The following is a 57,671-nucleotide window of genomic DNA, read 5'->3' as shown; positions in this document are numbered from 1 at the left end:
TCGTCCAACATGCGGAAAACATGCACATACAACTTCACCCAATTTTCTTCGTAAAGCTGGGTAAACAATTGTCGGACATGTGTGACACTCATCTGCTGGTTTAGTTATTGTTGATGAATCAAAATTAGGTTTTATTTTTAGGAAAGTCAATTTATGATGGATTTATGCACAAACCAGTAGAATAATGCAACAGACCATCGCTCTTAAGATTAACTCTATTCTATTTTCCCCCAAAAAAAACGCCAAAAGTTTATATCCTTTTGGCGGTTAGCTGATTTTACGCTTAGCCTAATTTATCCACGAGAAGTAAAAGATCGTCCAGTTCAAATGGTTTGGCCAAAAAGGCGTCAGCTCCACTCTCAGAAGCAACCTGCTTCCCACGCGAACTTGCAGACATCATGATCACTGGAATATTTCGATGTTTTTCCGAACTTCGGAGTTCACGAAGGATATCGTCACCTGACAGCCATGGCATTTCAATATCCAACAATATAATATCAGGCTCAATTTCTTCGACGGATGCAATAAGTTCTCTGCTTTTTGAAACTAAATAAACTTCTCTGAATTCATTCTTTAAAGCCAGCTCTAAAACGTTAAGGATGACGGTTTCATCATCACAAACAACAATTTTCTTTTTCATTTTTTGATTGTTTAAAAACACCGCAATGATTGAAAAATATGGTCTTGTGGGAGGAATTTAAAATATAGACCTAAGCTGGGCAGATAGTTGGTTACCAAACCGTTTATATAATCTTTCTTTGAGATTCCACAAGATAGACAATTTATTGGATAAAAACCACTATATCGCCTTCTAAAAAATCTACCCTCCGTCGTTTAAGATACTAAATGCATACGATCTGCTTCAGGTACATCTTTGAAGACGACTGAAAATGTAGTACCGACATCTAATTCGCTTTCTACATGAATAGCTGCGTTGAGCTTACTCGCAATTTGTTTAACAATGGACAGGCCAACCCCCGAACCCTCAAAGCCTTCTGAATTGGCCATTCGGGCAAAGATTTCAAAAATTTTGTCGCCCTCCTTCAAATCAATTCCGATTCCATTATCCTTGATATCATACCGGACCGTATTTCCTTGCCGCATGCTCTTAACGGAAACTTGCGGGTTTTGCCTCTTGCTGCTGTATTTTATGGCATTGCCAACAAGATTCAGAAATAATTGATAGATCAGTGTTCTCTCTCCCAAAACAGGTAGTGTTTCGCCCATTATAAATTCTAAATGAGGAACCTTGTATTGCTGTTTGCAATTTTCAACGATATTGACAATCTTGGACTGTGGATTAATTGGTTCAAACACAAAGTCTACATGATTTACCTTCGACATTTGATAAACTTTATCCATCATATCCCGCATCAGCTGCGTCCCATCCAAGATGTTTTTCATTGACTTTGCAAGCAGTTCCTCAGAGATGTCTTTTTTATGGAGCAACATTTGTGCAGTGAGCTGTATCGTCGTCAGCGGATTTTTAAGATCATGTGTCAATGTGTAGCCAAAAGTATCAAGCGCATTATTAGAGCGCACCAGTTTCTTGTTCAATTCATCAATCTCTCCACCACGTTGTGCCACTGCTTGCTGAATAATGTGTGTTATATCTTCAATAAAAGCGAGTTCAGAAGATTGCCATTTTTCGGCTTTTCCCTTCGTAATCTTTTTCCATGCCTCGAAAGAAGAACGTGGCGAAGGAAAGGTGATCTTTCGATCTTCGTCAACCTGCATCACTTTTTCCGGCTTCCCTGCCCAGGTCTCTTCTATCAGACGTTCTTTTCTAAAGACATATAAGTACCAGTTATTTGCGGGCAGAATACTGATGCGCAATACACCAGGATACATCTCAACATCTTTGGAAGAACCATCACACTTAAATCTATCTGTCGCAAAAAACTCTGCATTGGCTATTTGTTTATCAATTTCTCGGAGCATTTTTTTATCAGGCACCTCACCCACCATCATGATTGCGCGATCACGTTTAATGATTAGCCCCTGCCCGTTCATTACCTCCATAATACGCACGGCATACTTTTCCAACACATCATACAAGTCGCGCTTGACCAACAAATCACTTTTTAGATCATGCTTCAGCTGCGATAGGTTTTTCTGAACTTTTACCTGTTTCTTCTGAAAATCTGCCAGATAATTGTTCACAGCGTATTGTGTAAGAAAGGTACATAGATGGCGCTGTGAAAGATCGACATGCATTGGCTCCCGGTTCTGACAGGCTACAAGCCCCCAAAGCTCATCGTCCACGATAATGCTAAAACTTGCACTCGCCTTTACGCCGGCATTTTTAAGGTATTGCAAATGCATGGGTGAAAGTGCCCGAAGGCTGCAGCGTGTAAGATCGAGAGCATCGGCACTCCGCCCCATTAGCGGAATCGCTTCCTCATTGACATTCGCCGTATGGCGGGCATGAAAAACACGGTAAAGCTCGCGCGCCTGTGCCGGAATATCGAATTCCGGATAACGGTAATTCATCAACGATTCCAGATCCGCAGTCTTGCTCTCTGCAATAACTTGTCCACTATTATCTTCCAAAAAGCGATACACCATCACTCTATCATAGTGGATGATGTCCTTAATCAATTCAGTCAATGCCTGCCAGCAAGAGTTGCCCCCGCTACGGTCATCTAAATGCTTGGCATAATAATATAATTTGGTGGTTTTGACAGCAAGCGGATTGCAGGCCTCTATTTCAAGATAAATTTTGCCATCATACCTATAGAGACTTAAAAAATAATCGTTAGCAAGGATAGCTACACGATCGGAATACCTGGCAAACATGCTGTCTGAAACAGCATGTTCTATGCTCTCTCCACGAAGTTCAAAAGATGGAACAATCCGATGAAGAACATCGTCTACTGTCATGCCGAGCATTTCGGAGTATTTTTCACCTGCAATAGCTGCACAGTTTTCACTTACCGCAATACACTTATCGTCTTCAAAGATAAATAAATACCCAAAAGACTGTATATTTCCACACAGGTGAATTTTTTCCTCATGACAATTGATTTCACGCATAAAGTTACTGATCTATTAAATAAAAATATGGTAAAATCAACAGTATTATCCTCCATCAACACTATCATATGTCACTAAATTAGTAAAATATTCTGACCTATCGAAATTTGCATCTTTCACTTTAAACCTGAAGAAAAACGAACTAAATATCTACTCCCGGCCCGATTTTCGAGTTCACTCACAAAATCCTTATCCAATAATGGATATCATAATGCGGAATAAAAACGGCATTCCCAACAGATAACAACTCTATACGATGCATCAACGAAAAGATGTGTGGTGTTAACAGTAAATCGAATTCGGCCAATGCTAAACTATTGTGTCGATGGTAATCAGCTTTGATAGGTCAAGCACAAGCTATCCCGCATATTGAGCAATGCGAAGTATTCAGCTGATCACCTTAGATTTTTGTTGGCATTGCTACTGATAAACATTTCATTTTTCTCTTCCGAGATAATTTCGAGAAAGCGTTCATAATGTTTCAGTACATCACTGATTAACTCATTTTTTGTAAAATACTGAACATCATAGCCGCTCCGATGGGCCTGGGTATTAGCCTTGGCTTATTACTGGGGCAAGCCATTGGGTATCTTAATCATGACTTTTGTCTGCTCTAAACTGGGGATTAGCAGTCTACCGGAAGGAAGCTCATTCAAACATATCCTGGGTGTGGGTTTATTGGCTGGAATTGGCTTTACCATGTCTATATTTATTTCCATCCTGTCCTTCAGCGACGCGCTGCATATCAATGAAGCGAAGTTATAGATTCTGCTGACCTCACTGCTGGCGGGAATTTTAGGTTATATGGTATTGTCGGTGTTCGGCAAAAAAATTAGTGTATAAACTTTTAGCAACTTAACAATAGATTTCTGTCGGTAACTGTATCCTATTGTCTGCTTCAGGTAAAAAAAGTGCCATCATCCTAAAACTCTCTATCGATATTTATGGAATTTCATAACTAGATATATCTTACCAATAACGAAGCAAAGAATCCCAATTTTAAAATTGATTAAAACCGATCTGGATCTTTACATCGTATATTAAAAAACAAGAATGGAGAAACGCTATGAAACAGGTATTTTTATTATTATTACTAGGATTAGGCTTATTTATGCTCAGCAAATTTGGTTTTTCGCAGAAAACTGATGATTCCAAAATAATTAAAAAACAAGCTATGAACCCTCCTGGTGAGAAAGATCAGGTTATTTATTTTGCAGGGGGATGTTTTTGGGGTACGGAGCATTTTCTTAAGCAGGTCCGCGGGGTGACCGCTACCGAAGTTGGTTATGCCAATGGCAATCTAAAAAACCCAAGCTATGAGCAGGTTTCCAAAGGAAAAACGGGCTTTGCGGAGACTGTCAAAGTCACTTACGATCCACAGATCGTTGACTTAAAGCTGCTCGTAGATTTATTCCTAAAGACTATCGACCCGACCTCGCTCAATAAGCAAGGAAACGATATCGGAACACAATATCGTACCGGTATTTACTATACAAATGATTCAGCCATTCCGGTTATCAAGGAAAGCCTTGCCGAACTGGCCAAAAAATATCCGGCAAAAATAGTTGTTGAACTGGAACCCTTACAAAATTACTACGACGCTGAGACATACCATCAAAAATATCTCGACAAAAATCCAGGTGGCTACTGCCATATTGATCCGGAATTATTCGAGATGGCTCGCAAAGCCAATCCTTCTCCCGCCAAAGATACAGTTGTGTTACCGACCTACAAAAGAAAGGACAAGAGCACACTTAAAAAAGAACTTACAGCACTACAATATGATGTAACACAAAATCAGGCAACCGAGCGTGCCTTTGATAACGCATACAATGATGAGTTCAGAGATGGCATTTATGTAGATATTACTACCGGTGAACCGCTATTTGTCTCGACCGACAAGTTTGAATCAGGCTGTGGATGGCCCAGCTTTTCCAAACCGATCAATCCAGACTTAGTCGAAGAATTAGCTGATAATTCTCATGGCATGCGCCGCACGGAAGTACGTAGCAAAACTGGCGACGCTCACCTAGGACATGTCTTTGATGACGGCCCTGCCAACAAAGGGGGGCTACGCTATTGCATCAATAGTGCTTCTCTCCAATTTGTGCCTAAAGAAGAAATGAAAGCCAAGGGTTATGAAAAATATTTGCCCTTGCTAGTCAAAAAGTAAATGGTATAGCTTAAAAGGCTCTTAGCAAAAACTGATGCAAGTCTGCATCAGTTTTTTTGTGCGCTGCTATCCCACGAACAGACTGTATTCATACAGCTGTGCTTTTTAAATAAAATCATAAATCCCATTTTTCCATCCCAATATTTTGGCGGAATCCGCATGTAGCCAGTTTTTCAGCACTGTTGCATATACTTTTCGGAAATCTTCCGTATACTGGAGATCCCCCTCATTGAGCTGAGTCAGGTCAGGCAAGGCATTGAGCAGCCCCTGTCTTTTCAAGCCTCCGGATAGAAAGAAAAGCTGGTTGGCCGTACCATGGTCTGTGCCATTGCTGGCATTCTGGGCCACCCTGCGCCCAAACTCCGAAAAGGTCATGAGCATGACATGCTGAAAAAGACCATTTTTCTTGAGGTCGTCCACAAAAGCTTCCACGGCATCATTGATGGTGTGGAATAGGCTCTCCTGCCGCTGCTGCTGATTGATATGCGTATCAAAACTACCGATCTGCAGATAATATACCTGTGTATTGATATCTGATTTAATTAAGGAAGATACCGTCTTCAGATCCTTTCCAAGCACAGAATCAGGGTACGCTGCCGCGGTCTTACTGGCTTTACTCTGTTCAAAAATATAATCGGCATTGTTTATCGTATCACCCAGGGTCTGATACAGATAGGCTACTGTTTCCTCTTCATGCTGATGCTGATGTTCCTGATAGAGTGTATTAAAGTACTCTTCACGGCTGGTCTGATAAAGCTTTTTGGGGTCTTTAAACGCAAACGCTTTTTTCTTTTTTCCCTTGAGAGCAAGACTTAGCATATCATTCACTTCGAGCGCCTGCGTCGGATGATCGCAGTCGTAACAGGCTTGATCCAGGTAGCGGCCTATCCAGCCACTCTCCAGATACTCATCGCTACGGCTCGCACTATGCCATATATCCATGCTGCGGAAATGCGATTTATTGGGATCGGGATAACCAACATTGTTGAGTACAGCCAGTTCGCCACGATCATAAAGTGTCTTGAAAAAAGATAAAGCCGGATGAATGCCCGCTTCATCCGTAAGGGCCAGCGCATTATTGACCGCAATCGTCTGCCGTTCCCGAAAATAAATATCATTGCGTATCGGCACTATAGTATTCAGCCCATCATTGCCGCCACTAAGCTGCAAGATGACCAACACCCTATTTCCCCTTTCCAGTGCTTCGGGCGAGGACATGGCTTTTAAGAAATCGGGCAGCAGCAGCGATGCTGTTGCGAGTGTACCTGCTTTGAGAAATTGGCGTCTTTTGATGAACATGGTTTCCTATTTACGATTAACAAAGTTGATATTCGGGGATGCTCATGACTTCAATAATAGTTCTACGCCGGCTTCCACCAGCGTAGCTATCGCGCAGTTTCTTACCAAACGAAGGCTGCTGCGACAGCAAGAGCTCAAAGGGATCCCGGTCGGCAAATACAGCCTCGACCCCAGCCCAGTCAATGGATATTTTGGGATTTTTATAGGCCTTAGCCAGCGCCCGCGGCTGCTTTAGACCCATGTCGAGGTCGTCGTCATTCTGCGCATCAAGGTCCAGCGGGCGCAGGCCGGTCCATATCTGTGGAATCTGCATCCGTAGTAATAAGGTCGAGCTGTCGATCCAGGCTTTTCCCGACGGCCATCCCGCCACATTCGGCGGATACAAGAGCATCTGCCCCAGCAACTTTTGATAAACAATCAGGTTTTCAGGATTCGCTATTTCCATGGGTAACATGCGCATGATACCGGCCATGAGTTCTACCGGTGACTTTATTTTATTACCGACATTCTTGGAGTCGTAAAACCAGCCTGCTGTAAACATGCGGTCGAGCAATTGCTTGATATTGTATCCAGAATCGTAGAAATCTCTACTCAACGAAACAACGGTGTCCTGATCCACTTGTTCGTTGACTAGAAAACGGTAGAGTTTTGCTGTGATAAAACGGGCCGTAGCGGGTTGATCCAGTATAATATCCAAAACGGCATTACCGTCATAATTCCCGGTTTTCCCCAGAAATGTTTTGCGGCCCGAGTCATGAAACTTTTTACGCTCCAGGAATTGGCCATCCTTATCATACGACCAGCCCGTAAATGCGCGTGCAGCTTCCCTTACATCCGACTCGGTATAGTTACCAGGTCCCATGGTGAAGAGTTCCATCACTTCGCGGGCAAAGTTTTCATTGGGGTGATCTTTTTTATTCTGCTGGTTGTTGAGGAAATTGAGCATCGCCGGAGCTTTGGAAACGGCAAACAGCAGATCCCGAAAATTTCCGAGCGCATTTTTTCTGATTTCGTTGAGGATATGAGCGCTAAAATTGGAGTTGATACCCCGGCTAGCAAAATGGCCGTGCCAAAAAAAGGCCATTTTCTCCCTGAGCTGATCTTCGCTATGCACCATTTCATTCAGAAAGTTGAGGTTGATTTCAATATTACGCTTTCGGTTGAGCTGCTGCACGTGCTTTTTTTCTGCGGCATTCAACTTGGAAAGTGCAGTATAGTCGAAATCGGTCTGCTCCGTATTGAAACTGATCGGATGAAATTCACGTTGCTGGGCATATTGGTTCCAGAGGACTGCAGTAGATTGCTGTTCAAAAATGGGAATCTGCTGTAGGCTCATCCCAAATCCGGCACGATTTGCCAGGTGCATATTTTTTTTAAAGTCGGACATCATCCTGTTTTCTTATATACCTAAATAACGAATTATTTAGCTATGGTTGCTTACAGGATGGTTCGATTTAACAAACATTAAGCTAAATTAACAAAGTGACTACCAGCCCGAAACTGCGACTCTAAGTTGGCAGCAATATGTTCTGCCCGCTTTTTTCATGAAAAACCGATACATTTTTAAGTTTGGTCCGCATACATCACTTTCTCTACTAAATCATAGAGGTCATCAAGTTCAAACGGCTTTGCCAGAAAAGCATCTGCTCCGCATTCGGCGGCTACTCTTGGCGCTCTAGCACTTGCAGACATCATGATAATGGGCATGTGGCTATATTGTTGCCCTGTTTTTAGCTCGCGCACAAGTTCATCACCTGTCAACCAGGGCATCATTAGGTCAATGATCAACAGATCAGGTTGCGCAATTTCAATGAGGGCGATAAGTTCCGTACTTTTTGATGTGCTGATCACTTCTATGCTGTCACTTTCCAAGGCAATTGATAATACATCTAAAATCAGAAGTTCATCATCGCAAATGACTATTTTCTTTTTCATTTTTTCGAATCTTTAATACGGTTATAGTTTCATAAGATATGCCCTCGTGGTTATACAATGACCGTGTAAACCCTTATATAGCAGACTTTGCATCTTGTAAACTGTACACTATAGACAGTCGAGGTTCAACTATAGTTTTAATAAAGACGAATCAAAATCAGCAATAGGATTTATCCGTACTATCGCATCTTTTCTACGTTCTGTACGCGGGTATTTTCCATTTTTAATCTATATTTGTACAATCGACAATTATTAACATTTCTGATCATACACATGAACGTACGCGTCCTATTTTTATGGCTATTGCTAAGTTTACCTATCTTAAATTTCGCCCAAAACTGCACTTGTGAATCCAATTTTTTGTGGGTAAAAAAAACGTTTGAAGAGAATGATGCCGGTTTTCAATACATCATCAGCAAAAAGGGCCGGGATGCCTATGAATTGCACAATGCGCTATATCTCAAAAAAGTAAAACAATTGCCCAATAATCAGGAATGTGCTACATTGCTCAATCAATGGATCCGTTTCTTTCGTAATGGACATATCGGCGTGAATTATATTGGAAAAACAAAGAACGTCGAAAAGGCTACCGAACAACATAAGCAGCCTACTGAAAAGGACCTAAATCCATTGGACGCCACAAAGCCATTTTTCGAAAAATTAAATGAAAATACCGTTTACATCCGCATCCCTGATTTTGAAATAACTGAAAAGAAGGCGATTGACAGCATTATATTGGCCAACCGAGCAACCATCTTATCGACCGAAAATTTTATTATTGACGTCAGAAATAATCCAGGCGGAAGTGATGCGAGTTACAGTAGCCTTATCCCCTTCTTATACTCGCAGCCGATTAGAACCGTAGGTGCATTATTTTATTCGACTGATTTAAATAATCAACGCATGTTGGAGCTGAGTCAAAACCCCGATTTTGACGAGGAGTCTAAAAAGACGTTCAAAAACTACTACGAAAAATTGCAGGCCAATAAAGGTGAGTATGTCGATTTATTCAATAAAAAAGTAAACATAACGAAGCTGGATAGCATTCAGCCCTACCCCAAAAACATCGGAATCGTTATCAATGAAAATAACGGGAGCACGACAGAGCAATTTATATTGACTGCCATGCAAAGTAAAAAGGTAAAATTGTACGGTCGAACAACCAAAGGCATGCTTGATATTTCTAATGTAAATATCGTTACATCACCCTGTGGCGATATTGAACTGTATTATGGATTATCTAAAAGTTTTCGGATTCCAGACTTCCCTGTAGACGACATTGGATTACAACCTGACGTCTTTATTGATAAAACCATTGATCCTAAGCATTGGCTAAATTTTGTGCGCGACCATCTCAATGGGAAATAAGATGAGGATAAAAAAGTAGTGTCCTATCACACTACTTTTTTACCGCCATCATTACCTTATCGAGCAATTCGCTCAGCTTAATTAATTCCTCTTCCGACAGGCTTTTAGCCGCTTCTTTGGCCACGGTTTCCCTGAAATTCTCCGAATTGTCGATGATGAACTTGCCTTGATCCGTTACGCTCAAATTGAAAATACGGCGGTCGGTCGAGGACTGCTGCTGCTCAATGAGATTATTGGCGATCAAAAATTTGAGCTGTTTGGAAACTGCCGGCGGACTTATATGAAAGGCCTGCGCGATCTGTTTTACGATACAATGATCGTGACGGTAAATATATTCGATCATATTATAGTGGGTCGCCGTTACACCATTGATGTCGCCCCTATTCATATTGGCCAAGATGAAGCATTGTAAATCGGTAAATACTTCATAAAATTTGCGTTCGGTTTTGTTCATCACCCCTAAAATAGTTAACTTAGTTAATAATTACCAAAGTTAATGATTATGGAACACATAAACATCATACACGCCCGGCAAAATAATCTCAAGAATATTTCTGTAAAGATCGAAAAGAAAAAGATTACTGTTTTTACAGGAGTCTCCGGGTCGGGCAAGTCCTCTTTGGTCTTTGAAACAATAGGTGCCGAAGCTCAAAGGCAGTTCAGTGAAACACAGGGTAGTTTTATCCGAAACCGGCTGCAGCATATCGGCGTCCCTGATGTGGACAAAATCGACAACCTGAACGTCCCCATTATCATCAATCAAAAAAGACTGGGCGGCAATGCACGGTCGACCGTAGGAACGGCCACCGATATCTATGCTTCCCTCCGCTTGCTTTTCTCGCGCATGGGGACACCCTTTGTAGGCTATTCAAATGTTTTTTCATTCAATAATCCCTTGGGGATGTGCAAGGCCTGTGAAGGGCTGGGCATGGTGCAGACCGTAGATGTCGATCGCCTTATCGACAAGCAAAAATCGCTGAACGAAGGGGCAATCCGCTTTCCGACCTTTCAACCGGGTGGCTGGCGCCTGACACGCTACACCCAGTCAGGCTATTTTGACAACGACAAAAAACTGAGCGATTATACGCCGCAGGAATGGGATCTCCTGTTGCATGCCGCCGAACACAAACCCAAACATCCTGCCCCGGAATGGGGCAAAACGGTACAGTATGAGGGCATTATCCCCCGCATTGAGAAAGCATTCCTCAAGAAGCAATCGAAGGAAATCCTGAGCCGAAAAGAAGCGTTAAGCAATACGATCATTACCAAAACTTGCCCTGTATGCAAGGGAAAACGGTTGAATGATACGATTCTGTCCTGCAAAATAGCAGGCAAAAACATTGCCGACTGTACCGCGCTCTCGATCGATGAGCTGCTGGAATTTGTTGCTTCTTTACATTCCGGCACTTTTGATGTCATCCTTACCGAACTGAAACATAAACTTCAACATATCGTCAACATCGGTTTGCAGTACCTGACCTTGGATAGACGTACAGACACCCTGTCGGGCGGAGAAAGCCAGCGCATCAAAATGGTCCGAAACCTGGGGAGCAGCCTCACGGATTTACTCTATATTTTTGACGAGCCGAGCATCGGCCTTCATCCAATGGATTTACAGAACATCGCCGCAATTATTAAACAGATCCGTGATAAAGGTAATACCGTATTGCTTGTGGAGCACGACCCCGATTTGATCCGCATAGCCGACCGGGTCATTGATATGGGACCAGCGTCGGGGAAAAACGGTGGCGAGATTGTCTATAACGGCACTGTTGCGGGACTAAAAACATCCAGCGGAAAAACAGGCCGGTACTTTGCCAAAGCAGCCCAACTGAATACTAAACCACGATCGGCACAGGGATATCTGGAAATCAGGCACGCCAATCTGCATAATCTGAAAGACATCCATGTCAAGATTCCCCAGAAAGTGATGACGGTGGTTACGGGCGTGGCGGGCTCGGGCAAGAGCACGCTGATCAACAAAGTGCTGCCCAAATTTTATCCGGAAGCCACCATTATCGACCAGTCGTTATTTTCGACAGGTGCACGCTCCAATCTGCTGACCTACGTCGGCTTATCGGATGCGATACGTGCACTGTTTTCAAAAGCAAATCAGGTATCCGAAAAATTGTTTAGCCGAAATAGCCTGGGGGCCTGCGAAAACTGTAAAGGTATCGGTATCGAAAAAATTGATCTGGCCTTTATGGATGATATTGAACAGACCTGCGAAGTATGCGGTGGCTCCGGTTTTAAGCCCGAGGTTTTAGAATATCATTACCACAGCAAAAATATTGTTGAGGTGATGGATATGACCGTCGCAGAAGCCTATGATTTTTTCCCGGACGATCGCTACCGCCAGTCCTTTGACATGTTGCTCCAACTCGGCCTGGACTATCTGACCTTAGGGCAACGGTCAGACAGCTTTTCGGGTGGGGAAAGACAACGCCTGAAACTGACCAAGGAACTGAAGAACTCCAACAAGATTATCGTGCTTGATGAACCCAGCACGGGCTTACATCCAAACGATACGGAAAAGCTTTTAAACTTTATCAATAACCTGGTGGACAACGACAATACGTTGATCGTTATCGAGCATAACCTCGATGTCATCGCGCAGGCCGACTGGATTATCGATATTGGCCCTGGAGCAGGCAAATATGGTGGCACCGTGGTGTTTACAGGTACCGTTGTCGATTTACTCCAGGATAAAGTCTCGGTAACGGGGTCCTGTTTACGGCAGCATCTCCATTCCGCGAAGTATAACACAACGCCTCAATGATTAGTCCAAAAAAGGTCACAGGAAAATCGTGCATTTTCCTGTGACTTATAATAGCTTAGCATCTGTCAGTTCAACTGGGACTTTCTGAATTCAAGTGGTTTCATTCCCGTCTGTTTTTTAAAAAGTCGGGTAAAATAGGATGGGTTTTCAAAACCAAGTTCATACGCAATTTCAGCAACACCCTTCTCCCCTAAGCGCAGTAAATTCTTGGCTTCTGAAATCATAAAAATATGGATCAGCTCCATGGCCGTCTTACCTGTTTCCTGCCTGAGCAGGTCACTGAGGTAGCGTGGCGAAACAAACAGCTGCTCGGCCAGGAAGGCCACATTGGGCAGGCCGCTTTTTGCCAGCAGACCCTGATTGACATAATTGCGCAGCTGATCGTTAAACCTGGATGCTGTCTTGCCGATCACCTGCGCCCGATCGATAAACTGTCTTTTGTAATAGCGCTGCGCATATTTCAGGATCGAAGAAACATGGCTCAGCATAATTTCACGGCTGTATTCATCGGGATTATTCTCGTATTCGTCCTGGATTTTTGCATAAAGCTCCAAAATAAGCTGTTCTTCTTTTGGGGAAAGATGCAGCGCCTCGTTCACCTCATAATCGAAAAAGCTGTATTTTTCAATTTCCTTGAAAAGCTCATGCCCATGCAGGTAGTCTTCGTGGATCATCAACATATAGCCCTTTTCTTCAAATTCCAGGTTTTTCATCTCGATGATCTGCCGGGGTTTCGCAAAGAAGAGACAGCCGTTATCGTGATCGTAGCGCGTACGGCCATACATCAGATTGCCGGATTTGATTTTCTTGAATGCAATCACATAACAGTCGGCGGTAAATTCCCGATCCCCCAGCTTACAATCGGAAAGACAGCCGACCAAGCTGAAGAGTGGATGCTGCGGCGCTGCCCAACGATTGCCCAGGTGAAGTTCTGTCAGGGTTCTATAGTGTTGCATCGGTTTTCATTTTATCAAAGTTAAACAATATTCTCCCGCAAGTAATGATTTTTTAATGTCCGTGCGCTGCAATGCTGACCTCTTTCCAGTGCTGGATATCTTCAAGCCTTTGCGTATACACATCATTGATTACCTGATAGGCAATTTTACCGAACAACAAACGCTTGGGCGGATTTTCACTGTCGATGATGTTTAGCACAGGCTCTACCGTAGCTTCGGGGTTGCCCCAGGTATCGGGGTTATCACCCGTCGCTGCAAAAGCTGCACGCACGGCATCGTAATCGGCAATATCCGAAGAAGTCTGAACCGCAGATGCTCCTGCCCAGTCTGTCGCAAAACCGTTGGGTTCAATCAAGGTCGTTTTGATGCCCAAGTGCGCGGTTTCCAAACCGATGGTTTCGATCAGTCCCTCTACGGCAAATTTTGACGCATTGTATAATCCCAATAAAGGAATCGTAGTTAGGCCAAGGAAACTGGAGACCTGAATAATATGGCCGCTCTTTTGTGCCCGCATGATCGGCAATACCGCTTGCGCCACCCACAGGGATCCGAAGAAATTCGTTTCCATCTGATCACGGGCCTGCTGCTCGGATGTTTCTTCGGTGCTACCAAATAAGCCAAATCCGGCATTATTGATCAGCACGTCGATACGCCCAAAGTGGTCTTTGATCGCGTTGACAGCGGAAAAAACAGCTTCGCGGCTATTCACATCCAATTCCACTTCGAGTATATTGTCGCCATAAGCCGCTTTTAAATCGGCCAGTGCCGCAATATTTCTTGCCGAGGCGGCAACTTTATCACCCCTTTTAAGTAAGGCCTCAGCCCATAATTTTCCAAATCCTTTGGAAGCTCCTGTTATAAAAATTATTTTGCTCATTTTTTATTCTTTTGTTTATCCAAAATTACCGCTATTGGAACGGGGAGACTAACTCATTTGAGCTGAAGAATAGCACAGATTTACGGAGGGATCATTTTTGTGGCAAAGCCGAACCAAATCGCCGCCGAGCAGCGGCCGATGCAGACTCGAAGCTGTCCGGAAGCAGTCTCGAGCCGTTTCGGAAGCAGGCCCGAATCCTTGCGGAATCGCGTACGGGCCTGACCAACCACCTTTTGCATAGTAGAAAATACCTCGCCTACAGTGCTTAGCCCCAATGCTGAGGCGATCTCTGGAGAATAAGTACCTGATTAGGCCTCTGGTTCGGACCTGCTTCGTATCTGCTTCGGAGCATCAATAGATGTTGGACAGACACTGTACAGTTGTTGACCAGACTCCGTACAGGAAAAATCTGGTCAGCCACTGTTCAATATTGCTTGCCATACTGTCCGTTTCCGAAGGTGGTACGAACAACATACGAACACAACCCGAAAACAGTATAGCTCGGCAGCCATCTCAAACATACACAAAGCACCGTTCGAGGTTCTACGTGCAACACTTTTTCATTTGCCTTTCCACTGAAATCAGTTAAAATTTTCTCGTAGTCAGAAATACTTCGCATTCGCCCAAAGATTAACCTACCAAATGTGGTAGGTTATTTTGAAACACTGGTTTTAATGCGCTGTTAGGTACACTTTTGTCAAAATTCAAAAATTACAACGGAAAATTTTGACAAGGCTGCTATAGCGCGATCGCATACCCACATGAGGGGTTCGGCCGATCGCTGCGCACGCAACTGAAAGAAATTTTCCGGTCTAGGGGAATCTTATTGACCTAAATTAGTATGAAAAAAGCATTATATATTCATTTGGAAACTGTGTTTGGCGAGGCCCGTCAACCTGAGGATTCGACGCTTCAGCCGCATATCCCCATGTCCAATGGCGAATCTCGCTATTATCGAAATGCCTCTGGCCAAGCCTATCTGCAAGAATTTGACGGCCTACTTGCTTATATCAATATTCTGGATGTTAAGGCGTCCAACAGGATGGTTATTCCCTTACGTATCCTTCAGGCAGATCTCCATCTGTTCTACCTGATCGGAAAGGACGGTGCCATTCAAATCAAAGACATGAAGCAGGATGTCACCTACACTATTTCCTCCAGTCGAGGCCGGTATATCTACTTACCATCAGGAGATTATGCACTTCACTTACCTGGTGGAAGTTATACACTTTTCAATTTTTACTTCCGGGGTAGTATTTTCCGCAATGGAAATGAGCGTCCATTCCGATTTCTCCATCCCTTGATTGATGCCTATCGCAGCAACAGCCCCTTATCGTCCTGTAGTGTTGATTTTCGCGTCGGATCAATAACCATTGCACGACTGCAACACTTCGTATTAAATCTGAGGGCAGGCGATTTAGACAATGATAAATTTATCTACGAAGAGCTCAATGGACTGATCAAACTATCCAAAAAGAAAATCTTTAACGAATATGAACGGCAGCTGGGAAGCGATCAGGAGGCACAGGATATATACGATGAAATGAAAAATAGGATTAGCCGGCATGGCCAGGAATTTAGAATCGCAGCGCTCTGCGATTTCTTTGGCAAGAGCCAGCAATACATCGGCCGGATCTACCGAAAGAAATACAAACAGTCTTTGCAGGCAGGAAGAAAGCAGCTGCTTATTGAGCATATCAAACAACAAATTCTGTTGGATGACAGTATCAGTCATGTAGCTTATTCTTGCGGTTTCAACAGTATCCACCACTTCAGCAATTTTTTTAAACAAGAGACTGGGTTGTCACCGAGTGAATATCTTGATGGCTTTAGAAAGGAGTACTAGTTTCAGATTTGGCAAATCAACCATTCCGCTTCTTGCAAACCCATGCTTATTCTTCGGTTTAACTTTGTCTTATACAGTTTGTAAACGATTATGATATAAAAAGACAATACAATGAACCGCAGCAACAGACATATCGACAAGTATAATATCGGGACTATCCTCCTTTCTGTTAGTCCGGGGCATTATTTGCGGTGTTTTGTGTTCCGAAATCTGTTTCCAAAAAAAGCGGCCCTCTTCCCGCGATGTCGGTGAGTAGCAAGATCAAACAGGAAATCCATCGGTCTCTGGCAGATGGGCTCCGCAGCAAAAAAAAATAAAAACACAACAACACAGACAAGCTTATGGAAAAGCGTATCAGGATATCATTACATCAACAGGATCAGCCGGCAAGCTCCTCCAAACGGGGTGGTTCAATCCGCCGGGCTGCTCGCTGGATCTACCGTCAATTGCCGCAGGTGGTGATCTTTGGCTATGCCTTTCTATACATGTATACGGGATGGGCCAAGTTTATGAACCTATCGACCTTTATTAGAGGCAATAGCAAGATCCCCTATCTGGGCACTTATGCGAAGGTGATCGGCTATGGCATCCCTGCTTTGGAGATTGTGCTCGCTATCCTGCTCATTGTGCCAATGTATCGGATTAGGCGCTTCGCACTGTGGACATCGACCCTATTGATGACTGTATTTACCATCTACCTTAGTCTGATGGTCGGGTTTGCAGACAAAAAGCTCTGTCACTGTGGTGGTGTGATCGAATCCATGGGCTGGAAAACGCATATCGTATTTAATTCTATATGGTTAATTGCGGGAATCTTTGCCCTGGTGAGAACAAAAATTAAACATTCCAAAATTTAAAAAAATGAAAAAATTTAAAAAATTAGGACAAGTGCTACTTGGCGTAGCATTCCTAGGCTGCGCAGTTATGACGCAGTCGTTTACACAACAAGCAGTTAAAACAACTAAATTCGCTGGAGAGGTTTACGTAAATGGGTCATCATCTGGAAGCTACCAAAAACTAGCTTCTCCGGGGGATTATGATCCAAACAACTGTGAGCAGACAAGCGACCAGAACTGTGCTTGGCGACGCACCAGCACAGCGGGAACTGTTCCTGACAATTTCGATGCGACAACGGCAGCATCACTTCATTCAGCTGGCTTAATTGAGCCGATGAATAATGATAAAGGGATTTACGTCGAATAATTCAAATGTAAGGGGGATGCTGATCCCCCTTTTTTTACTGCTTCAACTCGTCATCGATCATTTTGATTAATGCATTTTTATTTCTTTCGGTGTATGGATTAGGTGGGTTCATCGCTACCACTTCATCATTTCCATTGATAAGGATCATCGTTGGATAAGAGGCAATTTGGTAATAGCGTATGATCGGATGTGCATCCCTTTGTCCACCAGTCCAAAGTTTCACATCGGTTTCATCTGTATACTCTCCTTTTTGCAAGGAGTTTAACCATTTTCCTCTTTCCTTATCAATGGAGATACTGACATATTTAAAATCGGGATTGTTCTTAAAATATGCTTTTACAGGTTCCATATTTTTATGTAATGCCAAGCATCCCCTGCATCCTGTAAACCAAAAATCCAACAGGATCACCTTTCCTTTTAAATCGGCATTGGTCACCATTTTTCCATTCTCATCTTCCAAAGCAAACTGAAAAGACCGGGCATGTGTTGTACGCCTCTTTCTTAAATTGCGAACATACTGCTTGAAATCCTCATTTTTTATATTCCCCATTAGACTGTTGAGAAACATATCATCCAAATACTCTTTCGTACCACGCGCGAGCAATGATGAAAATGCAACCTGGTCGTAGAGATTTCCCTTATAACGCTCCGAAATAAGCAAGTCAGCTAAAGCAACGTTGGGTTTTATACGTCTGCCCAGCAGTGCCATACTTTTCGAAAGATCGGTATAAGCTTTATACGCAAGGTATTTGGGATATCCATTGGATGCGCCACGATAGTTTTTTGGATTTCCATAAGATGGTTCGTCCGTATAATATTGATTGTAGTACTTTGCCACATATGAGCGGACACTGTCAGGGCTAAAATCCACCAACCAGTTAATATGATTGATCTCATCCCATTTTGTACGTCCAATAAAATCGTAATAGACTGTATTCGCAGTCATCGTATCAAGAACCTGAGCGTATGAAACAACCAATTTCTCTGCTTCCCGGCATGCATTCTGGTTCATTGCTTTATAGGCACTCAAATAATCATTAATCTGCGCCGCCGTCGTTGTCTTATCAAAAGAACCGAAACTATTTTTTAGCGTGATAAGTCTATCGTCCAATTTCTTTTTTAATCTGAAAAGCTCCAATTGGCAATCCAAAGCGGATTTCTGTTCTCCCGAAAAAGTCACTCCATCTTGAGACAGCTGCATTTCCATGGGTGTATCTGCTTTTAGCAAAAAGAAATTTCCTCTATTCCCAATTAGCCTATAATCATCGGAAATATCTTTCGAATAATTCTTTGGCAATCGGATAAAAGCATAAAATGTCGCCGGTAAACTATCGAGGTCTATTTGAAACCGTCCATGCTTTACTTTCACACATACCTCTTCTCCTTTACCATACAAATTCTCCTGATCAACAAAATTAGTCGCATACCTAAAGAGGAATGAATCAACTTTTAATTGCTTATCAATTTGACCATTAATCGTTAACTTTTGTGCAAAGAGCGTTGTTCCAAACGCAAAGAGCAACACAAACAATACTTTGAATTTTAACATTATCGTATATTTTGAATTATTCCACTTCTATTAATTTCATCCTGAGGTATATTGAATACATAGCCAGGCGTATTAGGCTCAAGTCTATAGACGGCACCTCCTAATTTGCGCGATAGCACAATTCCCTTTCCCTCTTTGTTGAGACGCTTGATATCGTCCCAGCGCAGGCAGCGCCAGACCAATTCTTTTCGTCGTTCTTGGAGCACAAACTGCAAAGCCGATTGTTGATCTGCAAAGGCCACATGATTATATGTCCCCGTTTTATAGCGATTTAACAGCAATCGCTCCATCGATACTGAAGCTTGATTGAGCTCACCCCTTCTTACCAGGCACTCGATCTTATTGAGCAAAACTTCGTCGACGGCAAAGCCATTAAAAGGTGTTAATCCGGTGCCATTATAGCCACGCTTCACGGTATATTTGCCGCCATTGTTAATGAAATAAATCGATAAACGGAGGTCATTTGGAGCATACATTTTTATAAGCGTACTATCCACGAAAACCGTTTGGCCGCTATTGATCTGACCGGAATTTCGATACACGCCAGTGGCGCCATACATGATGAGTTCATCATTTGTCTTTGTAAATGGGGTATTCGACGTTTGCGAGACCTTATTGTAATCGATTAACTTATCGTAGCGATTTAACAGGCTATCCGCATACCGCTCCGCTTTATCGTACTCTCGTCTATACAGGTAGATCCTAGATAGTAGTGCAAAGGCTGCCAATTTGGTTGCCCTGTTCCGTTCAGGTAAGGGTGTATCATAAGCAAGATATGTGAGAGCCTTATTCAGGTCGTCAAAAATAAAATCGTAGCAATCGTTCACCGAAGCCCGTTGCGAAGTGTAGTCAATCGATGGGTCTTTCCGAATGGGAACACCAAGATCAGTGTGCTGCGTCAGTGCATCAAAAGGTACCGAAAAGTTCTTGACCAAATCAAAATAGGCTTTTGCCCTATGAAAAAGCGCCTGGCCATAAATATCACGTAATGCGGATGTTAAATCGCCTGTCTTAAATTGTTTTTCAACCTCACTGATGATATTATTGACGTAGAAAACACTTTTATATGGTGCGTTCCAGTCATTAATTTCCAACTCACCTCCAAAGAGATCTTTGTCCCATATATACGAATTGCGTTCCGTCGCTGTAGCAGAAGCCAGCCAATCCTTTTCCGCGCTGATGTAATATTCATCAGCTGCCAACTGGGGAAGTACCCCCGTTACCCCAACCTGTTCCGAATTGTCGAGTAGCCGCTGAAAATCTTCCGCCTGCTCGGGTGTTAAAATATTACTATTCGGTATTTCTTCGAGAAACCCTTTCGAACAGGCCGTTAAAACTGCCAGCAGGACGGTTATTAAAATATATTTTCTCATACTGTTAAAAGTTAAATTTCAAACCGAGCGTTGTTTCAAAAGGAGCTGGATAACCCGATAAGAAATTGGGATCCAGCCCTTGGTCGTTTGCTTTCCATAAAAGCCCAATGTTGGAGCAGTACAAATAGAGACTCAGTCTCGAAGATTGGTATCGCGTAAAAGGCCTAAAGGCATACGAAACCCGAATATCCTGTAACCGCAGCTGATCTCCCTTAACAGCTAACACATTGGAATTTTGATAGAAGCTCTCTCGGTTTACATTGGCCGGATATACAAAAGCCGGAACGGTCGTACGGTTTTCATCCCCAGCATGCTGCCAGCGTCGGTCAAAGTCAGCAAACCGATATTCCCCACCGATAAGCCCATTGGAACTAAATGAATTAGGCCTTTTGAGGTAATATCCCAGTTTATAAACGATATTGAACGAAAGCTCCCAGTTTTGAAACGAGACCGTATGCCGGAGACTGCCAAACTTAGTCGGAAGCCGAGAGCCTATAAAATTTATACTTTGCCTGTCATTACTGTTTATAATTGTACTGTACTCATCCGTAATCCCCATATCGCCTATACCTTGCGGATTACCATCTTCATCAAGACCCTTAAATCTGTAGAGCACCAAGGTATTAATGGGATATCCTTCGATTGGCACAATGCCTGTGCTTGAAACAATATCCTTATTGGCTCCGGGAACCCTGTAATATCGGGTCACCTTATCTTTGACCAGATTAAAAATAAAGTCTGTTCTTACACGAGTTGCCTTCTTTTCAAACCAATTCAACCAAAGTTGAGCATCCACACCATGCGTAGATGTACGCGCTACATTTCCATAAAATTCGCCGACGCCAACTTGTGGCGCAACTGGACTCTGTCCCATCAGGTCTTTGCCATTTTTCTGAAAATATTCAGCCGTACCTCCAACTCTACCTTTTAAAAGGCTAAAGTCTACACCGATATTTAAATTTTCCACGCGCTCCCAACGCAGCGAGCTATTGGGCGGGTTTAAAATGACATCCATGGGCCTTCCCCACAAATTTGTGGTTCTATAGAGTTTTGATGTCAGATAAGCAGTGGTATTTTTATCGACGTTACCATTGTAACCATAGGTAGTCCGCAGTTTTAAATAATCCAGTTTATCGCTTTTAAGGAATTGAGTAAAGTCATAGGAAACTCCAATCGACCAAAGCGGGACACCCCTATGATTCGCTGAGACACCAAATAGATTAGATTCATCCTTACGAATACTACCCGTTAAGGTCAGATTGTCGCGATACGAATAAGAAAATAAACCATACCAGGAACGGTTATTGTCCTGTTGTCGGATACGGCCTCCCCCTTTGCTGATCATGGAATAACCACCATTGTAGTAAAGTGGGAAGGAACTGAAAATATCCACTTCAGTATAACTTTCCAGTTTGGGGTTATAGCCGTATCGGTATCCCGGACTGTCAAAGAGACTTTCATCTTGACGCCATTCCATTCCGATTAGACCGCTAATCCGATGTAGACTGCCTATACGCTCATTCCAATCGACCTGTACACGCCCATAGTGAGACTGCATTCTTGTCTCACTTGAATCGAAAATATCGCCCAAAGGAATCGGCCGAACGACAGTCTTGCTCATAAGATCAACCTGAGCGAACTGATTGATCAGATTACGCGTATAGAAAGACCGTTGATCATACAAGGTGCTGTTGTCGATCCAATTGTTGCTCATCAAATAATCAGCAGCAATTTTAAACGAGCGGTATATTTTAGAGCTGATGCCCAATTGAAATCGGAGCTGCTGATCTATACCGCGATATTGCGTCAAACGATTTTGTACTTCCTCCAAAGGCCGATATTTCCAATCCAATAAGTAGCCATTACCGACCGTATCTGTATACGATCTTCTTAACGTGCTCATTGTGGCAGTTTCCAGTGCCAGTCCATTATCTGCCAGTCGTTCATACGGATACAACGGCGTATAACCATACGCATTACTTTCTGTGTTGGTACTTTTCACATACCAGAGATCGGTACTCATTTGCAAATAGTCCTTTATCAGATTCCACTGATTGTTATTGCGGATATTTAAACGCGTATTGTCGGCTGTCGCACTTTCGCTCAAGGAACGATCATAGGCCAATGAGATGAGACTTCGTACCCGATCAGAACCGGCTGTAATACTAAGCTGCTGTTGATTTTGAATTTTATTACGATAGAAGTATTTAGTCAACTCGTCACGCACATCGACGGCTCTATACCTATCAATTTCGGCGTTAGCCACATCCTTATCTAAATTCCCCGACCTCACCTTTTCGAGCAGGTTGACGACTGGTGAAATATTTTTATAGACCGTATTGATATCCTTATCATAATAGCCTCTTTTGAAAAGATCGATTTCGGAATCAATAAATTCGCTCGAGCTAAGCTGTTTTTGGTAAAACAAATTAGGTTTTTTAGCGATCAGGAAATTGGAAGTAAAATCTATTGACGTTCTCGTTTTACCCTTCTTTGTTGTAAGGACAATGACGCCATTTCCGGATCGGACACCCCATATTGATGCCGCTGTCGCATCTTTAAGAATGGTTACACTTTCTATGTCATTGGGATTAATATTATCAAGATCACCTTCAAAAGGAAAGTTATCGACTACAATAAGTGGACGCGTATTGGAGAATAGCGTACTGCGACCTCTTACGCTGAGCCCATCAGGATTACCAGCATTTTTATCGAGCAACAAACCATTTGTGACACCATCCAACCTTGACAAAATATTCATTGCAGGATTGCGCTGCAGGGTTTTATTATCCACCTGCACAAAACTTCCCGTCGCCCGTTCTTTGGGAATCTTTTGGTATCCTGTAGAGACCACCTCCACCTCCTCCAATTGATTCAATGGTATCAATTTCACCTGCAATGATACCCCGACAACATAAGGCCGTTCTAAACGCTTGAATCCCATGTGAGAAAAAGAAACTGTACCTTTGGGATTGACGACTGGCAATGTAAAGGTGCCGTCCTTATTAGACGAGGTCCTACCCTTTTCACCTTGAACTTGAATGGACACCCCTTGGATGGGTTTACCATCGATTGATGATACAACAGTACCGCGGATACCCAATGGCCCATCCGCCCCGCTGTCCTTGCGGGGCGTCTGAGCCGATAAATTAAACATATTAAACATAAGAGCTAATAACATAAATGCTCTTATGTTCTTCATTGCCTTAAAAAAACAAGTTAAGTAAGATTGAAAAACTAATATGAATATGATTACAAGTAGTGTAATCTGTATAACTGGAATATTGACTACCCTATCTAATAAGGCAGACATACTATTTGATCTTTTTATCATCTGCTTATTAGTGAGTTTTATCAGCTATACGTCCAAAGAATTCATGGATTCGCTTTGTGATCTCCAGTTCATCCAAGCTCAGCATTGTTGATTCAGCGTCGGAAAAATCCAATTTACTCATGTCAACATAATCGTTATGCACATGGAAATAAGCAATCAGTACAGCTAAAAGGTCGAAGCCGAACACCTGCTTTTTGCAAAGTTCTATTAGATTTTCATTGGGCCAGCGGTCTGCTGATTTTTTAAGTAGTAAAGAGATGGTATTCTGGATAGTACGGATATCATACTTTTTCCAAAAATCAGCAATCTTATCCGTGGGATCATAGTTTTGATCGTGTACTTGATATATGGCCAGTTCTAGCGCTAGAACATTTGAATATTTTTGGTTCATTTTATAGGTTCAATAAAGATGACTTGGTCGTATCCTAATCAGTTAGATTGGACATACCTTCCCCCATTGCAAAATTTTTGCGTTCCAAAGAGGTGTCATTGCCGGAAGTTTTACATCCTGCAGGTTTCACAGATTAAGAATTAACAAAAATCCCGCAAAGCGCCCCGAGGCGGTTACAAAGCATTGATTAGGGGGACATTATGGCGCTTCCTGTCGGGAAAGATAAAAAACCGACCTGTAAGCAATAGAAAACTATGCTTAAATTCCTTTGATTTGTTTGGAACAATAAATTTTAAATGCTAATTTTAAGTTGTTGACGCTTGAATAGAGCAATTAAATCTATTATTAACCTGATCTAAAGGGAATGTTGTAAAACAGATCGATCGGAAAACCTTGAACAAGGGAGTACTTATTTGTATCCTATCGGCACATTACAAATTGGCGATAGTAGCCCTCTCCTATTTTGGTTTTTAATGATTTAATAAACTATTCGGGTGCGCGGATTGCGTTCTTTATGGGAATAGTGTGTGCAAACCGATGGCTTACCTCCTGGAGGTAAACTGTGGTTTTTTGGTGGGTTTCTACTTTCCGTTTTATCATAATCTAATTGTGGTTATAAAAAACGATGAACTCAGAAAGCTCGAGGAATGGCGTATTGGTGGAAAAACCAATAAGGCGAATCCCAAGGCTCCGTTAGTGGTGCCGCTAAGTACCTCCATGATCAAAACCATGGTTCCCCGGAGACTGACAAGGGAATCGCCCTATTGGATTTATATCTTCAAAGATAAAAAATTCCAATAGAAAGCGAACCCAAGGTCGACTCATAGGGAAAAATTTAGCGGCTTCCTAATATGAGTGACATCGTTTAGGTAGAGTTTTATTCTACCCTAGTTGTCGCTATATGTTGCTGAAGCAAATATAAGTAATAAATATAAAATATAAAAATATTTTCAATAAATTATGAGTAAGAATATTGTTGATGACTATGTAGATATTTTACAATATTATCTGGAGTACTATGGCCTCTATAACATAGATCTCAAAAACCTTCTTAACACCTCTACAGATATTGTTCAAGATATTAAAAAGGGTAAAAATGGTCCTACCCTGAAGAAATTGGGAGATATAGCTCAACTTTTTGGTTTAAATTATTACGAATTTGGAAATCCCGAATTCAAGCTGCCTGAAAAAGAGAATTTGCCGCCGCTCACCCGAGAGAAGATTTTGTGGAGAGCTGAAGTAGGACCGCCTGAATCGAAAAAATACAATAAACTTGACTTAAATAATGCTGTAATTGATGCACTGACTGCTCTTAAAGATACTGAGAAATTTCTTGCTTCAGAAGTATATGATAGTTTACCTCAAGAATTAAAAGAAAAACTAGGTTCTGCAATACGCATTACTGGTCTTTTTTCTGATGAACTTAAAGAAAAGGTTGAGAAAACTGGAGAAAAACTAGATAAAAAAGGGAGCGGAAGAAAACAAGAATATTATAGATTAATATGTCTAGAAAAAACTTTAAAAGTATAGAAAGTAGCGATTTGGGTGCTTAGAATATAAATTTGCCAATAATATTTAACATTAACCAAACTTACAACCGCTATAGATTGAGTTAAAGGAAACCAAAACTGACATTATAGTTATTTGAGTAAAATTTCAATAATAAAAACTTAAAAATTAATATAACCTATATACATTAACCATCAATTAGCTAAATTATGAATTTAACCTCTCGTCCTGATTTCTCTTCATACCTCGCACATTTCACTTCAAACAAACAACCTGTAGGGAAAAATGATCCAAATAACCCAGTAATTATAAAAGCCAAAGGCTTTGCATTAACAAGATTGATTAATATTCTTAAAGAAAAAAAAATAGTAGCATCTACAATGCCCTGGACTGGTACTCACGCTGTCTGTCTGACTGAATGTCCGTGGAGCAGTTTAATAGATCACACAAATCGTTATTCACCCTATGGAATAGGTTTTTCTAAACAACTTATATTTTCTCGGAACGGAGGCCCAGTCTATTATGTCCGTGCGGATCAATACGAAAAACAAAATTGGCATGATCATTTAAAAGCATTTGTTACTCCGTTTTGGCCAGTATATAGACCTAAATCTATCAATGCTAAAAAGCAATTTACAACTTGCGATTATAGCCACGAGAGGGAATGGAGAATTCCCCACGACTTTGCATTTGAATATAACCAGATTGAATTTATTGTATTAAACAACTATGAGGATATGGCAAAATTTCCTAAGGAATTAAAGGACGAGATTGGTCGAGGAAAATTTTTACTTATGGACAATTATAAAATGATTGAGAAACTTTGGCCGGTTCATAATTTAGGAATATAATTAAAGTATATATCATATGGCAAAATCTAATTTGGTAAATCTCGATGCCTTAATAATAAGAGAAGACTTTGGCACTACCGATCATGATGAAGAAGTTTCGCATGATACATTTAGTAATATATCTATTAGAGATTTCACAAAAGGTGCTCTAATTGGCCCTAACTTAAGAAAACCCGATTTCCAAAGAGAAACAAATCATTGGACTCCACAACAGATTCTATCATTACTTGAGAGTTTTGTAAGTGGCGATTTAGTACCATCAGTTATTTTATGGAAGTCTCCGAGCTACTTATTTGTAATCGACGGAGGACATAGATTGAGTGCTATTAAAGCTTGGGTTGAGGATGATTATGGAGACGGGCACCTATCTTTTGAATATTTTGGTAGAGATATCTCCCCAGAACAAAAAAGGAGTGCTGATAAAACTAGAAAGCTAATAAATGCTTCAATAGGAAGTTATAAAGAACTCGTACATAAAAACGAAAGTTTAAATATTTCCTCTGATGAACGTAAAAGAATTAGTAAAATTATTACTAGAGCCCTGCAAGTGCAATGGGTTAAAGGAGATGCAGACAAAGCGGAACAATCATTTTTTAAAATTAATTCACAAGGAACGCCCCTAGATTCAATTGAAGAATTGTTATTGAAAAATAGAAAGAAGCCTATTGCAATTTCTGCCCGTGCGATTATAAGAGCAGGAACTGGTCATAAATATTGGTCTAATTTTCCTCAAAATTATTCATCTCAAGTGGAACTGGCGTCTAAAGATCTTCATAAATCTCTTTTTGAACCTGATCTAAAAACCCCTGTGAAAACGTTGGATCTTCCTTTAGGAGGTTCTAAAGGGGTACGTACATCTCTTCAAATTCTGATTGACTATTTATTAATTTGCAATAAGGGATATCATGGGAAACAAAGTGTAGACGACTATGATGATGATCAAACTGGCGATGAAACTGTCAATGTATTGAGGAGAGCTACAAAACTATCGAAGAAAATTTCTGGAAATGACAAAGGTAGTCTAGGTTTACATCCAGCAGTGTATTTCTATGGTCCCTCTGGCAGGCATTCACAAGCTATGTTTATGGGAATAGTAGAACTACTTGCTAATAAGATTAAAAATAATGATGATGCTTTTTTCCGGAAATTTACCATTTCCCGAGAAAGACTTGAAAATTTATTGATTAATAAAAAAGATCTCATTGCTACAATTATTCAAAAACATTTAAGCCATAAAAGAATAAAGATATTTACAAAATTGCTGGACACTTTGGTAACTGAGCTAAGCTCAGATTCGTCTAAAGTGATTTCGGAAATTGATTTAGTTCGAATAGGAGAATTAGATGGAAAAATTGTTTTGGGAGAAGTCATTAATGACCAGCAATCATCATTTTCGGATGATATTAAAAGCAAAACCTTTATCTCAACAGCTTTAAAATCAGCTTTAAAATGTCCGATTTGCAAAGGTTATTTAGATCCTGAAAAATCGATTTCCTATGATCATATAATTAGGAAACAAGATGGCGGAATGGGTGATCCTGATAATTGTCAATTGACTCATCCGTATTGCAATCAGACAATAAAAAATTAATATAATTAATGTTCATTCTTGTAACTTAAGAAAACTTGCAAGAATGAACAAACTAGGTTATTTCTTTAATAAAAGCTTCCAAATTAATAATACTCCCAAGTTGATGAATTGAATACGTAACTTGTAGCGGCGTTGGAATTATCAATTGAAGATTCTGAGCTATAATTTCATCCGTTTGATTTTTACTTATTGCTGGCTCCAAAGTAATCAAATGTTTATGTGAGATCCGATCAGCTTCAGAAAGAACCTGCCTCCATCTGTCTTTCGCAGTAGTTTTTACACCAAGCATATATAGATCACTAACGGAAAATGAAGAATCATGATAACTCTGAATTGACGGAAAAATAAAATCCGGTCTGTTATTTCTTTCTGTCTTTGCTCCCTTTGAATATTTAATTCCAAAAGAATCAAATATCGTCTGAAGATGATTTTCAAAGCTGTGACCTGCCCGGGACTTACGTCTATTAATAACTGTTAATGCAAACTGTAAAAACGCATCGACATCATCCCCGAACCCCTCCCTGATTTTCTCTCCCACAATAGCTCTTTCAAAAATCCTGAGCAGTTCTCCCTCTCTTTCCCACCATGCCATCAGCGCTTGGTCGGGATCATCTAATACACTAACATTCTCAACAGTGGACCTTGCAAAGTTAGAAAACACAGCAGTGCTTGGGAATGTCAATCCGAACTGTTCTTGCATGAGGGCTAGATAGTCTATTTCATTGCGGATCTCAAAATCTATACCTATTGATTCTAATATATATCGCCCTGCATAACCAATATCGGAATAATCACCACGATAGTCTTTAACAAGAAAACTGTTTTCAACCTCTTCCAGACCAAAAAGATACAACAGCTGTTTTTCAGATGTCGTCCCCTGCGCTGCTACGATTATTGTAAGTTCATTCTGAACCGTCTTACAAAGAATTACTAAATCTCCGATAGAAGCATTTGGAACAACATCATTATCAGAAAAATACAGACGAAATTCAGCTGAACGTAATGGATTATTTTCGCGTACATCATACCAGGTAAAATAAGAAGAATTATCAATCATCTTATCTTCGTCATCGGCAAAGTAAATCACATTGCCTTTAAGATTTATTCTTTCAGTACCAAGTATATCCCTGAATTTATTGATTCCATTAAACTCATGCTGATTTGAGAAAATTTCAACGCGGCTTAAACGTTTGGCGGCAATTCCAACAAAATGATCTGATAATTTTACACCCATGATAATATCAAAAGTATCCGTGATTAATACAACTGTATTTTACTAAAATAAGGTAAAAACATCTGTTTGTCAAATTCGTTATCTTCATTCTTTAATCCTAAAAGCAAATCGCCATCGATGGTTCTGTAGACTTTTCCGTTTAATTTTTTGAAGTTATTATTTACAAAATCTTCAACCGGCTCTTCTCCTATATACTTATACACCGTATATCCAGACAGTCCGCCCTCTGAAAAATATCTGATAAACTCATTTCTGAACAAATTCCGTACATTTTGTCTAAACTGGTTGATTGAGACTTCGTTGAACACTACATAAGCTCTTAACACAAAAAGAAAATTGATCTTATATTGATGGACAAATAGTGTATCCCTGTCAAATAGACGGTTCGCAAAATGATAGGAAGACTGAACATTGCCATAAGGAACCAAATCATTCACTTCATAATTGTTAGGACCATTAATATAACCATATATAAAGAAATTGGGGGTTATGTTGTATCCTTCCGTGAGCTCATCTCTATAACGTTGGCCTGGGCTATAAGGGCCCTTATCTTTGTTAAGCAGATCTATATTGTACTGAATGACATTTTTGGCATAGGTAAACTGCTTAAATCTTGAATTCTGCCCTGCTTCCTTTCCTGACTTATAATATTTTGAGTCTCCAATGTAGAAAATACTTGATCCGTCAAATAACGAAGTATGGTCGAAAATGTGATCAAGAATTTTACCATCTTTACTATACTTAAGATCATTGAGAGTCACGTTATTAACGGGAACGGACTCGAGATCATCCGAAAAAAGACGGTCTATCATGTCTTCGAAAACAATATTATAATTGCTTACTGTTATGAAATCCTCTGCTGCCTTGCCTCTTCCCTGGTCATGGGATGAGAAAAACAGCGTACAGAGTGAGTGCATTTCTTTCAGAGAATCAGAATAATAGCGATATTTTATTTTTTTGAGCTTGGCCAGTCCTCCTTTCATGAGGTCCGTAAATCTCTTACCTTTTAGGATTGGATAGACCTTATCGATTTGCAATCCGAGACTATGGTTTTCATTAAAAAAATTCAGTATCGAAAAGAAATAGACAATCAGCTGTTCTTCGTTATCGACAATCTTGCTCTTTGCCCGGATCCTGTCATATATTAACGTCTCTCCTGCAAGAATTGGTTTGGCTTTCCGAACGGTCTTATCCCATTTGGGCTTTTTCGGGTTACTTTGGACCGCATCGATATGTTTGTACAGAATCTGGTTTCTATTTTTTCTGAAATAAGTAACAAAACTCAACAGAATATCAAGATATGAGTACTGTAAAGTCTTTTGTATACCTTTAAGCCTAAAAACAGGTGAATAGTTTATCAGAAAAGAATCGGGATACTTTTGCCTAAATTTGACCAGACTCTTATAAAAATAGACCGTAAAGTTCCTTACCCATGAAAGAGCCCCGTCAGACTTGACCGATAATGTATTTCCGCTTTCCTGTAGAAGTTCCTGTACTCCAAGACCAAAAATGGTTTTTCCTTCATCAGTCATAAAAACTTTTGGGAGCATAAAAATAAGCTGATTATCCTCTATATTGTGATAATAACCTACATTTTTAACAACTCCTTCTGCCCCCAGTGGAGAATAAAACTGACTGGACCGGAACAGTTTTTCCAAGACCTCTATCGGATATCTTTCCCCTTCAATTAAGACCTTCATTAAAAGTTGATTTACTTGCCTAAGTCTATGTCTGCAGTAACTTCTACACCTTCGGAGTTGAATTTAAAAAAGAACATTCCTCCTGACTGAACTCTAAATTTTTCTATCATCTCGTTGATCCTCCGCTGTCCTTCTGTTTGTGGAAAATAGCTGAGATAAGTATGATCTGCAAAAATTTCATTTTCCTCATCTTTGAACACGTCATTCCATAGATAGAATATGACTTTATTGATAAATGAATCTAGGGATATTATATTTTCTTTATCAGGCTTTATAAAGAAATTACCAATACATTTATCGACGCCCAAGCTCGGATTCTGGAGAATGTGTTTGTTAACATTGACGACAAAATCCATCCATTTAAAGTATTTCTCATCATCTAATTTCACCCGATAACTAAATGACGGGCAAGATGAATCTTTTTCATCCATTGGATATTTGATCGCTACATACTCCCAGTCCCAACGTCTTTTGAACGCACTATCCATTGGAAAAAGAGACTGATCGGAGGTATTCATTGTCGCCAGAATAACCAGATTGTCCGGCATCGTCATTTTTTCATTTTTAAGTACTTTGTGACGCGCGCTTTCATCACGGTCCTTTAGAAACTTATGGAGATCTTCTGACGGAGTAATTGCATAATCTGGATTTCTATCCAGTAGCTGAAAGATATCACCAAATATCTCCGCACAATTGCCTCTGTTAATTTCCTCAATTACTAAATAAAAATTTTTGCTCGGATTTCGATGTGCCTTTTCAAATATATTTGTAAATACCTGTGGAACAAACTTATATCTCACAACATCTTTACCTTCATCATCCTTTTCTGTGACTGGTTTATACCCTCCAACAAAGGAAGAATAATCATAATCTGGATGGAAAATGACTCTTTCAATCTGCTCTTCGGACACCCCTTGTAATTTTTTCGTGATTGAATAAGATTTCCCAGTTCCTGGTGCACCAAAGATGATTTTGTTATAACCTTTAACTATTTCTGTACCTGCTTTTGCAACAGGAATATATTCTTTCAGAAATCGCAGGTAATTCTTATCTCCTAAAATTGCCTTAGGCTGATGGCTGGATGTATTGTCGCTGTAATCCCAAAATTTGGAACTTCTATCATAAACATTTTCACGGATCAATTCAATTGTATTTTCCAAATCACTAAAATTAACATCAAAAAGATCAGTTCCAAAACTCTCAATGTACTTTTCCTGATATTTTTTTATCTCAGAAATAGCTTTATCCAGACTCTTATTAAAATAATTGTTTGTTGATAGATCAATAAGCCATGCAGAAAATTTATTCAAAAGACCTTCAGAGTCTTCTAAATCTGATTCTTCTAGCTCCTCTAAATTTATTTGAAATAAAGCAATTATATCATCTAAAAAAGCTATAGTATTATTTAATTTTACACCATCCAAATCAATTAAATCATCACTATAATTAGCTAAATCGTCGTTTGCAAAAGCTATAAATTTAGCTAATGTGGTATAAAAAGGTTTTGTTTGGACGGTAGAAATTGTATTAGCAGCAGAATCTCTATAATAGGAAGAGCCCATGTCTCGCCAAGGTTTCTCGTCATATTTTTGTATGGTCAAAAACTGAGGAAGATTTTGTAAAATATCTTTTATCGTCTGGCGGATAGAATTTAATCCAATTACGAAGCTCTTTCCGCTGGTATTGGAAAACTCGACATACCCTCCAAATGCATCAAATCTCAGTTCAAATTTTGATGTTGCATTTATCGCATCAATATCCTTTAATAGCTTAACAATACTTTCCATATATACTATTTCAATAATTGACTAATGATTTCTTTGGCTAATGTTTTTATGACGGGTACCGAAACAGAATTCCCAAATTGCTTGTAAGCTTGAGCATCTGAAACAGGTATTTCAAAACGTTCATTCTTATTTTTCTCATCGATAGGATAACCTTGTAAGCGTGCTGCTTCAATAGGATGAAGTTTACGCGGTCTTTTTCCTAATAAACTTTGATCAATAAGGATCTCTGAGCCATCTTTATAATATCGTGCTGATATTGTACTGGTATAAGGCGAATCATCCTGGAATAAAGAATACCCAAAACCATTACCTTTCTCGCCATGCTCTTTCTTACGTCGCTGATGTCCGTCCCATAGTTTGTCCGAAATGGTATATGTACGCCCTGAATGTTGCTCCAATTTTTCCAATTCTGTCTCTTTTAATAAAATCTGGCCTACATTTGTATCACAGCTTACGAGATTTCGGTCGAAGATAGGATTGCCCTCTTTATCTAAACCCCATGGGAATTTAAAATCCTCAGCTTTCACAAGCTCTTTGTACCAAGCAACAATAAATATTCGTTCTCTATTTTGCGGAACACCAAAATTTTTACTGTTAAGAACTTCCGCCCTAACCTCATAACCTAATTCTTCGAGATGAAGCCTGATAGTTGCAAATGTTCTTCCCTTATCATGGTTTTTAAGCCCTTTCACATTTTCGAGAAACAGTACTTTAGGAATAAGGTTCTTATTTTTTTGGTTCTCCGCTTCTTCGAGTTTTGTACGTACAATTTCCTCAATGTTGAAAAACAGAGTTCCTCTTGTGTCTCCAAATCCCTTTTTTAAACCCGCATGGGAAAACGGCTGACAGGGGAAACCAGCACAAAGAAGGTCAAATGAAGGGATACTACCATAATCAAGATTTGGATCCGTGATATCCTGATTAAAATTGCCCGACTCAAACATCTCCGGAGACCATTTCTTATAATTATGCTCGTAAGTTACTCTCGCAAATTTGTCTATTTCTGAGGCAAAAACACATTTTCCCCCCACGCTATGCATGGCTATATGAAAACCACCTATACCAGCAAATAAATCAATAAAATTAAATTTAGGGATGCTATTTTCACCTATTTTGAGCTCTATTCCAGTTCTTTTTGAACTAATTTTCTTTGTCATTACTTCCACGCTATATCCTTTTTATCACAATAAAATTTTGAGTTGAATTTATGCTCTGTCTGAACCTGTATTTTCCTGAAAAAAAAGAGAAAATGTTGTTTCCAGTGCTAGGATAATTTTTTCTAGATTGACTAAGGAAACATTTCTTTTACCGTTTTCAACCTCATTAAGATAAGTTTTATCCATGTCAGCTTTAAAAGCCAAGGACTCTTGCGTTAACCCCAATGATTTACGCAATTCTCTGATTCTCAAACCTACTTTTATTCTGATATCCATATTGCAAATTGGAGAAAATTGGCTTATAAGTCAATCGGATATAAGTGAACTTTTGTTTATTTACAAATAAGTTTTAAAGAATTCTTCGGGACAGATTAAAGTGGGGTTGCTAGAATATATCGATCTCATTCCTGTTCCCCCTTCTATTGGTTTCCGATGACAATTTTTCATAAAGTTAGTCATCGAAATAATTCGCCATTTAAGAAATTCACGGCCTTTCTGATTTTTGATGTGTTTAATAACATAGTAGGTTTCAATGCCTGCAGCAGTCTTCAGCGTATTGAAAAATTCTATTCTAGGAATGTCCATTCCAAAACCTATTGGAGGTCTTTTAGATAGATCTTTCTCTTTAATTTCAAGAAAAAAATGCTCTCCAGTTTTACCAGAGAGAATGATCTGATCTATATCACTGGGGATTCCTCTTTCATGATGTAAACCGATTATTCCATCAAAAACTAAACGTTGTGTATATAAGTCCAATAAAGGTTTTAGATCGAACCGCATCAAAATATTAACAAAGTGCTCCTTCATCTGTACTGGTACATTATCCGTATAATTATGAGTTTTTGTGCTAAATTCGTTTTCAAACTCCACAAGTGATGATTGAATGAATTTTGTATCTACATATTTACTAATGGTGAAATGAGGTACAAAAACAGGCTTCCTTATTCCTAAGAGATCATTCATATTCCATTCTTCTATCTTTTCAAGGTCCCATTTCAAAATATAAAGCGCTTTGCAATCAATCTTCGAAATATGAGAATATATATCATTATAACTATCGATTGATTGACTAGTGACTGTAAAATAGATCGGCTCTTGCATGTAGGAATACTCTTCTTTTGTAGGAAGAAAAATTCCACCGTCAAAATAACTATTGTCAGGTTTGTTAATGATCATATATTCCTTGTAGTCCAGCTCACCAATAAAACCATTAAATCGATTACGATATTGTATACCACCTATAACATTGTATGCTATTAGTGTACTTAAATGATCGATTATCTTTTCTTTCAAAACGAATCTATTTAGGTTAAAGCTATTTAACCTAAAATACATAGTAACATTAGATGATACAATCGGAAATAAGTGAACATTAGAATACTATCGCTGAAGTCGCAGATACAAGATTAAACTAATCTTAAAAAATATTGTTCTTTCTAAGAAGATATTTTTTAATTTGCACATGGTTATTTGTGAAGAGAAATCAGACAGAATTTATGTTCCCCGCTTTGAAGAATCCGCTGGATTCTATACCACTTCAAAGCGTAGCTATAACATGTCCAAAATCAAAAGTCGTAATTCTAAACCAGAACTTATTCTGCGAAAAGCCCTGTGGTCAAAAAATATCCGTTTTCGCCTGCACGACAAATTCCTACCAGGTACACCCGATATTGTAATCAAAAAGTATAAACTTGCGATATTTATAGATGGTGAATTCTGGCATGGATTCGACTGGAAAAACAACAGAGAGCGCATTAAGTCCAACCGTCTTTTCTGGATTCCCAAGATCGAGCGCAACATGCAAAAAGATATGCGCGTCAATAAAGCCCTACGGGATATGGATTATGTTGTATTCAGGTTCTGGACGCAGGACATCCTTAAAAATCTTCCTAAAGTTATAAATCAGATAGAGTTATTTTTAGAAACAAGAAAGCTTTGGAAATAAGTCCATCATACTTTAAATACATTATCCCGATGCCAAGCTAGGTTTTCCTGCGATGGATAGTATCGTTGTGCTTTAGGCAGCAAAATCGACCGTCCATTTAATTTTGATAGACTGTAGGGATGGTCGACCAGTTCGTCGATATGAGCGGAAACCATAATGGTATAATCTTCACTCACGCCAACCAGTCCCCTATCAAATGCACGATGCAGGTTTGGGCATAGTGCTATGCCATTGGTAACCTTGTCGTCATGCGTCACCGCAAAAGGAACGATATGACATGCATCGATAAAGTTGTATTTAAAAATAGATCGCATCCGCATTCCTGTCATGGCACAGGTATCCTGATAAAGCTGCGGAATATAGCGTTTGAACAACCCCGATCTGACAAACACATCTTCCTGAGTCTGAATAGAAATATGTTTATACTGAGCCTCCGGCTCATTGAGCACCAAAGACTGCATTTCATGGTAAAAGCCGTCATTGAGCTGCTTATGTTCATAATAGGCCTGTCGTTGTTCGGGGAAGTAAGCAGAAAGTAGCTGATCTCGAACAACAGCCCGATTTAATGGATCACTGAGCAAAGCAGCGAGCTTATTATCGAATGAGCCGTAGGCCACAACTTCGGAAAGCGTCCTTACACTTTTGATATGTGCATTGGTCTGAAAGCCAGGATTCGGATATAAACACCAAAAGCTTTGCCCTGCTGCCTTATCGGACTGCAAATAATAAAAGGGCTGTGTAAAATCGGACTGATGTGCCGTCCGCACTAGCAAGCGCCAGTTCTCCTGAAAAAGTCCAACAAGATCCACATTAACTTCAAAGCGATTGTTGAGCACGATACCTTTGTCGATCAGTTCGACCAAGGTTAACAACAAGATCGGCTTATGTGGAGCCAACCCATACTTGGTACTGCCCCTATTTATTAGGGCAAAAGCGTGGAGATAAGTTTGCAGATCCTCATTCATACCGAAGCAAAATAGAAAATCATTTCTATATAATCAAACCGTCAGGATCTCGAAAACCTGATTTCTAAAACTGGATACCGACGTTTCATCGTTCGAATGGCGAATTCCCTATTCTCAAACTTACCCTCATCCCATTTCCAAAATACTGGATATAACTTTTCTTTAGGATCAACGAGTACACGCCAGGCTTCAAAACGGGTGCCGGAGGTTTCTCTTAAAATTTCGATGTGTTCTTTGAATTCGCACACACTGTTAACGTTGTTATCTTTTAATTAAAAAGCCCCCTTGTTAACCGTCAAGGGGGGCAATGTTGGCTAGATGCCCGCTTTGGCTAAATGTTAACCGGCTTTGGGCTTCGATCTAAATCAAAGGTCGTAAGATTAATTAGAATTACTGTTGTTAATTTGTTTAAAAATGTTGTTCAAAAGTTGACGGCTATTCATAATTTTCATTCCGAAAGGCATTTGTGGCATTCGCAGCAAATAACAGTTATGAAAAATTTGAGCGAAAAGCTCACACACTTCAGGTATAAGGAAAAAGACCAAGAGAATTTTTGTGCTTGGTTTCACCCTTGTTTTCAAACAAGTCGGAATGTAGCGGACTTAAATGACCTTTACAAGTATCTGGATGATGAATGGTTTGATGACAATGTAATGGAAACTGATGACTAACTACCGCATGGGGCATTTGCAAAAAGTCATCATCTAAAATCTATAGCGCATTTTTTAAGGATAAATTATTACTTTCGTAGAGCATATTTGACCAAACGATAAAAAGCCTAGCGAAAAAGCTTGCATAATTAACCGTAAGCCACGTTGATTTGAGAAGTTTTAATAACTACCAAAAACTTGACGCTTTTTTTTACTTTTCGATCTAATGACACCAATTATGTTACATAGCCTAAAATGGTCTTATATCTTTAAGCACTGGATAGGTACTCTCCTATTGGGTACTACACTTTTGACTATATCTCCGGGATCTAACCCGTTAAATTCTTCTGGTATTGGTACGACGATGCTCTTTTTGATACTTTGGTTTTGGTATAGCTCGCTTTATTCCATTCCTACACTGGTATGTTATATATTGGCATTCTGCTGGTTTAAGAACAATACACTCAATGTCAATTGTATCAAAATGACTTTAATACTAATTACACTGGCTGGAATTACAATGACAGTTGGACTAACAGTGCAATCAATAGAGTCGGCGATATATTATTCGATCGCCGCAATAATTACTGGGATATTGTTTAAGATTGAACTTTTGTCAACTTGTTCAAACAATCATACAACATTGGATTAAGACGCGTAAAATACCCCTTTCAATCACACTATAATTTATTGCATTATTTTAAGATCTCGAAATACCTTTTTGGTAATTTCCTTCCTACAGCTGGAAAAATCTGATCTATTGAATTTACGGTCCTGTATAAGTCGTGTGGCGAAGAAATACACATTTTGACCAGATTCAAGGTATCCTACCCACCACCCTATGTTCGTATTATGTTCCTTTGTCCATCCAGTTTTTGACCGTATCAGAAAATCTTTTTCTTTCTCTGTAATCATTACCTTCTTGACAATATTCATATTTCGTTCAGAAAAAGGCAAATTCCCATCATATAATCGTTTCAAAAATTCAACCTGATTGACAGGAGAAATACCCATTGCTCCAAAATTCCAAAAATCTTCTCCTTTTTCACTGAGATCGACATTTCCATAGCCGGATTCTCCTAAAAACTTTTGGTAGGTAGATCTGCCTATTTTCTTTGCAAGCTCAATAAAAGCCCAGCCTGCAGATACCTGAAAAGCTTCTTTTACTGAAATATCTCTGTGGATATCTGGACGATAACCATATTTAATGGTATCTGTTGATCCCGGCCATTTCACCACAGCATTTTCATCTTTGACTGTATTTGTCTCTAACGCGATGAGCATATTGATAACCTTAAACGTAGATGCAGGTACACTTTCAACCTTGGAATCCGATGTATCGGATACAAACCAGATGTCATTTCTATTATCATAAATAGCTATAGTCCCGCTTACCCCACATTCCTCAAAATACCCCTGAATATTGGGCATTACGATTTTCGCACCTTTAGAAAACATCCCTTTTGTCTGTCCATTTACCCCAGAAACATAAAAGGCGACTATAAACATCAACAGTGTAATTCTTAATATCATCTTTATAAAATAGTTATCAGAATTGAAAAATTCTTGTTGTAATTCATCACTCAGTCTTCTATTCAAGCACACATAGGATAAGTTAATACTATTTTTTTAAATCATTAACTTTGAACCAATATGCTGCAAGTAACTATTGATCTGTCAATGATCAGCAGTTATTGATAAATAAACATAAAATTTATAATTTATGGAGGTCATGAAATCGGCCGGAGACCGTATAGATATCATATTGAAAGAAATGTCTGTAAAAGATTCTGAGTCATTTTACCGATTGTACTTTGAAGATGAATCAGCCATTCAGGACCAGACAACCAATGAGGAGCATACGAATCCGGTACAGTTTACAGAACATATTTTATCTCTTTGTGAGGAACTCTACAGTATCCGAACTGTGGAAAATGAGCATATAATTATTGGTGACTGCGCCTTGCACCACTGGAATCAGGAAGAAAAGAAAATTGAGATTGGTGGTTCTCTGCTGCCCAAATATTGGGGAAAAGGAATAATGTCTACAGCTTTTGAGTTGTTGATAGCATTGGCAAAAGAAAAGTACCAGGTAAATGTTTTGGTAGCAAAGACTGAAATAACGAATCTTAAAGCACTGAAATTTGCTGAAAAATTGGGTTTTCAGAAGATGAGTAATGATGGAGATATCATTATTCTTGAAAAGCGGGCTTTATAGTTTTTTTGTACACAGTAGAGGGAAACTAGTGCTTTGTAAGCGGCATATGTGAAATATCGAAAAGTCTGTGAGGAAGCTTGAGGCGGCATGAAAAACCATTAAGCAAAAATACTTCCCTCTGTAGAACTGAGGGAAGCTTAGGATTCGAAGAAAAAATCACCTAGTAAAGAGGATATCTTTGTGAACGCAACAGAGCTAAATGGCTTTCCATACGCCTGGAGTACCACTGGTTATACAGATCCATCCTAACTCAGAATTTGGAGCTGTAACTGAATTATTATACACTAGATCTCCGGCAACATAATTTCCATTTGTAGGCACATTGTCTGCATACGTAATTTTTCGCCAACCGTTCCAACTCTGGTTTCCTCCTATTTTCTCCCATTTGACATTAGAGGAAATATCCGATATAGTACTTCCAAGTGATGCCCTAAGATGAATATTTCTCGGATCTAAATTCCCAGCATGTTTAATCACAATTTCGCTATATTCTGCTGTCGAGTGGACTTGAATGTCATTGATATTCCGAGATATATTTTCTGTGACATGTAAGACATCAACAGCGGAATCGGATTGAAACATATAGTCGATATAACTCTTATTGATTTCGGTTTTATAGAAACTGTTACCATTGAAACGCACCTCTTTAAATTTACCCAAATTGAAAAGAAACCCACGATGTGACATATAAGCGGCAGTATGATCGGTATTGCCACAATCTGTAAAGGAGTTATTAGAAATATCAACGGTGATATCAATATCCGAACTACCATTAAACAAACCCAAGCCACCTGGAATTTTCTTTAGCTGGTTGTTTTGTATGATAACATTTTTAACGTTCTTAACGTAAAAGGAGGGATTTGAAAGACTCGACGATCGCTCTCTTGTATTTTCGACAATATTATTTTCGATGACAATCTTACCTACTGGAGTAAGGGTATTCGTATAGGCATCAATAAGAGGAAAATAATAGGATTGAGTGACAATATTGTCTGCAATCAAAATATCGTCCAATACGCTATTATTTCTTGACCATATTTCTGCCAGCCTACCGATAGTATTACATACATTATTTGCATATATAGAACTTTTTTGGCTTTCATTCATTGCGGCTATGACAAACGCCTGTTTGAAATTCTTTATGACATTACCTGTCACTATGGAGGCTGAAGAATGCAATTCGACCGCTGTTGAGGTTGGGATCAGTCCTTCTGCTATAAAATCCCTTTCATTAATAAAACTATTGTTAGTAACCATCGGATTCTCCCCACACAAATAGATGACAGAGTGATCAGTTTGGGCATTGTTTCCACTAATCCCATTTCCAAAATTCTTAAAGACATTGTTGGTTATAACAATATTATTTGCAAACCTACTCTGAACTCCATCGCCAAACAAAAGGCTTTGACGCGCTGGATTATTTAGAATTGTATTTCCCGAAATTGTGATTCCGTCACTATTAAAAAAACATCCAATAGCAATACAAAAATTCATTACCGCTCCCGGCACAAAGTTATTGACTCCGTTAAAGTCTAAAGTCAAATCGAAAACTTTAAAATTATTAATGGGGCCGTCTGCATAAATGAATTTTACATTTGCCGCCGCAGTATCCAAAACATGATCCTGCAATTTCAAAGTCGCCCCATTCCCTTTGACGGTAAGATTAGATATCATCAAAAATAGTACATTATTGGGCGTTGAAAATTTCCCTATACTATACGTTTTTGGAAGAAATTCAAAGACTGTTGATTTGCTTTTTACGGCATATCGATTTGCATTAATAATAGCAGTCGAATCATCTGTCAGGCCATCTCCTTTTGCCCCAAAATATTCAGGGAAAACTATATCGAAATGATGAACCAGTTTACTCCCGACTGTGGTAACAATGACACTCCCGCCGTCGTCAATTCCGGGGTCAGGGGTTGTTGGCGCTAAATAATAGATAATCGGAGCCGGTGTATCCCCTTTTTCATAGTAGCCTAATAGTTTTACTCCCGCATAAATTGGGTTAGTTCCTTTTAGTCCATCGATTTCAACTGCAGAAAGACCTCTCATCTCTTGCATCGTGTTCTTAATTAAAAATTGATTTGCCATATTCTTTTGTTTTTATGTGTATGACAAAAGTATGGCTGCAAGTTGGGCTATCGGAGGAAAACAAGGTGTATGTAAGCGGTATGCGGGAGATACCGAAAAGTGTTGTGTTGAAGCGGAAACATTTCTTACAAAAAAATGGGCTGTATCAAAATAGCTGACACAACCCATTCGTGAATTACTAGGTCATTAACAATTAAGAGCAATAAATTATCTATTCATCATTATAATAATTGAAATAACTTATATATTAATGATGCCCCACCCGCAATTACAAATAAAAACCAATATTTTTTTAATGGGCTATAACCGTCCTGAGAGGAATATTTAAGCATTAAACCTAAGAAAACTAAGCAAATTGCTGCGATATAATTTAACATAATTCATTTAATTTAAAAAATCATCATTCAGGTTATAAAAATTTTACAAACGTTTTGTTTTATGCTAAAAAACTTCAACAACATAATATTGCAAGATAAATTAAATTTTGTCCCTGTGCGGCGTACTATATACAAATTAGCCCCAAGAATTCCAATCTTCATCTTTTTCTGTTCTCCATAATCCCTTTCCTAGAGGAAGATGTAGAGAAGGTAATACAGTATTATCAATCCCTAAAATAGTCGCAAGAGATACGACTCGCATATCATCCTCTTCTACATCTGGTCCGGGACCAGCAAACATTTCCCATTCTGTATTTTCCCAACGCATAATTTCAGTAATCGTTTCTCCAAATAAAGCTTTCATATTAGTAGTGACAACAGAATTTGCGGGAGCAAAATAATCCCATTCATAATTCAGCCACTTCCAAACAGGTTCTAGATTTCCGTCAAATTTGACTTCCATATTCGGAATATCCATTGTATAGTGATTTGTGTCAGGAATTATTTGAAATGTATTTACTACCTCAATATTGTAATAATCATAAATTCCTAACATCATTAATTTATTCCACGATGCATGTACTGGAATCAATGTAAATAAACCTAAACCACTTATTTCCAAAGGCTCATCAATCTTACCTCCTTTTTTGAAATGATTAAAGAATGCTTCAAATATCCGATCTAAATCATCTTTAAAAAAGTAAGACCCACCTGCAAAAACCAATTCAAGGTTAAATAAACTTGTCAAACCAATACTGTATCCATATCGTGGTTCAACACCACTATTTACCATGGTTACATGAAACCCAAATTTTCGTATATTAAACTCAATTGTCTCTAAAAATTCTTTCCTTAGCTTTTTCATCTGTGTATCTTTATATGACAGGACTTACAAACTGATGAGATGTTGCTTTCATCCGTCTTTCCTCCATCTGCATGTCTTGTATTGTGATGACCATCTACCTCATCAATGGTTTTCTCTACTCCACATCCAGCACATTTTCCATTTTGTTTTTTTAACTGTTCAGCAGTTTGTTTTCTTGTAAATGCTCTTTTTGGATCTCGCTGACTTGGGTCCACCGAACCTTTACCTTTTGGTGTTTTATTTACACTACCAACCTTTTCCTCGGTTCTTGAGTCGTTTTTTTGTTCGCTAACTCTGCCTTTCTTTGAAGCAAAATTCGTCATCGAATTTCTCAGCGTATTTACTCCAAGAACGACTTCCGCAGAACCTGCCGCTGCCGCTGGTACACTTACTAAACTTGCTGTTCCCCCAGATCCAACAGTGACAACTGTGCCAACAGCAACATTCTTTGCTCCATCAATTGTCATTAAAGCACCAATTCCAGCGCTTATAATATCCCCTGCATCTTGTCCTGTATTATAATCGGAAGCACTATTATATGAAGTTCTTTTTCGATTATCAAGTGCTCCTTGCGTCATGTTATCAGCAACGGCAACTGCTGCTCCCTTTATGATGTCCCACCAATCTTCACCATTTGGATCAATTCTTTTAATCGGATTATCACCAACATAATTGTAAGGCGAATGATTATCATATTCCTCCGCCAACGGATCCACCACATTCCATCGCCCTATCTCAGCGTCATAGAATCTCGCCCCGTAATCCAGCTGTCCTTCCAGTACATAAGAACTTCCCAAGGTATGCGCACCACCATTAAGGTCAGTCTGCATTTCCTTGCCATTATAAAGATACTTATTATTGATACTTGTTACAATAGATTTTGTCTTTCCAAATGGATAGTAATCCTGCTTCTGCATTACAGTGGCAACAGGGGCTGTGGCTGTACCATCCTTCTTCAGTACAACACGCACATTGCCCAGATGATCTGTCAGATTGTAATAGTAACTATAATTTCCTGAACTATTCAACAGGAAGCCATCTTCTGTTGCAATACGTTCGATCAATGGATTTGCTCCACTAGCTTTGCTGTATTCAATCCCGCCGATATAATCCTGCTCGGTAGTGATACCGCCAACAGTAGATTTACGGTTCAGCTTAGCGCCAGCTGCATCGTAGGTATAGACAATGCTCTTACCTGTACCGCTCACTGTTTTGGGCAGGTTCAGGTAATTGTAGCTTAGGGCCATTCCTGTACGGTCCTTGGTCGCATTTCCGTTCAGGTCATAGCTAAATGTCCCCGTCAGACCTCCCGAAAGACTGGCCAGCCTGTTACTCTTATTGGTATTGTTATAGTTGTAGGAAATCGCCGTACCATTATCACGGATAAGGGTTCTGATATTGCCCATATCATCGTAGGTCAGTGCCTCACTCATCACCGTACCTGTACTTACTCCGCTCTTCAACCGGTTCAGCGCATCGTAAGCGTAGGTAAATGTGCTGTTCGTCGTAGCGGCGTAACCCCACAGCTGCTGCGCGATATTGCCATTGTACTGGGCATTAGCAAGCACCGTGGTACCATTGACATTATAGTTCAGCTGCGAGGTGAACTGCGCCGAGCTTGCTTTGGTCTGCCAGCCCCGTTCATTGTAGGCATAGCCGATATTGGTCATAAAGTTGCTGCCACCGTTCTCGCTGTGCAGCGACTTGGTCTTCAGCTGACCGATCTCGTTGTAGGCGAGCCTGCTCTGGATCACCTCATCCTGCCCGTTGACTTTCTTCTTGGTCTGTACCAGCCTGCCCACATGGTCATATTCATTGGTCGTGATAATAGTCACCACCGCTCCGGTGGAAGGCGTATGAACTCTGGTGCTCTTGACTACCTGACCTGGAAAATTGTATTCATTGGTCACATAGTCCGTTCCGCCAAGGTGGTTCTTGGAGGCAGACTGGATCACACGTCCATAATCATCGTAATAATTCACTGTCAGTAGGGGTGCCGTACCGTCTTCTTTATAAACAAGCACACCCGTCAGCAGCGATTTGGTCTTTGTACTCACCGTGATATTCTTTGATGGAAGCTGCCCCGCATTTTCAAAGCTGTAGTCATCGTAATAGTTCACCGTACGCGCCGTAAAGTTCTCACGGGGATAAGACACATTGCTGTAGCTGGCCTGGCCGGCTAAGCGCGTCTCCCAGAGCGCGGTTTCGTTGTTGATGTAATCCTGCTCCACCTGCCTCGGATTGCTGCCCTGATGGATACCCGTCACCACCACACGTCCAAAAGCATCATATTTGGTCACTCGCCATTTATTGGTCTGCCGCAGCTCGGCATCCTGTTCCTGCAGCAGCTGGTCATTTTTGTTATAAACAAGGTGATCCCAGCCCCTTCCGGGAATCTTCTTCTCGATCAGTCTCCGCTTTCCATCATACCGGTAGGCATATACCAGCTCATGGAAATCACCGCTGGTGGCCTCTGTCAATGTAGTAGTCGTGGAAGGGAATCCCGGTGGGATCACATACCGCAGGTCTCCAAAGTCGTCGTACACATACTGCGTTTCCAGTTTCTTGCTGTCCGTTTCCCACACCCGCTTGAGTACAACACGCCCCTCGAAATCCTTATATTCCTCCACGGTACCGCCCTTGCCGTTTGCCGACACCCAGTTCTCATCCTTGATCACCGTCTTATAGAGTTTCCCGGCAGTATAATACCCTGCTGTGGCACCATTATCCGTACTGTTGATGGTCCACAACCGCACATCGTTGGTACCGTTGGTACCATAATCGGTCACCACCGTACGGCCCGCGTTGGTGCCCGCCGTTACGTTATCGCGGTTGATTCCAGGTTGCCAGGGCAGACCCGGGGCACCCTGCTGCTGCACACGGTTCAGCGGGCTGTTCTCAAAAACAGTAACTGCATAGGGACTCGCGGTCTTTGTCACAGCAGCATCCCAGGTATTGGATGTGGCATAATACGCTTGCTGGTCTGTTTTGGCCGTGGGCTTGAAGCTGCCGTCTCCTGATACATTCTTCACGTGGGGAAGATATTTGACGCTCTCCCTTCCAAATCCATCATACTCGATATGCTGTACAATGTCTTTATAGGTTGGACTGGCCATTAGCTGGACACTCTGGCTCGGCCTGCCGAGTCCGTCAAAGTACTGGATGCTCTGATTCTCATCACCGATCGTCCGTTGGGCATTCAGGGTAGATAGTGTTACGCCGGGACTGCGGAAAGTTTTGGTCAATATATAATTTTGACCTGCTGTCGGAGTGCTCACAATATTCTGAAACCCTGCGATGCTGATCGTAATGGTCTTCCCTGCCGCCGGGGCAGGGATATAAAAGCCATTCTGGAGTGTGATGCTCTTGAGGGCCTGAATATTCGTCTGGTTGCTATAGGAACTCAGGGTAAGGTTGTCCACGAGCGTCTGCCCTTGTAGCGCCCCTGCTCCGAGTAATGATAGTAGTATTAAAAAGTTATTTTTCATGATTGGATAGGCTTAATTGGAACGATAATGGTAATCAAAGGATCTGTTTACATTGTTGAGGTGGTCCAGGATCGCTTGCAGACGCTGCATGCCGTCGTATTTATAATACTCGGTAATCCCACGGGCATCCGTCTTACTCGTCATGCCAACCAGTGGCTTATAGGTATAAGTCGTCACCATCGCCTTAGCTAATCTTGAATCATTACGGAGCTTATCCGATGCATTCTTGATCAGGGTCTCCATACTGGCCTCGGTCTGACTGCTGTTCAGGTTATCGATCGCTGCTTGAGTGAGTACAAGTGCAACTTCTGCGTAAGTTGCATTCCTGATTTCGGCAATTGGGTATTGACCATTGTAGCCCCATAGATACACCGTTCTTAAATTATCATTTTCCAAGAGCTCACGTAGATTATTAAAAGAATCATAGCTCAAACACTCAATTTTCTTTTCGTAACGATCGTCTGGTTGAAAAGCTGTCACTGTACCATCAGGAGGCACAACTCCTTTCAAACGATTGCTAAACTTATAATCACTGGTATTGATAGCCGGATTCAATCCTGCTAGGCTACTGACCGCACTTAATCTGCAAAAATTATCATAAGTAGAGTATTTTCCTTCTACAATTTGTTTAACTGCTCCATTCTCAACAGTTGAAACAACTTCAATTGGATTCTCAATCAAATTTTTTTCTACGAGTTTTGAAAGAAAATTATTGTTTGGAAGATAATTATAGGGGTATATGAAATATTCTTTTTTGATTTTATCATTGCTCTGATACGAGGTTTTAGCAATCGTACTAGCATACTCCGTATCGTAAGTATATTCCGTGGTATTGTTACTCATAACATTGGTTCCCGATGCGTCATAGTCAATTGACTGCTCCTTCAACAGTTTATAGGTTGGGAAATATTGATTAAAACTAGTCGAACCAAACAGATCAGAATCATAAGAAATTCTCGCGAACGCACATGTTGGATTAGTATAAATCTTTGTTCTATAAAACTTTATCACTGGAATTTTGTTGCTTCGAATATCGTATTCCCTTAGAATTTGCCTTTGCTTAATAAATTCACTTTTTTCTTTTTCCCATCTATAATAGGTTTCAGATGGAGAACTTCCTATAAAAGAAATATTATTAATAAATTCTTTTTCATATGGTGCATTTGGGAAATGATACTGAAAAGGGTTGCTTAAGTTAGCATTTCTTGAATAACCTACTTTCCCCTGAGGTTCTCCATTCGCATTGTATTGAATTTTTTCAACATATTGATAATAGAGATTCTTTCCCGTAATATCGGGACCAAGGATATTAGGTCTCCCAGTATAAATGAGATAATTACGTTCATAAAAGCATTGACATTCCAATAAATCGGAACACTTGTAATCAATCATATATTTCTGAAAATAATGGTTATCTTCAGTTTCGGGAAGTTCCCGCAACACTTTACCTTCCCCGTATGCAAACTCATCTCGATTAATCAGTTGTCCATTATGATCGTAATTTTTAATATTTTGTATCCTTAAACCATCTGAAAGAATTTTTTTCTGAATCGGTGAATAATAGTTTCCAAGCACAGTAGCGGTAGCATAAGATGCTGGAACAGCAACCTCATCTATCACAGTAGTTATCAACCTGTATCTTGTCCCCTTCTTTAAATTATATAGCTGGATATTATAGGACTCCGCATTCAAATAACTGCCAACTCTATTTTGTATCGCCTCAGTGGTGTTGGTCGTTAGATTAATTAGCTTAACCTCCTGCATATCAGCGGGAGAATAATATGGGCTTGGAGGTTTTAAAGGCGAGAAATAAATATTCAAATAACCTGTACCTGGAAGTACATCATTACTCACCGTAAAATCTATGGTATCCCGAGCAGGAATTTTCTTTCCCTTTCCATAAACTTGTGAATTAGCAAATGTTGCATTTACTAACTCGCTGCTAATGCCCAAATAAAAATTTGGCTCATACGTAAACTGCGTTTTTCCTCTACTTGGGTAGACAATCTCCTTTAGTATACCCGCTTGTATTAGATCGGGGTTAACACTTCGATCTGAATTGCCGACAAAATCGTTTGTATTGACATCTGGCAAATAGATTGGTTTCACCTTGGGCAAATAATCAGTTACACGCCCATTATAAAACCCCCAATAATCCTGTTGGGTGGAATTGGTTGGTGGCAACGCTACGGATAAATCGTAATTAAAGTTATAATTCTGCTCACCCGTCAAACCAATTGCCAAGCTATTAAGCTTTAACCTATAGTCATATTGAAGTTTAGCGTTAATCGCTGTAAAATAATCATAAGAAAATATGACTTTATTAATAATCTGTTGATTATCATAAACATCAATGCCATTGAGTTGATGACCCGGAAAGTCATATCTTGCAACGTTATAATTGAATACAACTTTACCGGAAGCTGTCGTAATCTGTTTAATTCGAGGCTCCACATTGGCATAATAAGATATCGTTTCGTCTGTAACAGTTCTTGGTAATTGCGCGTCCCTACCGTCAATGCTATATAGATATTTCCGTTGATAAGATTTCTGAATTAACCATTCAGGCTGTACGGACGTTCCTGAAGGCAGGGTTGCTGCCGCACTGGTCATTTCATATTGATATGCTATCACTTCCCCTTTTATACTTTCAATTTTGGACAGAAACCAAGTTTGAATATAATTTCTCAAAACAGCGGGAATCATGATATTTACATCGTCAAAAAACATCTGCCGTTGTTCAAAAAAATAGCGGTTACCATTTGTCAGTGTGAGCACAAAAGAACTTGAACTATAAGCGGATTTATTAATCCATTCGATCTTAATCCCCGGGTCAAAATCATTTATAAATTTCTTACGGCTCTGGTCATAAATAAATTTTCCGCCTTGTCCAGTTGGCAATCTAAAATTAAAAATATCGGGTTCACCGTCATTAATCAAGTCCGCATATTTATATTTTTGCTCATTTGTATTGTAAGAATATTTTTCCTCATAGCTTTTATCTAGATCAATGTAGCCCGAAGTTGCATATTCGTCAGGTAACCCCTTCACAGTCCGACTTATCATTCCACCGTAATTGAGCGACCAGCCGAGGCCGACCGAAGAAGCTGTCTGTGCGACTTTAATTCCGGAAGCATTGTAATCGATATCCATTCCGTAGGAAAGCGATCCTGCCTGAAGAGTAAATAAGGGTACCTTTATATCTGGAGTTCCTGTATTGACATTAGCATTATACTCACCGTAGCGCATAAAAGCGGCCACATTGGGTGTAGCGATTTGAGGTTTTACTTTATATGGATCAGTTTGTGCCCGCATGGATAAACTCACCAGCTGAGTAAGCAGCATAAAAAAAGCACATCTGTAAAAAAAAGTCATATGCATATATAATTCTGATTGTAATAAATGAGTTGGTTTATAGTTAGTAATCTCTTAAAAGAACTTTTAAAGATTTAATTTCGCCGTCTTGCTTGACAATTTGTTGCGATTGTTTTTTCATTTCATTATTCATCTGAATAAGCTGTAAAGTCATTTCCTCCACCTTTTTAAGCAATAGTAAATTCATCTCAGCCAAATCGAGCCCGTCAGCCTGGATCTGTTTGGCCGAGGGCACCTCTGGCAAATGCTTATTTGCTTTAACCCTGTTCCAGCCTTCACTATTTTCTATTATCGAAGTACCTATGCCTGCGTCACTTAACGTATTCAGCGTACCGTTATTGGCAACCCAAAATGAGTTTCCTATTTTAACACCGTTCGTAAAATCACCTTCATAATTGATCGTGAACACATTACTCATATCATGCACAAATGCCCTCCCCCCTGATCCGCGGGGTGGATAGGAAAAGATAACATCTGCAGCACCGTTATAACGGAATTCATATGCCTGTCCATAGGCAGAAACTGCCATACACGTGGCAGCCAATAAGGTTAATACTCTCTTCATATGTTGGCATTTATATAGCTAATTTTCTTTATTCCACTGATAGCTACCATTAAAAGATTTAAGAAAATACAAACCTTAATTACCTAAAAATCCTAAAGAATTAATCGGCTTCAACAGGCTGAATTGAAATTATTTAGATTTAAAACGTTAAACACGTACATATCTAACATTATCAAAAAAAGATAATATCACAAGTTAATAGTTAAGATAACGTCCGATTAAAATATTTCCCACAGCATTTTAAACGAATGGCCGAAATTACATATTTCCCAACAAACAATCCTTAAGAATTAAAAAGTTTTTATTAAAAAACCACAAAGAAATTATAAAAGAAATTAAAGGCACTTAAATTGAAAATTCAAAAAATATTATTAAAATACACAATACCGTATAACAAAGCGGATTAAACAAAAAAGTTCTTCCTAAGATAATTACAACCAAACAAAAACAATAGAGAGAAAAACAATTATATAGCTTTGTAAAAATTAAAAATTTACGAAAAGTATTAACATCTCAACGCTATTATCGGCACTATTTATCCGAACCTTCACAACTCCGTTTTGGGAAGACGATTTATTGTCAATAGACGATGCGCTATTATTGGTGGGCATAGAAAGTATACAGGACGATTGGATCGTACTGGTAAAGCAGAAAAGGGGAAAAATAAAAAAGCCTCCCTTGTTAACGTTTAAGGGAGGCGATGGAATTGTTATTCGGAAGCATTAATATTTAAATCCATGCCTTAAATTACATTCCGAAAAATTAAAGCTATTCATGAATATTTTTGCATTTTATAAATTTCGTTCAATTCTGTATTCAACTGTTTAGGTTTTATTCTGATAATTTAGATATCGGAATCCTCTATTTCCAAGATACCATTCTGTTGCATACGGAGAACCTTAAACTTCACTATACTACTGCTCTTATTGATAAAATCTTCCACCGCTACAGCAAGGGACTGCGCAAGGGATTTTTTGTAGTTGTCATCTCTCAAACGCTTTGCATCATTTGTTTCTGTAATAAAGCTTATCTCAGCCAAAGCACAAGCTGTTATAGGTGAATGATAACTTGGATTTAACACTCCTAATTTCATTTCTTTAACACCTCTGTTTTTATATCCTGTAGCCTGTATAAGCCTTTGCTGTATAGAAGAAGCTAGCAATATTGAATCACTACTAGCTTTGGGATATACAAATGTTTCGGTGCCTTGTGTTATGATATCGTTCCATCCATTGAAATGAAGAGACAGGAAAACATGAGCCTTCTTGTCACGCGCTAAATTTGCTCTATCTTCAAGAGATAGATTACGATCTGTATCTCTGGTAAGATAAACCTCGTGAGATTTAAATAGCAATTCTGCTTTAAGAAGAAGGCCAATCTCAAGAGTCAAGTTTTTTTCAAGATCTCCAAGCGCGGAAACGGCATGATTACCATCAGAGCCGCCAACATTTCCGACACCACCATGCCCCGGATCTATTACAATAATTCCTTTTTTCATAATATAAGTTTGCTTAAAATTAGTCATTTACTTTAAATTGGTAAATAAAAAATAAAGAAGGAATAGCAAGTTCTTTCTGTAACAACAAGCTTTTATAATTTCATTTTTATTCGACTGTAAGTACTCCCATTTTTCCTATAGCTGGAATTGGGCTTTTCAGCTCGCGACTTATGTATTGGAAGTGTTAGGGCTTAATATATTTCGCATCAAATGTAAACGATGAAATCAGTTGCTACAAAATAGTGCAGCAATTTAAGTCGGTGTACTCACATATTCCTACCCTATTAATTAACATGACTAACCTGTGAATAAATTCAGCTATGAAAGGAACATCTGTTTTCGAAAGGAAATCGGTGCTCAACTTATTTGTCCATAATAAGCAAAAATCAAGAGAATTCCCTACAAAGTATAAATTTTACTATTTCTAGATATTTATTCGTTGACTTGTATTTTTTTATTATATTTACTTTAATGGATTCGAAGTGTAGGACATAGACGAATTCCACAAATAGCCATAAATGCCGTATTATATATTGATCAATACATGATGTAATTGATTATCAATCCATCGAGTTTATTTATACCAATAAAGTTGTTGACTTAATTATTAAACTTATATTATCATGGGTATTAAATTCATCATCGAAAAAAAGCAAAACCAAAATGCTTACGGGACAATTACATGGTCTGAAAAAAAACTGAAATCAGGAGCGGTTTCTGGACCTTATGGAAAAGGTGAATTACCTTTGGGACTCTATCATGCTGTCGGTGGGAAATTAGTGAAGTCTCCCAAAGAAGGCTTTTGTGACTCCTTAAAAAACTGCTGGTTTCAACTTATAGAACCTCAATTTTCCACTGATAGAACGGGCTTGGGGATTCATCCGGACGGAAATGTATCCGGGACCCAGGGCTGCATAGGATTGTTAGACTCCGATACCAGTGCATGGTACGCCGCATTCAAATCAATTCCTGCTGGCACTATCGTTATGGTCGAAGTACTTTGATTTACAATTTTCACAGATGGGAAGAGCATAAAAAATACCAAACTTTATGCCCTTCCCCTAAATGCTCTCGCCAATTAATTTGTATTAAGCGATAGATTACAAGCCAATCAACATATTATTTAGCCTATTTATTGCCAATCCATAATTGAAAGTTCAGATTTATGAAAACATTGCTTATAAGTGGGGTTTTCGTGAAAGCAAAACCAGAATAATAAAGTCGAATTACATTCTCTCAAGAAATTAGAAAACAATTTCGTCGCGAGAGTTACCTAAGAGCTTTTTTTTATAATACCAAATTATAAACCTGTACTATGAATACTTCCATCATTGATAATTTGGGTTTAAAGCCCATATTCACGTTCAAGTTGAATTCCTTAGAACATTATTTTGGCATTTTTGTAGGCCGAAAAGAAAATTACAATACTTTCCCGACGGGCTTAGATTGGGTAGCTGCCGAACCTTTTCCTTTGGACAAATTATCTGCGACATCTGTTTGGTTAATTCCACTTCTCAAGTTAGATGACGGAACGTATGCAACAACATATAACAGTAGTCCTTCATTTACAGATAGACTGTCCAATAGTAAAATTGACTTTTGCCATCTTTTCATTGCTGAACAGCCCAAGAACGTTACTAAATGGAGCCAGTACACAAAATTGGAATCGGTAAAAAATGCTTTTGAATTAAAATTTGAAGCGAAAGAGTTTTCTATTTCACAAAAATCTATCCCTTTTACTATCATTGAAAAAGAGAATACTGAAAATAAAATCAATGGATATTTTTTTGGTACGGATACGATTGAATCGGTAGATACATTGTTGAAATTCGATGGAATTGAATGTGATATCGTCAATGAAATTGGTAAAAAAAGTAATTTTCATATATGGTGTGGACTAAGAAAGTCTGAAAAAGTATTGCTTTCTATTAATAACTCCGGTAACAAGGATAACAACATCGGAACCGATTGCCCTTTTGTCTGGTGTCAAACAGGGCTAAAAGATGACACTATTTTTCCGAGTAATGACACAGATTCTTTTACGATAACAACAAAGAAATTATGTCTAGACAATAATGGTATAAAGGATTATATGTCTGAAAGCTTTTCGTACATAGATATCCACAACAAAATACAATACAACAAACTCTATTCTTGGTTCATCAAAGAAGGTGGCAACAATGGAACAGGAAGAAAAATTTATCCTTTTTTTAAATATGTAAAAGACAATCAAATTGACACTAAAGGAACACTTAATGAATTTATACTTTATGGTTTAAAAACAGAGATTCCTCTTCAATATTATAATCTTATATACTGTTTTCAGGTCAATAGATTTGAAAAAAATCAGAGCAGAAAATCTATCCTCTCCTGGGTTGTAGGTGGACTCAACATTGATTCTGTCAATAAATTTATTAAAGAATTTGCAATTGCCCGGCAAAAGATTGATAGAGCAAGCCCTCAAAGTTTAAGCATTCAATTCGACACAAAAAAATTAAAGTTTAACGGAAGCCAGCAAATGATAACCGAACATACGATTGTCAATAATAGGATTTCATTTGTCGGTAGCGCAATATTTCTTAAACCACCGAAAACGGTAAAAAAAATAGAAAAGCTTGTTGTGAAATCTACTGATACTTACAGCATCAATTTAACTAATATTAGAAAACAAGATTTTGACAGATTGGAACGCAATGTCCCTGAAATAACAATTGACAACTTAGAATATAAAACAGATGATATAGGAAGAACGACTGATAGCGGAACTTTTTTTGGTTTCAAAATTTTGACAAAAAAAGACTTACTATCCAATATTAAGGGAACTTTAGATGATGGTACATTTGCTTTTGATCTGGAAGAAACTGGAGAAATTGAAGCCAATATTTACCTTTCATTTCAACTTCAAAAAGCCCAAAAGCCGATGTATATTTGGGAATATTATTATAATCTGGAAAAAGACAAAAAAGATACCATTGTCCCCTGCTATGCAATTGAAGATTTCAGAATTCCTATTAAATCAATAACCCCATTATCTACCGACCTCTCTTATCAGGATGGAACCATCGCAGACAATGACAATATTTCTTTATCAAGTACAGGTACGCTCCGTCCGGAGCAACCGCTCATTATCCCTTTATCGAAAGAAGATGAACAAAAATATTCGCTTTCTTTCAGTGAAAATATAAACGTCGGACAAGATTTCTTTTTCGCTGCGGAATTATTGCTACGGGATCCAAAACAGAAAGATAAGAAAAATGAAATAAGTGTAGTTGTAATAGGCAACGAACCTCAGACCGCTGTGAGAGTTCAAACCCCATTTGGAACAAGCTCAAATGATGACAGTAATAAATGGATTGTTGCTCGAAAGAATAGTCTATCGGCAGATAGTAATGTTTGGGAGATTTTAAACGAGAATGATAAAGGTATAAGAATTACCTTTCCGCCCCAGGTAATGGGTGAAGCCTTTCGAAAAACAGAAGGCGAACATCCATTGCCCGGCGAACCAACAGATAATGGACTAGTCCCTTTTAAATTTGGTCCCCCCGCAACCATTGAAATTTTGAACGAACAGCTGAATCGACAAATGGTCGCAGCTCCTTGGAATCTCCGCTCTTTATTTGGTACATATGGAGACTCCAATCCGGGACTACGCTTATTGAAAGCACAGTTTGAACTGCTCTATGGTATGAGTGCAAATTTCGAGAATAAAGATGCATTTATAGCAGAAATGGACAACAAGCTGGGGCAAATGGTAAAAGCACCAAGGGGACGGATCCTATGGGAACATAGTACAGATCAGAGTGAGGCCTTCAAGCAAGCCTATGATCATTTTTTTCAAATTCTTAAGTTGTATATTTCCCGGCTCGCCATTTATGAAGTATCTGCCACCGCTAACAAGTTCCAACCATCAAAATTTGATACAGGCATAAATTATTTCTTCAGAATTGGGGAAAATAAAATTGAAACTGATAAAATCACCTCCGGCAGCGGGGCAAAACTATTTTTCCCTTTTAACGATACTCCATCCTATTTACAAAAGATAAGGGACAAATACCATCAAAATGATGCGGTCGATGGGAATGGACAGAAGGCGGTTGGTCTGGCTGGAGGTTTTCACTGGGGTTTTGAATCTAAAGCCATTTATTATGAACTAATGACCCAGGGCCTGCTCAAAGGGTCCTCATCTGGCGAAATCGAAAATCTTGCCTTATCTTCATTGGGAGGATATGGAAAGCAAGTAGCACGTTTTGCTAATGACAAGACTATAATCAAATCTACAACTACCATGGGCAGAACCCATTTTTATGCTGTGGAACGCATGGGTAGAATTGGAGTATTATGGAATAAAGCCAAACATGTAATCGAATATGAAAGAACAGTAGTCCCATCTAAACAATTTAAAGGAACGCAAAATGAAGGGCGGGTAATTGTCAGGAAAGTAAGAGAGTTTATAGAAATACTAGAACCCGAAAGAAAATACCCGGAGTTTGGCGCTGAGCAATTTTCTTCTGGATGTGTGAAAGGAACTTCTTTCAAATCAATTAAAATACCTGTCAATTCCACTTGGGGTCGAGACCTCATAGCTACAAAAAATAAGGATGAAGAGCCTTATGGATGGGAGGTCCCACTTTGGAATAAAAATGCCGATTTTTCAGTTTATCCCTTTCCGCAAATAATGCTGAATTTGATGGCAACTAAAGATTCTGGCTTGTCAAAGGTTTTATGCAATATTGTAAATCCAGAAAATATTTACTTTTATACCGATGTAAGAGACCGGGTGGCAGGAAATGAAATAACTGCAGAAACGAATGACTGGCCGAGTGTAGCGGAAGTCGATTATACCATTCAGCCCTTTCAGAACATATATCTTGGAGCTCCCCCCTGTTTAGAGTATAATGATCCTCAATTGGTAAATACCCCACTACCCTCACCAATTGAAGTATTGCCTGGATTCGAAAGGTTTACATTTAAAGTACTGCCTTCCGATATTCCAATATCTGCTAACGGAGCTTACAATGACAATTCAACAATCTCGGCTAAGCTACGTACTGTAACACTGCAAAGAAAGCCTATACAATGGAGTGATCAGGATATATATAACCATATTTGTGAAAAGGAAAAAAATTTTACTAAAGCAGGTAACAAAATTTTGGTAGACAATCTTAATGGATATAGCGGACTACTAAAAACTGTTCAACAGGTCAATAATGAAGAAGCCATAGATAGATGTAAGGTAGTTTTAGAACGTAAAGAAGTTTTCAGAAAAAACATTCAGGATCATCTAGGGTCATTCTTCAGAAAAATTGATTCCGAACAAAGTGACTCCGAAACAATTGTAGATAGAATTATTACGCAAGCTAAAGCCGAACCACTCCTAAATTATCTAAAAAAATCTAGCACAACAAACGGAAAGGCGTACAATGAATTTTATAATGGTGGTCCAAAAGAAGTTGGAGTAATAGCAATATGGGAGCTTCCGACTTTAGTCCTTTGGAATCAATTGGTGGCGATGTTAGAAGCTGCGATTGGTACTGTTGATAAGCACTATAAAATCACTTTTGACCTCTTAAAAAGTGATCTATTTGAAATGTTGGACAACGTAGATATAGCCAACGCGCAAAATGTTATCATTGATGAAATCAATAGTTTTAAAGATAGAATAGATTCGGCGAAAAATTTCGTT

The 57,671-nt window shown here is 39.4% G+C and carries 43 protein-coding genes (2 of these 43 cut by a window edge); 16 read left to right on the top strand and 27 right to left on the bottom strand.

Features of this window, described 5'->3' with window-relative positions; genetic code table 11:
* The 3 genes from AAH582_RS10535 to AAH582_RS10525 all read right to left on the bottom strand — a co-directional run.
* Nucleotides 1-92 carry the 5' end (the start) of an RNA polymerase sigma-70 factor gene (locus tag AAH582_RS10535; RefSeq protein WP_343322102.1) on the bottom strand. It extends 436 nt beyond the left edge of the window, so the window shows 92 of its 528 coding nt (coding positions 1-92); the start codon lies at nt 90-92; the stop codon falls past the left edge of the window.
* A gap of 191 nt (nt 93-283) precedes the next feature.
* Complete coding sequence (locus AAH582_RS10530) at nt 284-640, bottom strand: response regulator (RefSeq protein WP_343322101.1); 357 nt, start codon at nt 638-640, stop codon at nt 284-286.
* A 194-nt stretch (nt 641-834) separates the two neighbouring features.
* Nucleotides 835-3,036 carry an ATP-binding protein gene (locus tag AAH582_RS10525; protein ID WP_343322100.1) on the bottom strand — a complete coding sequence of 734 codons (2,202 nt, stop codon included), beginning with the start codon at nt 3,034-3,036 and terminating at the stop codon, nt 835-837.
* 558 nt (nt 3,037-3,594) lie between these two features.
* Between AAH582_RS10525 and AAH582_RS10520 the strand changes: the two genes are divergently transcribed.
* Both AAH582_RS10520 and msrB read left to right on the top strand, forming a co-directional pair.
* Entirely contained in the window at nt 3,595-3,801 is a 207-nt protein-coding gene (locus tag AAH582_RS10520; RefSeq protein ID WP_343322099.1) for a Na+/H+ antiporter NhaA, read from the top strand.
* A 409-nt stretch (nt 3,802-4,210) separates the two neighbouring features.
* Nucleotides 4,211-5,209 carry a peptide-methionine (R)-S-oxide reductase MsrB gene (msrB, locus tag AAH582_RS24850; protein ID WP_430459036.1) on the top strand — a complete coding sequence of 333 codons (999 nt, stop codon included), beginning with the start codon at nt 4,211-4,213 and terminating at the stop codon, nt 5,207-5,209.
* Nucleotides 5,210-5,314: 105 nt separating this feature from the next.
* Here msrB and AAH582_RS10505 read toward each other — a convergent pair whose 3' ends face one another.
* The 3 genes from AAH582_RS10505 to AAH582_RS10495 form a co-directional block, all read right to left on the bottom strand.
* Complete coding sequence (locus AAH582_RS10505) at nt 5,315-6,508, bottom strand: DUF1501 domain-containing protein (RefSeq protein ID WP_343322098.1); 1,194 nt, start codon at nt 6,506-6,508, stop codon at nt 5,315-5,317.
* A 16-nt stretch (nt 6,509-6,524) separates the two neighbouring features.
* Nucleotides 6,525-7,874 carry a DUF1800 domain-containing protein gene (locus tag AAH582_RS10500; protein ID WP_343322097.1) on the bottom strand — a complete coding sequence of 450 codons (1,350 nt, stop codon included), beginning with the start codon at nt 7,872-7,874 and terminating at the stop codon, nt 6,525-6,527.
* A gap of 197 nt (nt 7,875-8,071) precedes the next feature.
* Nucleotides 8,072-8,443: a response regulator gene (locus AAH582_RS10495; protein WP_343322096.1), complete on the bottom strand. Its 372-nt coding sequence runs from the start codon at nt 8,441-8,443 to the stop codon at nt 8,072-8,074.
* A 360-nt stretch (nt 8,444-8,803) separates the two neighbouring features.
* Between AAH582_RS10495 and AAH582_RS10490 the strand changes: the two genes are divergently transcribed.
* A complete protein-coding gene (locus AAH582_RS10490; protein ID WP_343322095.1) occupies nt 8,804-9,811 on the top strand; it encodes a S41 family peptidase in 1,008 nt (335 codons plus the stop codon).
* Between the two features lie 31 nt (nt 9,812-9,842).
* Here the strand turns inward: AAH582_RS10490 and AAH582_RS10485 are convergent, their stop codons facing one another.
* Nucleotides 9,843-10,265 carry a MarR family winged helix-turn-helix transcriptional regulator gene (locus AAH582_RS10485; RefSeq protein ID WP_046676037.1) on the bottom strand — a complete coding sequence of 141 codons (423 nt, stop codon included), beginning with the start codon at nt 10,263-10,265 and terminating at the stop codon, nt 9,843-9,845.
* Nucleotides 10,266-10,313: 48 nt separating this feature from the next.
* Here AAH582_RS10485 and AAH582_RS10480 point away from each other — a divergent pair, with 48 nt between their 5' ends.
* Nucleotides 10,314-12,590 (top strand): excinuclease ABC subunit UvrA, encoded by a 2,277-nt coding sequence (locus tag AAH582_RS10480; protein ID WP_343322094.1) that lies wholly within the window; start codon nt 10,314-10,316, stop codon nt 12,588-12,590.
* A 65-nt stretch (nt 12,591-12,655) separates the two neighbouring features.
* On the opposite strand, the gene AAH582_RS10475 is transcribed toward AAH582_RS10480, so the two are convergent.
* Nucleotides 12,656-13,546 (bottom strand): helix-turn-helix domain-containing protein, encoded by an 891-nt coding sequence (locus tag AAH582_RS10475; protein ID WP_343322093.1) that lies wholly within the window; start codon nt 13,544-13,546, stop codon nt 12,656-12,658.
* Nucleotides 13,547-13,598: 52 nt separating this feature from the next.
* Nucleotides 13,599-14,423 carry an SDR family NAD(P)-dependent oxidoreductase gene (locus tag AAH582_RS10470; RefSeq protein WP_343322092.1) on the bottom strand — a complete coding sequence of 275 codons (825 nt, stop codon included), beginning with the start codon at nt 14,421-14,423 and terminating at the stop codon, nt 13,599-13,601.
* Nucleotides 14,424-15,264: 841 nt separating this feature from the next.
* On the opposite strand from AAH582_RS10470, the gene AAH582_RS10465 reads away from it, so the two are divergent.
* From AAH582_RS10465 to AAH582_RS10455, 3 genes are all read left to right on the top strand, one after another.
* On the top strand, nt 15,265-16,269 hold the full coding sequence (locus AAH582_RS10465; RefSeq protein WP_343322091.1) for a helix-turn-helix domain-containing protein: 1,005 nt from the start codon (nt 15,265-15,267) through the stop codon (nt 16,267-16,269).
* 341 nt (nt 16,270-16,610) lie between these two features.
* On the top strand, nt 16,611-17,126 hold the full coding sequence (locus AAH582_RS10460; protein WP_343322090.1) for a MauE/DoxX family redox-associated membrane protein: 516 nt from the start codon (nt 16,611-16,613) through the stop codon (nt 17,124-17,126).
* Between the two features lie 67 nt (nt 17,127-17,193).
* Complete coding sequence (locus AAH582_RS10455; RefSeq protein ID WP_343322089.1) at nt 17,194-17,472, top strand: hypothetical protein; 279 nt, start codon at nt 17,194-17,196, stop codon at nt 17,470-17,472.
* A gap of 34 nt (nt 17,473-17,506) precedes the next feature.
* On the opposite strand, the gene AAH582_RS10450 is transcribed toward AAH582_RS10455, so the two are convergent.
* The 4 genes from AAH582_RS10450 to AAH582_RS10435 all read right to left on the bottom strand — a co-directional run bounded on the left by AAH582_RS10450 (nt 17,507) and on the right by AAH582_RS10435 (nt 24,119).
* Nucleotides 17,507-19,021 (bottom strand): TlpA family protein disulfide reductase, encoded by a 1,515-nt coding sequence (locus tag AAH582_RS10450; RefSeq protein WP_343322088.1) that lies wholly within the window; start codon nt 19,019-19,021, stop codon nt 17,507-17,509.
* Nucleotides 19,021-20,394, bottom strand: a complete 1,374-nt coding sequence (locus tag AAH582_RS10445; RefSeq protein WP_343322087.1) for a RagB/SusD family nutrient uptake outer membrane protein — start codon at nt 20,392-20,394, stop codon at nt 19,021-19,023. The genes AAH582_RS10450 and AAH582_RS10445 overlap by 1 nt, the downstream gene beginning before the upstream one ends.
* A 4-nt stretch (nt 20,395-20,398) precedes the next feature.
* On the bottom strand, nt 20,399-23,551 hold the full coding sequence (locus AAH582_RS10440) for a SusC/RagA family TonB-linked outer membrane protein (protein ID WP_343322086.1): 3,153 nt from the start codon (nt 23,549-23,551) through the stop codon (nt 20,399-20,401).
* A gap of 184 nt (nt 23,552-23,735) precedes the next feature.
* Nucleotides 23,736-24,119, bottom strand: a complete 384-nt coding sequence (locus AAH582_RS10435) for a hypothetical protein (RefSeq protein ID WP_343322085.1) — start codon at nt 24,117-24,119, stop codon at nt 23,736-23,738.
* 537 nt (nt 24,120-24,656) lie between these two features.
* On the opposite strand from AAH582_RS10435, the gene AAH582_RS10430 reads away from it, so the two are divergent.
* From AAH582_RS10430 to AAH582_RS10415, 4 genes are all read left to right on the top strand, one after another.
* Nucleotides 24,657-24,920: a hypothetical protein gene (locus AAH582_RS10430; RefSeq protein WP_343322084.1), complete on the top strand. Its 264-nt coding sequence runs from the start codon at nt 24,657-24,659 to the stop codon at nt 24,918-24,920.
* A gap of 159 nt (nt 24,921-25,079) precedes the next feature.
* Complete coding sequence (locus AAH582_RS10425; RefSeq protein ID WP_343322083.1) at nt 25,080-25,649, top strand: hypothetical protein; 570 nt, start codon at nt 25,080-25,082, stop codon at nt 25,647-25,649.
* Between the two features lie 188 nt (nt 25,650-25,837).
* Nucleotides 25,838-26,479: an abortive infection system antitoxin AbiGi family protein gene (locus AAH582_RS10420; protein ID WP_343322082.1), complete on the top strand. Its 642-nt coding sequence runs from the start codon at nt 25,838-25,840 to the stop codon at nt 26,477-26,479.
* A gap of 16 nt (nt 26,480-26,495) precedes the next feature.
* Nucleotides 26,496-28,070, top strand: a complete 1,575-nt coding sequence (locus AAH582_RS10415; RefSeq protein WP_343322081.1) for a GmrSD restriction endonuclease domain-containing protein — start codon at nt 26,496-26,498, stop codon at nt 28,068-28,070.
* Nucleotides 28,071-28,122: 52 nt separating this feature from the next.
* On the opposite strand, the gene AAH582_RS10410 is transcribed toward AAH582_RS10415, so the two are convergent.
* From AAH582_RS10410 to AAH582_RS10385, 6 genes are read right to left on the bottom strand one after another with little or no spacing between them, the layout of a single operon-like run.
* Nucleotides 28,123-29,304: a type II restriction endonuclease gene (locus AAH582_RS10410; protein WP_343322080.1), complete on the bottom strand. Its 1,182-nt coding sequence runs from the start codon at nt 29,302-29,304 to the stop codon at nt 28,123-28,125.
* Between the two features lie 23 nt (nt 29,305-29,327).
* A complete protein-coding gene (locus AAH582_RS10405; protein WP_343322079.1) occupies nt 29,328-31,004 on the bottom strand; it encodes a hypothetical protein in 1,677 nt (558 codons plus the stop codon).
* A gap of 11 nt (nt 31,005-31,015) precedes the next feature.
* Nucleotides 31,016-32,791 carry an McrB family protein gene (locus AAH582_RS10400; RefSeq protein ID WP_343322078.1) on the bottom strand — a complete coding sequence of 592 codons (1,776 nt, stop codon included), beginning with the start codon at nt 32,789-32,791 and terminating at the stop codon, nt 31,016-31,018.
* A gap of 5 nt (nt 32,792-32,796) precedes the next feature.
* Nucleotides 32,797-33,948 carry a DNA (cytosine-5-)-methyltransferase gene (gene dcm / locus AAH582_RS10395; RefSeq protein ID WP_343322077.1) on the bottom strand — a complete coding sequence of 384 codons (1,152 nt, stop codon included), beginning with the start codon at nt 33,946-33,948 and terminating at the stop codon, nt 32,797-32,799.
* Between the two features lie 48 nt (nt 33,949-33,996).
* Nucleotides 33,997-34,224, bottom strand: coding sequence for a helix-turn-helix domain-containing protein (locus AAH582_RS10390; protein ID WP_343322076.1), 228 nt, complete (start codon nt 34,222-34,224; stop codon nt 33,997-33,999).
* 60 nt (nt 34,225-34,284) lie between these two features.
* Entirely contained in the window at nt 34,285-35,241 is a 957-nt protein-coding gene (locus AAH582_RS10385; RefSeq protein ID WP_343322075.1) for a hypothetical protein, read from the bottom strand.
* Between the two features lie 169 nt (nt 35,242-35,410).
* Here AAH582_RS10385 and AAH582_RS10380 point away from each other — a divergent pair, with 169 nt between their 5' ends.
* A complete protein-coding gene (locus AAH582_RS10380) occupies nt 35,411-35,893 on the top strand; it encodes a very short patch repair endonuclease (protein ID WP_343322074.1) in 483 nt (160 codons plus the stop codon).
* A gap of 5 nt (nt 35,894-35,898) precedes the next feature.
* Here the strand turns inward: AAH582_RS10380 and AAH582_RS10375 are convergent, their stop codons facing one another.
* Entirely contained in the window at nt 35,899-36,858 is a 960-nt protein-coding gene (locus AAH582_RS10375) for an HNH endonuclease (protein ID WP_343322073.1), read from the bottom strand.
* Between the two features lie 491 nt (nt 36,859-37,349).
* Between AAH582_RS10375 and AAH582_RS10370 the strand changes: the two genes are divergently transcribed.
* Nucleotides 37,350-37,529: a hypothetical protein gene (locus AAH582_RS10370; RefSeq protein WP_343322072.1), complete on the top strand. Its 180-nt coding sequence runs from the start codon at nt 37,350-37,352 to the stop codon at nt 37,527-37,529.
* A gap of 666 nt (nt 37,530-38,195) precedes the next feature.
* On the opposite strand, the gene AAH582_RS10365 is transcribed toward AAH582_RS10370, so the two are convergent.
* The gene (locus AAH582_RS10365; protein WP_343322071.1) at nt 38,196-39,041 is read right to left on the bottom strand and encodes a penicillin-binding transpeptidase domain-containing protein; all 846 of its coding nucleotides are present in this window, start codon (nt 39,039-39,041) and stop codon (nt 38,196-38,198) included.
* A gap of 190 nt (nt 39,042-39,231) precedes the next feature.
* On the opposite strand from AAH582_RS10365, the gene AAH582_RS10360 reads away from it, so the two are divergent.
* Nucleotides 39,232-39,726 carry a GNAT family N-acetyltransferase gene (locus AAH582_RS10360; RefSeq protein ID WP_343322070.1) on the top strand — a complete coding sequence of 165 codons (495 nt, stop codon included), beginning with the start codon at nt 39,232-39,234 and terminating at the stop codon, nt 39,724-39,726.
* A gap of 195 nt (nt 39,727-39,921) precedes the next feature.
* On the opposite strand, the gene AAH582_RS10355 is transcribed toward AAH582_RS10360, so the two are convergent.
* The 6 genes from AAH582_RS10355 to AAH582_RS10330 form a co-directional block, all read right to left on the bottom strand.
* Entirely contained in the window at nt 39,922-41,820 is a 1,899-nt protein-coding gene (locus AAH582_RS10355) for a hypothetical protein (RefSeq protein WP_343322069.1), read from the bottom strand.
* A 513-nt stretch (nt 41,821-42,333) separates the two neighbouring features.
* Entirely contained in the window at nt 42,334-43,062 is a 729-nt protein-coding gene (locus tag AAH582_RS10350) for a DUF4262 domain-containing protein (protein WP_343322068.1), read from the bottom strand.
* A complete protein-coding gene (locus AAH582_RS10345) occupies nt 43,059-46,550 on the bottom strand; it encodes a DUF6443 domain-containing protein (RefSeq protein ID WP_343322067.1) in 3,492 nt (1,163 codons plus the stop codon). The genes AAH582_RS10350 and AAH582_RS10345 overlap by 4 nt, the downstream gene beginning before the upstream one ends.
* Before the next feature lie 12 nt (nt 46,551-46,562).
* A complete protein-coding gene (locus AAH582_RS10340; protein ID WP_343322066.1) occupies nt 46,563-49,895 on the bottom strand; it encodes a hypothetical protein in 3,333 nt (1,110 codons plus the stop codon).
* A gap of 73 nt (nt 49,896-49,968) precedes the next feature.
* Nucleotides 49,969-50,490 (bottom strand): hypothetical protein, encoded by a 522-nt coding sequence (locus AAH582_RS10335; protein ID WP_343322065.1) that lies wholly within the window; start codon nt 50,488-50,490, stop codon nt 49,969-49,971.
* An 844-nt stretch (nt 50,491-51,334) separates the two neighbouring features.
* On the bottom strand, nt 51,335-51,988 hold the full coding sequence (locus tag AAH582_RS10330; RefSeq protein WP_343322064.1) for an N-acetylmuramoyl-L-alanine amidase family protein: 654 nt from the start codon (nt 51,986-51,988) through the stop codon (nt 51,335-51,337).
* Nucleotides 51,989-52,611: 623 nt separating this feature from the next.
* Between AAH582_RS10330 and AAH582_RS10325 the strand changes: the two genes are divergently transcribed.
* Together AAH582_RS10325 and AAH582_RS10320 are read left to right on the top strand one after the other, a co-directional pair.
* On the top strand, nt 52,612-52,992 hold the full coding sequence (locus AAH582_RS10325; RefSeq protein WP_205398625.1) for a hypothetical protein: 381 nt from the start codon (nt 52,612-52,614) through the stop codon (nt 52,990-52,992).
* A 311-nt stretch (nt 52,993-53,303) separates the two neighbouring features.
* Nucleotides 53,304-57,671, top strand: partial view of a hypothetical protein gene (locus tag AAH582_RS10320; RefSeq protein WP_343322063.1) — the 5' portion only. 2,553 nt of this gene lie beyond the right edge of the window; 4,368 of the gene's 6,921 nt are visible here — the first part of the coding sequence; it begins with the start codon at nt 53,304-53,306; its stop codon lies beyond the right edge, outside the window.

Source organism: Sphingobacterium multivorum (assembly GCF_039511225.1).
GTDB lineage: Bacteria > Bacteroidota > Bacteroidia > Sphingobacteriales > Sphingobacteriaceae > Sphingobacterium.
The sequence above is the reverse complement of the archived record's forward strand: the minus strand, read 5'-3'. Positions and strand labels throughout refer to the sequence as shown.

Coding starts and splice junctions, on each gene's coding strand:
- AAH582_RS10530 (WP_343322101.1), bottom strand. CDS start 640: ATGAAAAAGAAAATTGTTGTTTGTGATGATGAAACCGTCATCCTTAAC.
- AAH582_RS10525 (WP_343322100.1), bottom strand. CDS start 3,036: ATGCGTGAAATCAATTGTCATGAGGAAAAAATTCACCTGTGTGGAAAT.
- msrB (WP_430459036.1), top strand. CDS start 4,211: ATGAACCCTCCTGGTGAGAAAGATCAGGTTATTTATTTTGCAGGGGGA.
- AAH582_RS10505 (WP_343322098.1), bottom strand. CDS start 6,508: ATGTTCATCAAAAGACGCCAATTTCTCAAAGCAGGTACACTCGCAACA.
- AAH582_RS10500 (WP_343322097.1), bottom strand. CDS start 7,874: ATGCACCTGGCAAATCGTGCCGGATTTGGGATGAGCCTACAGCAGATT.
- AAH582_RS10495 (WP_343322096.1), bottom strand. CDS start 8,443: ATGAAAAAGAAAATAGTCATTTGCGATGATGAACTTCTGATTTTAGAT.
- AAH582_RS10485 (WP_046676037.1), bottom strand. CDS start 10,265: ATGAACAAAACCGAACGCAAATTTTATGAAGTATTTACCGATTTACAA.
- AAH582_RS10480 (WP_343322094.1), top strand. CDS start 10,314: ATGGAACACATAAACATCATACACGCCCGGCAAAATAATCTCAAGAAT.
- AAH582_RS10475 (WP_343322093.1), bottom strand. CDS start 13,546: ATGCAACACTATAGAACCCTGACAGAACTTCACCTGGGCAATCGTTGG.
- AAH582_RS10470 (WP_343322092.1), bottom strand. CDS start 14,423: ATGAGCAAAATAATTTTTATAACAGGAGCTTCCAAAGGATTTGGAAAA.
- AAH582_RS10465 (WP_343322091.1), top strand. CDS start 15,265: ATGAAAAAAGCATTATATATTCATTTGGAAACTGTGTTTGGCGAGGCC.
- AAH582_RS10460 (WP_343322090.1), top strand. CDS start 16,611: ATGGAAAAGCGTATCAGGATATCATTACATCAACAGGATCAGCCGGCA.
- AAH582_RS10455 (WP_343322089.1), top strand. CDS start 17,194: ATGACGCAGTCGTTTACACAACAAGCAGTTAAAACAACTAAATTCGCT.
- AAH582_RS10450 (WP_343322088.1), bottom strand. CDS start 19,021: ATGTTAAAATTCAAAGTATTGTTTGTGTTGCTCTTTGCGTTTGGAACA.
- AAH582_RS10445 (WP_343322087.1), bottom strand. CDS start 20,394: ATGAGAAAATATATTTTAATAACCGTCCTGCTGGCAGTTTTAACGGCC.
- AAH582_RS10440 (WP_343322086.1), bottom strand. CDS start 23,551: ATGTTTAATTTATCGGCTCAGACGCCCCGCAAGGACAGCGGGGCGGAT.
- AAH582_RS10435 (WP_343322085.1), bottom strand. CDS start 24,119: ATGAACCAAAAATATTCAAATGTTCTAGCGCTAGAACTGGCCATATAT.
- AAH582_RS10430 (WP_343322084.1), top strand. CDS start 24,657: ATGGCTTACCTCCTGGAGGTAAACTGTGGTTTTTTGGTGGGTTTCTAC.
- AAH582_RS10425 (WP_343322083.1), top strand. CDS start 25,080: ATGAGTAAGAATATTGTTGATGACTATGTAGATATTTTACAATATTAT.
- AAH582_RS10420 (WP_343322082.1), top strand. CDS start 25,838: ATGAATTTAACCTCTCGTCCTGATTTCTCTTCATACCTCGCACATTTC.
- AAH582_RS10415 (WP_343322081.1), top strand. CDS start 26,496: ATGGCAAAATCTAATTTGGTAAATCTCGATGCCTTAATAATAAGAGAA.
- AAH582_RS10410 (WP_343322080.1), bottom strand. CDS start 29,304: ATGGGTGTAAAATTATCAGATCATTTTGTTGGAATTGCCGCCAAACGT.
- AAH582_RS10405 (WP_343322079.1), bottom strand. CDS start 31,004: ATGAAGGTCTTAATTGAAGGGGAAAGATATCCGATAGAGGTCTTGGAA.
- AAH582_RS10400 (WP_343322078.1), bottom strand. CDS start 32,791: ATGGAAAGTATTGTTAAGCTATTAAAGGATATTGATGCGATAAATGCA.
- dcm (WP_343322077.1), bottom strand. CDS start 33,948: ATGACAAAGAAAATTAGTTCAAAAAGAACTGGAATAGAGCTCAAAATA.
- AAH582_RS10390 (WP_343322076.1), bottom strand. CDS start 34,224: ATGGATATCAGAATAAAAGTAGGTTTGAGAATCAGAGAATTGCGTAAA.
- AAH582_RS10380 (WP_343322074.1), top strand. CDS start 35,411: ATGGTTATTTGTGAAGAGAAATCAGACAGAATTTATGTTCCCCGCTTT.
- AAH582_RS10375 (WP_343322073.1), bottom strand. CDS start 36,858: ATGAATGAGGATCTGCAAACTTATCTCCACGCTTTTGCCCTAATAAAT.
- AAH582_RS10370 (WP_343322072.1), top strand. CDS start 37,350: ATGAAAAATTTGAGCGAAAAGCTCACACACTTCAGGTATAAGGAAAAA.
- AAH582_RS10365 (WP_343322071.1), bottom strand. CDS start 39,041: ATGATATTAAGAATTACACTGTTGATGTTTATAGTCGCCTTTTATGTT.
- AAH582_RS10360 (WP_343322070.1), top strand. CDS start 39,232: ATGGAGGTCATGAAATCGGCCGGAGACCGTATAGATATCATATTGAAA.
- AAH582_RS10355 (WP_343322069.1), bottom strand. CDS start 41,820: ATGGCAAATCAATTTTTAATTAAGAACACGATGCAAGAGATGAGAGGT.
- AAH582_RS10350 (WP_343322068.1), bottom strand. CDS start 43,062: ATGAAAAAGCTAAGGAAAGAATTTTTAGAGACAATTGAGTTTAATATA.
- AAH582_RS10345 (WP_343322067.1), bottom strand. CDS start 46,550: ATGAAAAATAACTTTTTAATACTACTATCATTACTCGGAGCAGGGGCG.
- AAH582_RS10340 (WP_343322066.1), bottom strand. CDS start 49,895: ATGCTGCTTACTCAGCTGGTGAGTTTATCCATGCGGGCACAAACTGAT.
- AAH582_RS10335 (WP_343322065.1), bottom strand. CDS start 50,490: ATGAAGAGAGTATTAACCTTATTGGCTGCCACGTGTATGGCAGTTTCT.
- AAH582_RS10330 (WP_343322064.1), bottom strand. CDS start 51,988: ATGAAAAAAGGAATTATTGTAATAGATCCGGGGCATGGTGGTGTCGGA.
- AAH582_RS10325 (WP_205398625.1), top strand. CDS start 52,612: ATGGGTATTAAATTCATCATCGAAAAAAAGCAAAACCAAAATGCTTAC.